The sequence below is a fragment of the Amycolatopsis sp. NPDC004625 genome (genome assembly GCF_040609695.1).
Lineage (GTDB): Bacteria > Actinomycetota > Actinomycetes > Mycobacteriales > Pseudonocardiaceae > Amycolatopsis.
Map to the genome: position 1 here is coordinate 1 of NZ_JBEXKX010000057.1, position 49,569 is coordinate 49,569.

The 49,569-nt window shown below is 72.0% G+C and carries 40 protein-coding genes and 1 pseudogene; 19 read left to right on the forward strand and 22 right to left on the reverse strand.

All coding sequences use genetic code 11. The features are described from left to right. Positions 1-76: 76 nt before the first annotated feature. Positions 77-1,909, reverse strand: a complete 1,833-nt coding sequence (locus tag ABZW17_RS39965; RefSeq protein ID WP_354826105.1) for an ABC transporter substrate-binding protein — start codon at positions 1,907-1,909, stop codon at positions 77-79. Positions 1,910-2,088: 179 nt separating this feature from the next. On the opposite strand from ABZW17_RS39965, the gene ABZW17_RS39970 reads away from it, so the two are divergent. Together ABZW17_RS39970 and ABZW17_RS39975 are read left to right on the forward strand one after the other, a co-directional pair. Then, entirely contained in the window at positions 2,089-2,916 is an 828-nt protein-coding gene (locus tag ABZW17_RS39970; protein WP_354826109.1) for a M55 family metallopeptidase, read from the forward strand. Then, positions 2,909-4,216, forward strand: coding sequence for a M20/M25/M40 family metallo-hydrolase (locus ABZW17_RS39975; RefSeq protein ID WP_354826111.1), 1,308 nt, complete (start codon positions 2,909-2,911; stop codon positions 4,214-4,216). The genes ABZW17_RS39970 and ABZW17_RS39975 overlap by 8 nt, the downstream gene beginning before the upstream one ends. Here ABZW17_RS39975 and ABZW17_RS39980 read toward each other — a convergent pair whose 3' ends face one another. Next, entirely contained in the window at positions 4,217-5,182 is a 966-nt protein-coding gene (locus ABZW17_RS39980) for a zinc-binding dehydrogenase (RefSeq protein ID WP_354826113.1), read from the reverse strand. Between the two features lie 55 nt (positions 5,183-5,237). Between ABZW17_RS39980 and ABZW17_RS39985 the strand changes: the two genes are divergently transcribed. Beyond that, the gene (locus ABZW17_RS39985; RefSeq protein WP_354826115.1) at positions 5,238-5,993 is read left to right on the forward strand and encodes a helix-turn-helix transcriptional regulator; all 756 of its coding nucleotides are present in this window, start codon (positions 5,238-5,240) and stop codon (positions 5,991-5,993) included. Here the strand turns inward: ABZW17_RS39985 and ABZW17_RS39990 are convergent. Together ABZW17_RS39990 and ABZW17_RS39995 are read right to left on the reverse strand one after the other, a co-directional pair. Continuing rightward, the gene (locus ABZW17_RS39990) at positions 5,983-6,627 is read right to left on the reverse strand and encodes a methyltransferase domain-containing protein (protein ID WP_354826118.1); all 645 of its coding nucleotides are present in this window, start codon (positions 6,625-6,627) and stop codon (positions 5,983-5,985) included. The two genes, ABZW17_RS39985 and ABZW17_RS39990, sit on opposite strands and share 11 nt — an antisense overlap. Positions 6,628-6,668: 41 nt before the next feature. Further along, positions 6,669-8,300 (reverse strand): tannase/feruloyl esterase family alpha/beta hydrolase, encoded by a 1,632-nt coding sequence (locus tag ABZW17_RS39995; RefSeq protein ID WP_354826120.1) that lies wholly within the window; start codon positions 8,298-8,300, stop codon positions 6,669-6,671. Positions 8,301-8,448: 148 nt separating this feature from the next. Between ABZW17_RS39995 and ABZW17_RS40000 the strand changes: the two genes are divergently transcribed. Further along, positions 8,449-12,759 (forward strand): GH92 family glycosyl hydrolase, encoded by a 4,311-nt coding sequence (locus ABZW17_RS40000; protein WP_354826123.1) that lies wholly within the window; start codon positions 8,449-8,451, stop codon positions 12,757-12,759. Positions 12,760-12,821: 62 nt separating this feature from the next. Here the strand turns inward: ABZW17_RS40000 and ABZW17_RS40005 are convergent, their stop codons facing one another. Next, positions 12,822-13,760, reverse strand: coding sequence for a WYL domain-containing protein (locus ABZW17_RS40005; protein ID WP_354826126.1), 939 nt, complete (start codon positions 13,758-13,760; stop codon positions 12,822-12,824). Positions 13,761-13,877: 117 nt separating this feature from the next. Between ABZW17_RS40005 and ABZW17_RS40010 the strand changes: the two are divergent. The 3 genes and pseudogenes from ABZW17_RS40010 to ABZW17_RS40020 all read left to right on the forward strand — a co-directional run. Then, positions 13,878-14,036: pseudogene (locus ABZW17_RS40010) on the forward strand (RidA family protein); the annotation flags it as partial. Positions 14,037-14,116: 80 nt separating this feature from the next. Further along, positions 14,117-17,239, forward strand: coding sequence for a GH92 family glycosyl hydrolase (locus tag ABZW17_RS40015; RefSeq protein ID WP_354826128.1), 3,123 nt, complete (start codon positions 14,117-14,119; stop codon positions 17,237-17,239). Then, positions 17,236-19,302, forward strand: a complete 2,067-nt coding sequence (locus ABZW17_RS40020) for an FUSC family protein (protein ID WP_354826131.1) — start codon at positions 17,236-17,238, stop codon at positions 19,300-19,302. Before ABZW17_RS40015 ends, ABZW17_RS40020 begins: the two co-directional genes overlap by 4 nt. 67 nt (positions 19,303-19,369) lie before the next feature. On the opposite strand, the gene ABZW17_RS40025 is transcribed toward ABZW17_RS40020, so the two are convergent. Beyond that, positions 19,370-19,999, reverse strand: coding sequence for a DUF4360 domain-containing protein (locus ABZW17_RS40025; protein ID WP_354826134.1), 630 nt, complete (start codon positions 19,997-19,999; stop codon positions 19,370-19,372). Positions 20,000-20,362: 363 nt separating this feature from the next. On the opposite strand from ABZW17_RS40025, the gene ABZW17_RS40030 reads away from it, so the two are divergent. The 3 genes from ABZW17_RS40030 to ABZW17_RS40040 all read left to right on the forward strand — a co-directional run bounded on the left by ABZW17_RS40030 (position 20,363) and on the right by ABZW17_RS40040 (position 22,803). After that, positions 20,363-21,349, forward strand: a complete 987-nt coding sequence (locus ABZW17_RS40030) for a malate dehydrogenase (RefSeq protein ID WP_354826136.1) — start codon at positions 20,363-20,365, stop codon at positions 21,347-21,349. Positions 21,350-21,474: 125 nt separating this feature from the next. Beyond that, on the forward strand, positions 21,475-22,065 hold the full coding sequence (locus ABZW17_RS40035) for an ATP-dependent Clp protease proteolytic subunit (RefSeq protein ID WP_354826139.1): 591 nt from the start codon (positions 21,475-21,477) through the stop codon (positions 22,063-22,065). A 69-nt stretch (positions 22,066-22,134) separates the two neighbouring features. Further along, complete coding sequence (locus ABZW17_RS40040; protein WP_354826141.1) at positions 22,135-22,803, forward strand: SGNH/GDSL hydrolase family protein; 669 nt, start codon at positions 22,135-22,137, stop codon at positions 22,801-22,803. A gap of 88 nt (positions 22,804-22,891) precedes the next feature. Here ABZW17_RS40040 and ABZW17_RS40045 read toward each other — a convergent pair whose 3' ends face one another. The 4 genes from ABZW17_RS40045 to ABZW17_RS40060 all read right to left on the reverse strand — a co-directional run bounded on the left by ABZW17_RS40045 (position 22,892) and on the right by ABZW17_RS40060 (position 27,665). After that, on the reverse strand, positions 22,892-24,946 hold the full coding sequence (locus ABZW17_RS40045; RefSeq protein WP_354826144.1) for a M3 family metallopeptidase: 2,055 nt from the start codon (positions 24,944-24,946) through the stop codon (positions 22,892-22,894). A 96-nt stretch (positions 24,947-25,042) separates the two neighbouring features. Next, on the reverse strand, positions 25,043-25,759 hold the full coding sequence (locus ABZW17_RS40050; protein ID WP_354826147.1) for a histidine phosphatase family protein: 717 nt from the start codon (positions 25,757-25,759) through the stop codon (positions 25,043-25,045). A 24-nt stretch (positions 25,760-25,783) separates the two neighbouring features. Further along, entirely contained in the window at positions 25,784-26,626 is an 843-nt protein-coding gene (locus tag ABZW17_RS40055) for an undecaprenyl-diphosphate phosphatase (protein WP_354826150.1), read from the reverse strand. 1 nt (position 26,627) lies between these two features. Further along, entirely contained in the window at positions 26,628-27,665 is a 1,038-nt protein-coding gene (locus ABZW17_RS40060; protein WP_354826153.1) for an LLM class F420-dependent oxidoreductase, read from the reverse strand. Positions 27,666-27,752: 87 nt separating this feature from the next. Here ABZW17_RS40060 and ABZW17_RS40065 point away from each other — a divergent pair, with 87 nt between their 5' ends. From ABZW17_RS40065 to ABZW17_RS40075, 3 genes are all read left to right on the forward strand, one after another. Beyond that, positions 27,753-28,721 (forward strand): aldo/keto reductase, encoded by a 969-nt coding sequence (locus ABZW17_RS40065; protein WP_354826156.1) that lies wholly within the window; start codon positions 27,753-27,755, stop codon positions 28,719-28,721. A gap of 98 nt (positions 28,722-28,819) precedes the next feature. Next, positions 28,820-29,833, forward strand: coding sequence for a hypothetical protein (locus ABZW17_RS40070; protein WP_354826209.1), 1,014 nt, complete (start codon positions 28,820-28,822; stop codon positions 29,831-29,833). Then, on the forward strand, positions 29,830-30,054 hold the full coding sequence (locus ABZW17_RS40075; protein WP_354826159.1) for a DUF5703 family protein: 225 nt from the start codon (positions 29,830-29,832) through the stop codon (positions 30,052-30,054). The genes ABZW17_RS40070 and ABZW17_RS40075 overlap by 4 nt, the downstream gene beginning before the upstream one ends. Here the strand turns inward: ABZW17_RS40075 and ABZW17_RS40080 are convergent. Genes ABZW17_RS40080 through ABZW17_RS40090 form a run of 3 tightly spaced genes read right to left on the reverse strand, consistent with a single transcriptional unit; the run spans position 30,051 to position 31,789 of the window. Then, positions 30,051-30,779 (reverse strand): SRPBCC domain-containing protein, encoded by a 729-nt coding sequence (locus tag ABZW17_RS40080; protein WP_354826162.1) that lies wholly within the window; start codon positions 30,777-30,779, stop codon positions 30,051-30,053. The genes ABZW17_RS40075 and ABZW17_RS40080 overlap by 4 nt on opposite strands. Position 30,780: 1 nt before the next feature. Beyond that, on the reverse strand, positions 30,781-31,368 hold the full coding sequence (locus ABZW17_RS40085; RefSeq protein ID WP_354826164.1) for a helix-turn-helix domain-containing protein: 588 nt from the start codon (positions 31,366-31,368) through the stop codon (positions 30,781-30,783). A 31-nt stretch (positions 31,369-31,399) separates the two neighbouring features. Further along, a complete protein-coding gene (locus tag ABZW17_RS40090) occupies positions 31,400-31,789 on the reverse strand; it encodes a MerR family transcriptional regulator (RefSeq protein WP_354826167.1) in 390 nt (129 codons plus the stop codon). Positions 31,790-31,817: 28 nt separating this feature from the next. Between ABZW17_RS40090 and ABZW17_RS40095 the strand changes: the two genes are divergently transcribed. Further along, complete coding sequence (locus ABZW17_RS40095) at positions 31,818-32,420, forward strand: methyltransferase domain-containing protein (RefSeq protein WP_354826170.1); 603 nt, start codon at positions 31,818-31,820, stop codon at positions 32,418-32,420. Between the two features lie 76 nt (positions 32,421-32,496). Here the strand turns inward: ABZW17_RS40095 and ABZW17_RS40100 are convergent, their stop codons facing one another. Next, the gene (locus tag ABZW17_RS40100; RefSeq protein WP_354826172.1) at positions 32,497-33,378 is read right to left on the reverse strand and encodes an alpha/beta hydrolase; all 882 of its coding nucleotides are present in this window, start codon (positions 33,376-33,378) and stop codon (positions 32,497-32,499) included. Next, positions 33,378-34,700, reverse strand: coding sequence for a M20/M25/M40 family metallo-hydrolase (locus ABZW17_RS40105; protein WP_354826175.1), 1,323 nt, complete (start codon positions 34,698-34,700; stop codon positions 33,378-33,380). Before ABZW17_RS40105 ends, ABZW17_RS40100 begins: the two co-directional genes overlap by 1 nt. A 264-nt stretch (positions 34,701-34,964) precedes the next feature. On the opposite strand from ABZW17_RS40105, the gene ABZW17_RS40110 reads away from it, so the two are divergent. Both ABZW17_RS40110 and ABZW17_RS40115 read left to right on the forward strand, forming a co-directional pair. Then, positions 34,965-35,234, forward strand: coding sequence for a hypothetical protein (locus tag ABZW17_RS40110; protein ID WP_354826178.1), 270 nt, complete (start codon positions 34,965-34,967; stop codon positions 35,232-35,234). An 83-nt stretch (positions 35,235-35,317) separates the two neighbouring features. Continuing rightward, entirely contained in the window at positions 35,318-36,394 is a 1,077-nt protein-coding gene (locus tag ABZW17_RS40115) for a hypothetical protein (protein ID WP_354826180.1), read from the forward strand. 55 nt (positions 36,395-36,449) lie between these two features. On the opposite strand, the gene ABZW17_RS40120 is transcribed toward ABZW17_RS40115, so the two are convergent. Further along, positions 36,450-37,388, reverse strand: coding sequence for a LacI family DNA-binding transcriptional regulator (locus ABZW17_RS40120; protein ID WP_354826183.1), 939 nt, complete (start codon positions 37,386-37,388; stop codon positions 36,450-36,452). A gap of 137 nt (positions 37,389-37,525) precedes the next feature. On the opposite strand from ABZW17_RS40120, the gene ABZW17_RS40125 reads away from it, so the two are divergent. Further along, positions 37,526-38,701 carry a CaiB/BaiF CoA-transferase family protein gene (locus tag ABZW17_RS40125; protein ID WP_354826186.1) on the forward strand — a complete coding sequence of 392 codons (1,176 nt, stop codon included), beginning with the start codon at positions 37,526-37,528 and terminating at the stop codon, positions 38,699-38,701. Between the two features lie 4 nt (positions 38,702-38,705). Here the strand turns inward: ABZW17_RS40125 and ABZW17_RS40130 are convergent, their stop codons facing one another. Continuing rightward, a complete protein-coding gene (locus tag ABZW17_RS40130) occupies positions 38,706-39,461 on the reverse strand; it encodes a CoA ester lyase (protein ID WP_354826188.1) in 756 nt (251 codons plus the stop codon). Positions 39,462-39,581: 120 nt separating this feature from the next. On the opposite strand from ABZW17_RS40130, the gene ABZW17_RS40135 reads away from it, so the two are divergent. After that, complete coding sequence (locus tag ABZW17_RS40135) at positions 39,582-39,743, forward strand: hypothetical protein (RefSeq protein ID WP_354826191.1); 162 nt, start codon at positions 39,582-39,584, stop codon at positions 39,741-39,743. A gap of 6 nt (positions 39,744-39,749) precedes the next feature. Here ABZW17_RS40135 and ABZW17_RS40140 read toward each other — a convergent pair whose 3' ends face one another. The 5 genes from ABZW17_RS40140 to ABZW17_RS40160 form a co-directional block, all read right to left on the reverse strand. Next, a complete protein-coding gene (locus ABZW17_RS40140; RefSeq protein WP_354826193.1) occupies positions 39,750-40,418 on the reverse strand; it encodes an HAD family hydrolase in 669 nt (222 codons plus the stop codon). 76 nt (positions 40,419-40,494) lie between these two features. Then, positions 40,495-42,801: a glycoside hydrolase N-terminal domain-containing protein gene (locus ABZW17_RS40145; RefSeq protein ID WP_354826196.1), complete on the reverse strand. Its 2,307-nt coding sequence runs from the start codon at positions 42,799-42,801 to the stop codon at positions 40,495-40,497. A gap of 73 nt (positions 42,802-42,874) precedes the next feature. Next, positions 42,875-43,663: an NAD(P)H-binding protein gene (locus ABZW17_RS40150; protein WP_354826199.1), complete on the reverse strand. Its 789-nt coding sequence runs from the start codon at positions 43,661-43,663 to the stop codon at positions 42,875-42,877. Positions 43,664-43,721: 58 nt separating this feature from the next. Then, entirely contained in the window at positions 43,722-47,318 is a 3,597-nt protein-coding gene (locus ABZW17_RS40155; RefSeq protein WP_354826201.1) for a discoidin domain-containing protein, read from the reverse strand. Between the two features lie 203 nt (positions 47,319-47,521). Further along, positions 47,522-47,959 (reverse strand): helix-turn-helix domain-containing protein, encoded by a 438-nt coding sequence (locus tag ABZW17_RS40160; protein ID WP_354826204.1) that lies wholly within the window; start codon positions 47,957-47,959, stop codon positions 47,522-47,524. A 131-nt stretch (positions 47,960-48,090) separates the two neighbouring features. Here ABZW17_RS40160 and ABZW17_RS40165 point away from each other — a divergent pair, with 131 nt between their 5' ends. Further along, complete coding sequence (locus ABZW17_RS40165) at positions 48,091-49,287, forward strand: thiolase family protein (RefSeq protein WP_354826207.1); 1,197 nt, start codon at positions 48,091-48,093, stop codon at positions 49,285-49,287. Positions 49,288-49,569 lie beyond the last annotated feature (282 nt).

Consider the following 49,569-nt stretch of genomic DNA (forward strand, 5'->3'; position numbering starts at 1 on the left):
ACCGGGGGGGGCCCGCCCCCCCGGCGGGGCCCGCGGCGAGCGGCGCCCCCCGCGGCTTGTTCGGGGGCGGTCATCGTTATTCGCGGTCCTCTGATGTCTTGCCGCGGCGGCCGAGCATGACGCCGCCGCCGACGAGGACGACCACGACGACCGCGCCGAGCACGATCCACAGCACGGTGTTGCCGCTGCCGGAGTCCGCGGTGTTCGTGGTGCCGGCCGGGGTGGCACCGTAGACGCCCCAGTAGCCGGTCTGCTCGAGGATCGCGCCCTTGGGCTGCGGCTGGGTGGTGAAGCCGGAGAACTTGTCCGAGCGGTAGGCCTCGAGGGCGTTCTGGTAGTCCAGCACGATGGTCGGGACCTGGCTGTAGAGCCGGGCCTGGGCCTGCTTGACGTAGCCGGCGCGCTTGGCGTCGTCGGTTTCGGTCAGCTGCTTCTTGTAGAGGTCGTCGTAGGCGGCGTCGCAGAAGAAGGTGTCGGTGCTGCCGCCCTTGGCGTCCGGGCTGGGGCGCGCGGCGCAGGTGTGCAGCGAGAGCGCGTAGTCCGGGTCGGGGCTGGTGCCGTAGCCGCCGATGGCGAGGTCGTACTTGCCGGTGGAGGTGCGGTCGGACAGCTCGTCGTCGGAGACCAGGTCCTGCTTGACGGTGATGCCGACGTCCTTGAGCCAGCCGGTGACGTACTGGGCGACGCCCTGGTCGTAGCTGCGGTTGGCGTGCCCGGTCAGGCGCAGTTCCAGCTTCGCGCCGCCGGGGGCGGTGCGGACGCCGTCGGCGCCCTTCTTGTAGCCGGCCTGCTCGAGGGTGGTGTTGGCGGCGGCGAGGTCGAACTTGATGCGTTCGGCGTCGCTGGGGTCCCAGTGGTAGGCGGCGTAGACGGCGGGCACGACGCCGCCGCCGGCCTGGCCGAGGCCCTTGAGGACCTTGTCGACGATGGTCTTGGTGTCGACGGCCTGGGCGATGGCCTTGCGGACGTTGAGGTCCTTGAGGACCGGGTTGCCGTCCCCGATCGGGTTGTTGGCGTTGTCGGTGACGCCGAAGTTGAGCGCGAGTTCGTCGTAGCGGCGGCCCGGGGCGGCGTTGGTGGTGATGCCCTGCTGGCCCTGCAGCGCGGCGAACTGGTTGGGGTTGAGCCGGTTGATGACGTCGACTTCGCCCTGCTTGAGCGCGTTGACCGCGGCTTCGGTGTCCTTGAACTGCAGCAGCTGCAGTTCGTCGACCTTGGGGGCGCCGCGCCAGTAGTCCTTGTTGGCCTTGAACTTGACGTACTCGTTCGGCTTGTACTCGGTGACCTGGAAGGGGCCGTCGGAGACGCCGGCCACGGCAAGGCTGTCGGTCGAGGGGTCCTTGAGGTCCTTGACCGGTTCCCAGATGTGCTGGGGCACGATCGGCACGTCGAGCAGGTTCATGTTGACCTGCACGGTCTTGGTCTTGATGACGAGCGTGGTGTCGTCGGGTGCGGTGACCGTCTCGAAGTTCGCGACGTAGTTGCCGTTGGCGGTGCGGGCGTTCTCGTCGTCGAGCATCCGCTTGAACGTGTAGGCCGCGTCCTTGGCGGTCACCGGCTGCCCGTCGCTCCACTTGACGCCGCTGCGGATCTTGAACGTCCAGGTCAGCTTGTCCGCCGACGGGGTCCACGACTCGGCGAGCGCGGGCGAGGCTTCGGCTTTGGCCGCGTCCGGGACGGTGAGGAACTCGAAGGTGAACCGGCCGATCTGCGTGGACGCGGCGAGCACGGCGGTGAAGGGGTTGAGGTGGTCGATGCCGGTGGTGAGCGCGACCCGCAGCACCTTGGGCTGCTGGGCCTGCGCGGGTACGGCGAGCGGGATCGCCGCCACTGTCGCGGCCGCGACGACCGCGCCCACGCGGGCGAACCGCCCGGATCTGCGTTGGAACTGCACCGAAAACCACCCCATCGTTCGCTTGTGAGCCTCCCCGAAGACGAGAAGTAACCACATGCGGGGACAACCGCGCAATATGTTGCCGCCTCGGCAGGTGCCCGATCGTTATCGATCCTTTTGCCGTCACACCGAGTGACATCCGGAAGGAGGCATTCCGCCTCCGGGGGCGACGCGGGCTGGCTAGAGTGCCCGGCATGCGCATCCTGATCTCGGCGGACATGGAGGGCGCCACCGGCGTCACCTGGACCGACGACGTCGTGCCCGGTTCCCCGCAGTGGGACCGCTTCCGGCGGCTGTTCACCGGGGACGTCAACGCGGTGCTGGCCGGCCTGTACGCGGGCGGAGCCACCGACGTGCTGGTCAACGAGGCGCATTCGTCGCAGCGGAACCTGCTGCTGGAGGAGCTGGACGCGCGGGCTCGGATGCTGACCGGGCGGCACAAGCCGCTGTCGATGATGCAGGGCATCGACAACGGGGTGGACGGGGTGGTGTTCCTGGGCTACCACGCCGGCGCGGGGTTCGACGGGGTGCTTTCCCACACCTACCTGGAGAACCAGATCACCGGGGTGTGGCTGGACGACGTCCCGGCGAGCGAGGGGCGGCTGAACGCGGGCATGGCCGCGGAGTACGGCGTGCCTGTCCTGCTCGTTTCGGGTGACGACAAAACGTGCGACGACGCCCGTGATTACGCTCCGGAGGCGGAGCTGGTCCAGGTGAAGGAGTGCGTGAGCCGGTACGCGGCGATCTGCCTGCCCCCGGCGCGCACGGCGGAGCTGCTGATGGCCGCGGCGCGCGAGGCGATGGCCCGGGCGGGCCGGGAGCAGCGGCAGGTCCGGGCGCACCGGATCGAGGTGGAGTTCGACGCGAGCCACCTGGCGCAGGCGACGGCGGTGATCCCGACGGTGGAGCAGATCGGGACGCGCCGGGTCGGGTTCGACGCGCCGGACATGACCGAGGCGATGAAGTGCTTCAAGGTCGTGACGGCGATCGCGGGCGGGGCGGTGCAGGGCATCTATGGCTGACCGGGCCGACGTCGTCGAGCTGTGCGCGAACCTGATCCGGTTCGACACGACCAACCGCGGCAACAACGACGCCGCCCCGGAGCGGCCGGCGGCGGAGTACGTGGCCGCGTTCCTGGACGGCCTCGGCATCCCCTCGCGGATCCTCGAGGCGGCGCCCGGGCGGGCCAGCGTGATCGCGCGCGTACCGGGCACCGATCCGGCGCTGCCGGCGCTGCTGGTGCAGGGGCACCTGGACGTCGTCCCGGCGGACGCCGCGGACTGGTCGGTGCCGCCGTTCGCCGGTGAGGTGCGCGACGGGTACCTGTGGGGCCGCGGCGCGACCGACATGAAGGACTTCGTGGCGATGGTGCTGGCCGCGCTGGCCGGCGGGGTGCGGCCGCGGCGGGAGGTGGTGCTGGCGTTCGTCGCCGACGAGGAGGACCGCGGCGAGTGGGGCGCGCACTGGCTGGTCTCCGCGCATCCGGAGCTGTTCGAGGGGTGTGTGGCGGCGATCGGCGAGTCGGGTGGCTACACCTACCACGTGCCCGCCGCCGACGGCCGTGACGTGCGCCTGTACCCGGTCGGGACGGCCGAGCGCGGGACCGCGCACCTGCGCCTGACCGCGCGGGGCCGGGCCGGGCACGGCTCGCGCCCGAACGACGAGAACGCCGTGGTCCGGCTGGTGGGTGCGCTGCACCGGATCGCGTCGCACCGCTGGCCGGTGTCGCTGACCCCGGCGGTGCGGGCGTTCCTGGAGCGGACCGGCGCGGCGCTGGGCGTCCCGGTGGATCTGTCCTCTTCGGACGGGGTGGACGCGGCGGTGGCGGCGCTGGGCCCGGCGGGCGCGCTGGTGGTGCCGACGGTCCGCACCAGCACGACCCCGACGATGCTCGACGCGGGGTACAAGGTGAACGTGATCCCGTCGACGGCGTCGGCGCAGGTCGACGTGCGGGTGCTGCCGGGGACCGAGGAGTCGTTGTTCGCGGTGCTGGACGAGCTGCTCGGTGCGGGCGTGACCCGGGAGTTCGTCGCGCACCAGCCGCCGGTGCAGGCGCCGGTGGATTCCCCGTGGTTCTCCTCGATGGCGCTGGCGTTGCGGGCCGAAGATCCCGAGGCCGTGGTGGTGCCGTACTGCCTGGGCGGCGGGACGGACGCGAAGGCGTTCGCGCAGCTGGGGATCGACTGCTACGGCTTCGCGCCGTTGTGGCTGCCGAAGGGGTTCCCGTACCGGGCGATGGCGCACGGGGTGGACGAGCGGGTGCCGGTCGAGGGCCTGCGCTTCGGCACCCGCGTCCTGGCCCGGTTCCTGGAAAGCTGCTGATCAGGGCAGCACGACGAGTTTTCCGGTGGCCTGGTCGTCTTCCATGTACCGGTGGGCGTCGGCGATGTCGTCGAGCGGGAACACCCGGTCGAGGTGCGGCCGGTACGTGCCCGCCTCGACTTCGGTGACGATCCGCTGCAGCACGTCGGTCGCGCCGGCGTGGTCGTTGCTGTGGAAGGCCGTGAGCTTGGTGCCGGAGGGGATCTTCGCGATCGGTTCGAAGTCCGGGACGAGCCAGCCGCTGAGGGAGCCGGCCACGCAGACCGTGCCGCCGCGGCGGACCCGGCGCAGGGAGTCCACCGCCGTGCGGGCGCCGACGAGGTCGAGGACCCAGTCCGGGCCGCCGGGCCACAGCTGCGGCAGGCCGGTGAGCGGGCCGCCGTCGTCGAGCAGGACGTGGCCGGTCAGCGCGCGGGCCTTGGCCGGCCGGCGGGTGGTGGCGGCGACTTCCAGGCCGTGGCCGTTCGCGATGGCGGCGGCGGCCAGGCCGACCGAGGACGTGCCGCCGCGGATGAGCAGCCGGCCGGTGCTGCCGGGGCCGATCCCGAGCGCGTCGAGCGCGCCCTGGGCGGTCAGGTACGTCTCGGGCAGCGCGGCGAAGACTTCCGGGGCCAGCGTGGTGGTCACCGGCATCAGCAGCGGGTTGGGCAGCAGGGCGTATTCGGCGTAGCCGCCGTCGAAGGCCCGGCCCATCTCCCCCATCACCGCCGCGACGGTCGTCCCTTCGGGCAGCCGGGGGTCGGTGGCGGCGGCCACGATCCCGGTGCACTCGATGCCGAGCACGCGCGGGAACCGCACGGCCGGGGAGTGGCCCTGGCGGGTCCGCAGTTCCGACCGGTTCAGGCCGGCACCGGTGATCCGCACCAGACTCCAGCCCTCGCGGACCGCCGGGATCGGCACCTCGTGGATTTCCAGCACGTCCGGGCCGCCGGCCCGGACGCACACCGCCGCACGCATCGTCTTCATGCGTCTCACTCTCGCCGGGGCGGGCGGTGGCCGACCACCGGTAAACTGCCACACTATGCCCGATGGCCGCCAACCCGTGTCGCGGATCTGGCCGTCCGGCGGGGCGCACCTGTGGCCGCCGGGCGGCGCCAGCGACGCCGACGCTCACGAACGCGGACACCTGGTCTACGCGGCGAGCGGTGTGCTGTCGGTGCACACCGAGCGGGGGACGTCGATCGTGCCGGCCAACCGGGTGGCCTGGACGCCGGCCGGGTTCGTCCACCGGCACCGGGCGCACGGCCACACCGACATGCGGATCGTGTTCCTGCCGGCGGCCCTGGCCCGGCTCGTGCCCGCCCACCCGGCGGTGTTCACCGCGTCCGGTCTCGCCCGTGAGGTGCTGCTGGCCCTGACCGGCCCGCGCGAGTACGACCGCGCCGCGAGCGCACGGCTGCGCCGGGTGCTGGTCGACGAACTGCGCGAGGCGCCCGAGCAGCCGCTGCAGCTGCCGGAACCCCGAGACGACCGGCTGCGCGCCCTGGCGCGGGTGCTCTACGAGAAGCCCGGGGACACCACGTCACTGGCGGAGCTCGGGCAGCGGGTCGGGGCCAGCGCCCGGACGCTGAGCCGGTTGTTCCGCGCCGAGCTGGGCATGACGTTCCACGAGTGGCGCACGCAGCTGCGCGTCCACCACGCCCTGGTCCTGCTCGCCGACGGGCACGACACGGCGCACGTGGCGCGCGCGTGCGGGTGGGCGAACCCGAGCCACTTCATCGCGGCGTTCGCGGCCGTGGTCGGGACGACGCCCGGCCGGCACCGGGCTAACGGGTGAAGGTGGCCCAGTAACGGGCGCCGTCGCGGACGGTGTCCAGGCTCACCAGGCGGACGCCGTCCTGGGCGACGGACTCGACCTCCTCGCGGCTGAACGGCCACGGGGGGCTCTGCCAGGTGGCCATGTCCATGTTCTCCTCGGCCACCTCGCACACGATGGCCGTGCCGCCCGGGGCGAGGAAGGAGGCCAGCGATTTCAGGGCCGCTGGCCGGAAGTCGCGGGGCATGGCCTGGATGTTCATGACCTCCACGACCAGGTCGAACGCGCGGGCCCAGGCCGGCGGCGGGTTCAGCAGGTCCGCGACCACGTAGTCCACTGTGGACTCCGGGAACCGGGCGCGGGCGGCGGCCACCGCGGTCGGGGCGACGTCGAAGCCGGTCACCGCCCAGCCGTGGGCGGCGAGCAGTTCCGGGTCGTCGCCCAGTGCGCTGCCCACCACCAGGGCGCGGCGGCCTTCGCCGGGGTGTCCGGCGGCCCAGGCGGTCAGGTCGATGCCCGGTTTGCCGCGGGTCCACGGGACTTCGGCGTCGCCGCGGGCGGCGGCGGTGTAGAGCTGGTCGAACCAGCCGGTCGGGTTGCCTTCGGCGAGGGAGGCGCGGGCGAGTACGCGGTCGGCGGGTTCCGGCGTCGTCATGATCGCGACTTTAGCGACGACGCCGGACCCGCGAGGCCGGTTTACGGTGCTACCGGTCCCGGGATGGCGTAGAGCTGGTCACCGGCCCAGTGGACGACGTCGTGCGGGGGTGTCAGCGGCGGTGCGGGCCGGAAGTTGGCGGCGTCGTCGACGCTGCCGGTGCCGTCGTAGACCGCGTGTTGCGGGTAGGCGAACACCGGCCGGGTGCGGGTGACCTGGCCGCCGGCGTCGCGGCCGGTGGCGGTCACGCGCGTGGGCGTGGTGCCGCGTTCGACCCAGGCGACCAGTTCGCGCAGCGGGTCGAACTCGGTGAGGGTGGTACCGCCGCCGCAGTGGTAGAGCGACGGGACCATGAACAGCCGCACGGAGTCCTGCGGGCGGCCGTGGGTGAGGCGCTGGTAGTAGTCGAGGGTGCCGGTGGGCGGGATGGCTTCGTCGGCCCAGCCGTGCCAGAGCACGAGCTTGCCGCCGCGCCGCTGGAACGCCGACAGGTCGGTGCTCAGCGCGTTGTAGCGGACGCCGACCGGGGTGAGGCGGTCGAAGTCGCGGCGGGTGAAGGTGAACGTGTCGACGGTGGAGGCCGGGGCGCCGATCGGGTAGCCGAGGTAGCGCAGGTAGTTGTCGGCGAGGCTGCGGGCGAAGGCGACACCGCCGGTTTCCGGGGTGGGGATGATCCAGCCGGCCCAGGACAGTTCGGAGCCGGGCTGCTGGCCGCCGGGGTAGAGCAGCGTGGCGTGGGCGTCGGTGGGCGGGGAGTACAGCTTGCGGGTCGCGGTGACCTGGGCCGGGGTGAGGCAGGCCGGGGTGTCGGGTCCGGGACAGGTGAGCGTGGCCGGGTCGAAGCGGCAGGCGCGGGGGTCGTCGAGCTGGCCGTCGGCGAGCCCGTCGAGGCGGTCGCAGGCGGCCAGGACGGCGTTGTGCAGGGCGGGCAGTTTCGCGGCGGTGAGGATCGGGGTGCCGTCGGCGGCGGTGTTCGCCCGGGCGAGCCACGTCTGGTACTCGCCGAGCAGCGGGCTCCAGTCGTTGGCCGGGGCGCCGGCGACGATGCCGTCGAAGTCGGCCGGGTAGCGCTGGGCGAGCTGGAGGGCTTCGCGGCCGCCGTCGGAGCAGCCGGTGAAGTAGGACTTGCGCGGCGGTGCGCCGTAGAACGCCTGGATGACGGCTTTGGACGCGCGGGAGACGACGTGGGGTGCGCGGTATTCGAAGTCGGTGCGCGCGGCCTGGTCGTTCGCGCCCCAGCTGCCGTCGTCGACGACGGCGGGGGTTTTGCCGACGTGCCCGTCGTCGGTGGCGGCGACCGCGACGTCGCCGCCGTGGGGCAGGCCGCAGTCGGCGAACTCGGGCGGGTTGACCAGGCCGCAGAAGCCGCCGCAGCCGTACTGCAGGTAGCGCCCGGCGTAGGTCCTGGTGGGCAGGCGCAGTGCGAAGTGGACGGCGGGTTCGACGTAGCCGGCCACGCCGCAGTATTCGGGGTCGGTGCCGGTGGCGGCGACGACGGCGGCCGAGGTGACGTGCGTGGTGGCGCCCGGGAGGGTGAATCCGCGGACGAGGGCGGCGCAGGTGGTCACCGGCCGGACGGCGGTCTCGGTCGCGGCGGTGGCCGTGGCCGGGGTGAACGTGGTGGTGGCCAGGGTGAGTGCGGCGGCGGTGGTGAGGATCTTCAGTGGTCTCATCGGTCCCCCGTTTTCGGCGTTGTCTGTTTTTGGCCAGGTTTGCCGGGCGGTCTTGACATCGATGTCACCCGCGCGTTTCCCTTCGTTGGCGCCGCCGGTCCCCGCCTGCGCGGCGCTGCTGAATCCGCCCTCCGAGCTTGGAGCAACGATGCCCCGAAGCGCCAGACCGCCGGTCGCTTTCCTGGTGACCGCCGCTGTGGTCGCCGCCGGCCTGGTCGCCCTCCCCGCGGCCTCGTCCGCCGCCGAAGACGCCCTGCCCGCCGATTTCTCGTCCTCGTTCGAGCCCGGTGACGTCCAGCCGACCTGGACCGACACCGTCGACACCGACGCCGCCGGCAAGCCGCGCGCCTACGGCGTCAACGGCGCGAACGGCACCGCCATCCCGGGCGACATCCGCGGCAAGGTCACCGAGACCAGCGCCAGCAGCGAGAACACCGACGGCGGCGAGGTGGTCTCGAACCTCGTCGACGGCACCACCGACACCAAGTGGCTGTCGTGGGACCCCACCGCGTGGGCGCAGATCACGCTCTCGGAGCCGACGTCGATCACGCACTACGCGATCTCCTCGGCCAACGACTTCGACGAGCGCGACCCGAAGGACTGGACGCTGCAGGGCTCGAACGACGCGAGCAGCTGGACGGACCTGGACAAGCAGACCGGCCAGGCGTTCACCGCGCGGTTCCAGCAGAAGGACTACAAGCTCGCCGCCCCGAGCGCGGCGTACAAGTACTACCGGCTCGACGTCACGCGCAACAACGGCGGCCCGATCCTGCAGCTGTCGGAGCTGCTGCTGGCCAACGACGACCCGGCCCCGCCGCCGCTGCCGAACATGCGCAGCTTCGTCGACTCCGGCCCGACCAGCGGCTACACGAACAAGAACCGCGTCGGCTTCACCGGCATGAAGGCCTTCCGCTACTCCGGCAGCCAGACCGCCACCGGGCACGGCTGGTCCTACAACAAGATCTTCGACGTCAACGTGCCGGTCGTCGCCTCGACCGAGCTGTCGTACAAGGTGCAGCCGCAGTTCATCACCGGCGACCTGAAGTACCCGAGCACCAACGTCGCGATCGACCTGGCCTTCACCGACGGCACCTACCTGCGCAACCTCGGCGCGACCGACCAGTACGGCTTCCCGCTGACCCCGGAGGGCCAGGGCGCTTCGAAGGTGCTCTACGCCAACCAGTGGAACCTGGTGCGCTCGGCGATCGGGCAGGTCGCCAAGGGCAAGACGATCGACCGGATCCTGGTCGGCTACGACAACCCGAACGGCCCCGGCTCGCTGCAGGGCTGGCTCGACGACGTGAAGGTGTCGGCGACGCCGACCCCGCCGGCGAGCACCCGCCCGAGTGACAACGTGGTCACGACCCGGGGCACGATGGCCAACAGCACCTTCTCCCGCGGCAACAACTTCCCGGCCACCGCGGTGCCGCACGGGTTCAACTTCTGGACCCCGGTCACCGACGCCGGCTCGGGAAGCTGGCTCTACAACTACAGCACCCAGAACAACGCCCAGAACCTGCCGCAGCTGCAGGCGTTCAGCGTCAGCCACGAGCCGAGCCCGTGGATGGGTGACCGGCAGGCGTTCCAGGTGATGCCGTCCGCGGCCGCCGGGGTGCCCGACGCCAACCGCGACAAGCGCGCGCTGCCGTTCAAGCACAGCGACGAGGTCGCGCGGGCGCACTACTACGGCGTCCAGTTCCAGAACGGGATCCGGACCGAGATCGCGCCGACCGACCACGCGGCGATGATGAAGTTCTCGTTCCCGGGCACGGACTCGAGCCTGATCTTCGACAGCGTCAACAACTCCGCCGGGCTCACGCTCGACACCGCGACCGGGACGCTTTCGGGCTACACCGACACCGGCGTGTACGCCGGGGCGGGCCGGATGTTCGTCTACGCGACGTTCGACAAGCCGGTCACCGCGGGCGGCAAGCTGACCGGGCAGGGCCGGGACAACGTCACCGGCTACCTGCGGTTCGACGCAGGCGCCGACAAGACCGTGAACATGCGGATCGCGACGTCGCTGATCAGCGTCGAGCAGGCGAAGAAGAACCTGGCGATGGAGATCGCCCCGGCGGCGACCTTCGACTCGGTGCGTGACGCGGCGCAGAAGGCGTGGGACGACCAGCTGAAGGTGATCGAGGTCGAGGGCGCGTCGAAGGACCAGCTCACGACGCTCTACTCGAACCTGTACCGGCTGTTCCTGTACCCGAACTCGCAGTTCGAGAACACCGGCACGGCGCAGAAGGCGGCGTACAAGTACGCGAGCCCCGTGTCGCCGAAGGCCGGCGCGGACACCGCGACCCAGACCGGGTCGAAGGTGGTCGACGGCCAGATGTACGTCAACAACGGCTTCTGGGACACCTACCGCACGACGTGGCCGGCGTACTCGCTGCTCACGCCGGACATGGCCGGGAAGATGGTCGACGGGTTCGTGCAGCAGTACCGCGACGGCGGCTGGATCGCGCGCTGGTCCTCCCCCGGCTACGCGGACCTGATGACCGGCACCAGCTCGGACGTCGCGTTCGCCGACGCCTACCTCAAGGGCGTCAAGAACTTCGACGTGAAGTCGGCCTACGACGCGGCGGTCAAGAACGCCACGGTCACCCCGCCGAACTCCGCGGTCGGCCGCAAGGGCCTGGACCAGGGCATCTTCCTCGGCTACACGCCCAACACCGCCAGCGAGGGCTTCTCGTGGGCGATCGAGGGCTACGTCAACGACTTCGGCATCGCGAACCTGTCGAAGAAGCTGGCCGAGGAAGCGGCGCCGAACGACCCGAAGAAGGCGGAGTACCAGGAGAACTACGAGTACTTCACCAGCCGCGCCCAGCAGTACGTGAACCTGTTCGACCCGAGCGTCGGGTTCTTCCAGGGCAAGGACGCCAACGGGAAGTTCACCAAGACCAAGGACCAGTACGACCCGCGCTCGTGGGGCGGGGACTACACCGAGACCGACGGCTGGGGCATGGCGTTCACCGTGCCGCAGGACGGTCAGGGCCTGGCGAACCTCTACGGCGGCAAGGCCGGCCTGGCGACCAAGCTGGACGCGTTCTTCGCCGACCAGGAGACCGCCAACTACCCCGGCTCGTACGGCGGCGTGATCCACGAGATGCGGGAGGCGCGGGACGTGCGGATGGGCCAGTACGGCCACTCCAACCAGCCGGCGCACCACCTGCTCTACATGTACGACTACGCCGGTCAGCCCTCGAAGACGCAGGCGAAGGTCCGTGAGGCCCTCTCGCGGCTCTACAACGGCGCCGAGATCGGCCAGGGCTACGCCGGCGACGAGGACAACGGCGAGATGTCCGCGTGGTACATCTTCAGCGCGCTCGGCTTCTACCCGCTGCAGATGGGCAGCCCGAACTACGCGATCGGGTCGCCGCTGTTCAAGAAGGCCACCATCCACCTGGCCGGCGGCAAGGACCTGGTGATCAACGCGCCGAAGAACAGCGCGAAGAACGTCTACGTCCAGGGCGTGAAGGTCAACGGCAAGGCGTACTCCTCCACGTCGCTGCCGCAGGACGTCATCGCCCGCGGCGGGACGATCGACTTCGACATGGGCCCGAACCCCTCGAACTGGGGCACCGGCCCGAACGACGCGCCGAAGTCGATCACCACGGGCGACGCGGTGGCGACGCCGCTGCACGACGAGACCGGACCGGGCAAGGGCACGCTGTCCACTTCGGACGGCTCCGACGCCGGCGCGCTGCTCGACAACACCTCGCGCACCCAGGCCGCCGTCACCGGCGCCCTCGAGTACCAGCTGAACTCGACCGACGAGGCCGTCACGCACTACACGCTGACGTCCCAGACCGGTGCGGGCGACCCGAAGAGCTGGGTGCTGAAGGGCTCCTACGACGGCAAGACGTGGGCGGTGGCCGACAAGCAGGAGAACCAGGCGTTCACCTGGCGGCAGCAGACCCGCGCGTTCAAGGTCGCCGACCCGGCGCACTACGCCTACTACAAGCTCGAAGTGACCGCGACCAGCACCGGCGCCCCGGCGCAGCTGGCCGAGTTCGAGCTGCTGGGCAAGCCGGACGCGTCCTGCACGAAGACGATCACGGGCGCGTCCGACGGCCCGCTGTCGGTGACGAGCGGGACCGTGTGCCTGCAGGACGCGACGGTGTCCGGCCCGGTCACCGTGTCCGGCGGCGCGTCGCTGGTCGTCCGCGGCGGTTCGATCAAGGGACCGCTGTCGGCCACCGGCGCGGGCCAGGTGGTGCTGAACCGCACGAAGGTCGGCGGCCCGGTGGCGATCACCGGCACGAGCGGGGTGGTGTCGGTCGAGCTGACCGACATCGGCGGCCCGGTCGCGCTGACCGGCAACCACGGGCCGGTGCTGACGTCGAGCACCATCGCGGGCCCGCTGGCGTGCGCGGTCAACACCCCGGCCCCGACCGACCACGACCTGCCCAACACGGTTCGTGGCCCGGTCGCCGGGCAGTGCGCGAAGATCTGATCCCGCAGTAGCTCCGTGAGGGCCGTTCCGAGGGAAATCCTCGGAACGGCCCTCACGGCGTTTCAGGCGCGGTAACGGGCGGCGATCGCCGCCGCCCGGTCGTGCAGCGCGGCCCGCAGGGACGGCGGGGCGAGGGCCTCGGCGTCCGCACCCAGCTGCCACAGCGCCCACTCGGCGTGCCAGGCGTCCTGGTAGGTCACCTCCAGGCGCAGCCGGCCGTCGGCCTCGGGTTCCTCCGCGCGCACGGCCACCGCCGTGGCCAGCAGCTCCTCACGGCGTCGCGGGTGGACCCGGACCAGCACGCCCAGGTGCCCGCCGGCCAGGAACCGCGCGCAGCGCTGCCGCCAGAGCCGGGCCAGGTCGACGCCGTCCGGCCGCTCGGCCGGTTCCGGCAGCTCCGCGGCGGCCAGGATCCGCGACAGCCGGTAGGCGCGGTCCGCGCCGGCTCTCGTGGCCAGCAGGTAGCCGCGGTCGCGGACGGTGACCAGGCCGATCGGGTCCACCGTCCGCCAGTGCGGCTCCTGGCCGGTGGCCGCGTAGTGGATCCGCAGCCGCCGGCCGGCCAGGACCGCGCGCCGGACCTCGCCCACGGCGGTCCGGTCGACGTCCTCGCGGACGCGGCGGCGGGAAAGCAGGTCGGTCTCGGGCTCGACGAGGAACCGCCCGGCCGCGGCCAGGTGGGTTCCCGGCAGCGCGTCGGTCACCTTGCGCAGCGCCGAGGCCAGGGCCGGGCCCAGGCCGAACGCCTGCCCGGTGGTGAGCAGGGCCAGGGCTTCGTCGTGGGTGAGGCCGGTGAGTTCGGTCCGGAACCCGGGCAACAGCGCGTACCCGCCGTGACGACCGCGTTCGGCGTAGACCGGCACCCCGGCCGCCGACAGCGCTTCGATGTCGCGCAGCACCGTGCGGGTGGACACCTCCAGCTCGGCGGCCAGCGTCTCGGCGGTCAGCCGGCCGCGCTGCCGCAGCAGCAGGACCAGGGAAACCAGCCGGTCGGCACGCACCCGCAGACGGTAGTGAATACCCGACAGGAGATGTCGTGATTCGCCGGAAAGCTCCGGAGCACAGTACTCGCGACGAACGGAGCTGAAGTGGCATTGGAACGAACAGCGGTCAACCCCGTCGCCACCACCGACGTGGACGCGCTGTTCCCGCACTACGGCGTGCTGGCGGCCCGGCTCGGCGCCGCGGGTGTGGCCCCGGCCACGACGATGCTCGGGGTGCACCGGCTGGCCCTGCCCGGCCTGGCCGTCGAACTGACCGCGACCGCCGTCGCCTGACACGGGCGCTGCTGCCCGCACCGGGGCGGGCAGCAGCGTTCACCGCGCTGATCGACCGGGGCGGCGGATACGGTAACCCCATGTCCGACGCCGTGTTCTTCTCCTCCTTCGAAACCGGTGACCCGCAGCCGGTGGACCCCGGCCTGCGCGTCGGCAGCGGCCCGGAGCACTCCCCCACGGCCCGGACCGGCGCCGGCTTCACCGGCGTGCGTGCCCTGCGCTACACCGCCCGGCCCCGCGCGGTCCTGTTCGAACCCGACATCCCGGTGACCGGCCGCACCGAGCTGTCCTATGTGGTCTTCCCGGTGGCCGACGGCGACATCCCGGCCTACCACGCCACCCGGGTCGGCCTCGACGTCGAGTTCACCGACGGCACCACCGCCGGGTTCGCCCCCGAGGACGACAAGACCCTGTGGGTGGACCAGTGGAACCTCGTCCGCCGCCCGCTCGGGGCGTTCGCCGGACGCCGGATCGCCCGGATCGTGCTGCGCACCGACGCACCGGAAGAGATCACCGGCTGGCTCGACGACGTCCGGATCGCCGAACGCGCCGATCCGCCGCGCGACCCGGTCGACTGGGTCCGCACGACCCGCGGCACGCACTCCAGCAGCGAGTTCTCCCGCGGCAACACCTTCCCGGCCACCGCGGTGCCGCACGGGTTCAACTTCTGGACCCCGGTCACCGACGCCCGGGTGACCAACTGGCTCTACGCCTACCACCGCCACAACGACGAACAGAACCGGCCCGCGCTGCAGGCGTTCGCGCTCTCGCACCAGCCGAGCCCGTGGATGGGCGACCGGCACACCTTCCACGTCATGCCCGGCACCGGCCCGGTCGAGCCGCACCCCCGCAAGCGGGCGCTGGCCTTCTCCCACGACGACGAAACCGACGCCCCGCACCACTACGGCGTCACGTTCGCCAACGGGATGACCGCCGACCTCGCGCCCACCTCGCACGCGGCGATCATGCGGTTCACCTTCCCCACCAAGCACGGCTGGCTGCTGTTCGACAACGCCGGCCGCCGCGGCGGGCTCCGCCTCAACGCCGACACCGGCGTCGTCACCGGCTACACCTGGGTGCGCAGCCGCCTCTCGGCCGGGGCGCGCCGGATGTTCGTCCACGCCGTGACCGACGCCCCGGCCACCCGCGGCGCCCGGGTCCGGCGCCCACCGTGGCGGCGGGTCTCGGGCTACTTCGAGTTCGACGGCCCCGAGGTCACGCTGCGGATCGCGACGTCCCTGATCAGCCTCGCCCAGGCCAAGCGCAACCTGGAGCTGGAGATCCCGGCCGGGACGACGTTCGAGCAGGTCCGCGCCCAAGCCCGGCAGCAGTGGCAGGAAGAGCTCGGCCGCGTCGAGGTCGAGGGCGCCACCGACGACCAGCGCACCACCCTGTACTCGAACCTCTACCGGCTGTTCCTGTACCCGAACGTCGCCCACGAGACCACCCCGAAGGGCGTCCGCCACGCCAGCCCGGTCGTGCGCCGGTGGTGGCCCAGCACCCGCCGGCGGACCGGCGCGAAGGTCGTCGACGGCGAGCTGTACGTGAACAACGGCTTCTGGGACACCTACCGCACCACCTGGCCCGCCTACGCACTGCTGACCCCGCAACGCTGCGGCCGGATGATCGACGGGTTCGTCCAGCAGTACCGCGAAGGCGGCTGGATCGCCCGCTGGTCCTCCCCCGGCTACGCGGACCTCATGACCGGCACCAGCTCCGACGTCGCCTTCGCCGACGCCTACCTCAAAGGCGTCCGCGACTTCGACGTCGAAGCCGCCTTCGACGCCGGGCTGAAGAACGCCACCGTCACCCCACCGCGCCGCGCGGTCGGCCGCAAGGGCCTCGAACAGTCGATCTTCCTCCACTTCACGCCGGTGACGGTCCACGAAGGACTGTCCTGGGCGCTGGAAGGCTGCATCAACGACTTCGGCCTCGCCAACCTCGCCGAAGCCCTGTCCCGCGAGAGCGACGGACCGCGAGCCCGCACGTACGCCGACTACGCCGCCTACTTCCGCGAGCGCGCGAAACACTACGTCCACCACTTCGACCCCGAAATCGGGTTCTTCCAGGGCCGCCACCGCGACGGCCGCCGCAAGTTCGCCCCCGAGGGCTACGACCCGGCCGCCTGGGGCGGCGACTTCGTCGAAACCAACGCCTGGAACACCGCCTTCACCGCACCCCACGACGGCCCCGGCCTCGCCGCCCTCCACGGCGGCAACGCGGGCCTGGAGGCCAAACTCGACACGTTCTTCGCCACACCGGAGACCGGACGGCGACCCGGCGCATACGGCGGCCTCATCCACGAGATGACCGAGGCCCGCGACGTCCGGATGGGCCAGTACGGCCACTCCAACCAGCCCTCGCACCACATCCCCTACGTCTACAACCTCGCCGGCGCCCCCGCCAAGACCCAGGCCGTCGTCCGGGAAGTCCTGCGGCGGCTCTACCTGGGCAGCGACATCGGCCAGGGCTACCCCGGCGACGAGGACAACGGCGAAATGTCCGCCTGGTACGTCTTCGGCGCCCTCGGCTTCCACCCCCTCGCCGTCGGCAGCCCGCACTACGCGATCGGCTCGCCACTGTTCGAGAAAGCCACCGTGCACCTCGGCAACGGCAGGAAACTCGTCGTCCACGCACCCGGCAACACCGCCGAAACCATCTACGTCCGCGGCCTCACCGTCGACGGCGAACCCCACGAAAGCACCTCGATCGCCCACGCCACCCTCGCCGCCGGCGCCGAGCTCGTCTTCGACCTCACGACCGAACCCACCGGCTGGGGCACCCCGCCACCCCCGGCCGAACACCCTGCCCCGGCCACCGACCTGACCGGCACCGCCACCAGCTCCGACGGCACCAAAACCGGCGCCCTCTTCGACGACACCACCCGCACTCAGGTCACCTTCCGGAGCGCCACCCCGACGATCGAGTTCACCGTCACCGGCGACCCCCGCGAAGTCACCCTGTACACCCTGACCTCCGGCGACCGCCGCGGCGACCCGAGCGCCTGGGTACTGGAAGGCTCCGACGACGGCACCGAATGGTCCACCCTCGACGAACGCCGCGACGAGCTGTTCCGCTGGCGCCACCAGACCCGCCCGTTCGCCCTCCCCACCCCGGCCGCGCACGCCCGCTACCGGCTGCGGATCACCGCCACCCGCGGCCGCCGCACCACCCTCGCCCAGTGGGAGCTCCTCGCCCGATGAACCACCTCCGCACCGCCGCCCTCGACCGGTTCGCGGCGGCCGACCCCGGCCTGGTCCGGCTGCGGCTGGCCGGCTCCGCCGTACTCGGCATCGTCCTGGCCGTCGCCGCCCTCCTGCCCGCCCACGTCCCGCTCACCGTGATGCTCGTCGGCGCCATCGCCGCGATGATGACCGCGTTCACCGTCAACGACCCCACCCCGGGCGCCCAGGCCGTCACCCTTGTCCTGGCCTTCCTCACCGGCGCCGCGTCCATCACCGTCGCCAGCCTCGGCTCGACGCTGCCACCGGCCGACAGCATCGTGTTCGTCCTGCTGATCTTCGTCGCCGTCTACGCCCAGCGCTTCGGCGCCCGCGGCACCGCACTCGGCTCGATCGCCTTCTTCCTGTTCTTCTTCCCGATGTTCCTGCAAGCCCACCTCAAGCAGGTCCCGCAGCTGCTGATGGCCCTCGGCGTCGGCGTCCTCGCCAACGCCGTCGTCCGGTTCGTCCTGCTCCGGCACAACGCCGAAGCCGAATTCCTCCGCGTACGCCGCGCCTTCCGCGCCCGCCTCGGCGCCGTCGTCCGCGCCACCGAGGCCTACCTCGCGGTCAACGGCAGCGAACGCACCCGCAAGCAACTGCGCTCGGCCCTGGCGCGGCTGCACGAATGCGTCCTGCTCATCGAAGACGCCGCCCCCGACGTCGTCGACGCCCGCGCCGCCGACCGGCTCCGCCGCCGCGCCATCGAAGTCGAACTCGCCGTCGGCTGGCTGGCCAGCACCGTCCAGCGCACCTGCTCCGACGAACTCACCACCGAAGTCCGCGACGACCTCATCGCCCGCCTCGCCCGCTTCCGCGCCCTGATGGAACGCGACCCACGGGAACTACCGCTGATCAGCCAGACCGGCAAATACAGCCGGATGCTCGTCGAAGGCAGCCGCATCGACTCCCACGCCGCCCCCGGCGACGGCGTCCGCAAAGCACTGGCCGAACTCGCCCTGGCCGACGACCGCGCCCAGCGCGCCGCCGCCCCCGAGACCGCCCCGGACCCCCTCACCGGCGAAGACGACGACGAGCCGACCCCGGCCTTCGCCTACGACAACCGGACCCGCAGCGCCATCCAAGCCGTCCTCGGCGGCGAACTCGTCTCCCACCAGCGCTGGTACTGGGCCGTGCTCACCGTCTTCGTCGTGTTCATCGGCGCCTCCAGCGCCGGCGCCACCTTCGTCAAAGGCGTCCGCCGCCTCGGCGGCACCCTGATCGGCATCGTCGGCGGCGTCCTGCTCGCACTCCTGGTCGGCGGCAACACCCCCGCCACCCTCGCCCTGATCCTGGTGTGCGTCTTCGGCATGGTCTACACCGCCCGCGTCTCCCAGGTGGTGATGGCGTTCTTCATCACCAGCATGCTCGGCCTGCTCTACAGCCTGCTCGGCACGTTCAGCCTCGAAGTGCTCTGGATCCGCGTCGCCGAAACCGCCGTCGGCGCCGCCGCCGGCATCCTCGCCGCCGTCGTCATCGTCCCGGTCCGCACCCGCTCGGTCATGCTCGACGACATCGGCGAAGTACTCGACGACCTCGAAGAATTCCTCGAACACACCCGCGGCCTCCTCGCCGGCGAGGAAAACGTCAACATCATCGACCTCTCCCGCGACCTCGACCGCAGCGTCGACCAGGTCCGCACCACCGTCGAACCGCTCACCCACCCGGTGAACCTCCGCAGCGCCCGCCGCGACTACGGCTGGCACGTGCTCACCACCCTCGAAACCATCGCCTTCCGCGCCCGCCACGTCGCCGCCCGCGCCCAGCCCGGCCAGCTCACCGGCACCGACGCCGACCGGCTCCGGCAGTTCACCGGACGGCTCCTGGCCAACATCGACGTCCTCCGCAAAGCACTGGCCGCCCCGGGTGGCCCCACACCCGGCACGCTCGTGCGCGACGACGGCACGCCCGTCTCCGACCGCGTCGAGCAGGCCGAAACCCGCGCGGTCCTCTCCTCCCTCAGCCACCTCGACGAAGCCCTCGTCTCCCTCGGCCGCGTCTTCGGCGTCGAAGCCACCGACCCCCGGGCCCCGGCGAAGCGGTGACCGGCCCGGGGCGGCGCAGCTTCACCGGCCGCGCCGCCCCTCTGGACCTCCGGTCACCCGGAGCCGATCACGGACAGACCAGCCACGCGAAGTGGTACACCGTGGTGATGCTGCCGTCGGTCGAGTCCATCGTGACGTAGCTCGTCGTCTTCTTCGGATCCGACGTCCCGGGCGCGGCCCGCAATTCCGTGTTGATGTTCAGGTTACGTTCCTCACCACACGGCTTGAAGACGATGGCCCCGACCTCCGTCGAATCGGTGAAATGCCAGTCGTCATCGAGAGGGCCGGTCAGCGGATGCTGAACGTAGGCCGTCGGTGAATTACCCTGGAAATAGTAGTTCGCTCTTTCCAGACCGGTCGCGCCGCGTTCCAGGTGCGCGAATCCGCGGTAGTCGGCCTGCGCGATTCCGTAGGTGAAGCCCTGCGGCACGTGCACCCGCAGGCCGATCTGACAGTTCTTCCGGGCGTCCAGCGGTCCGGCACCCACCCCGACCAACGCCGTGTAAGCGCTGTACGTCACGGTGAACGCCGTGTTGTCCTGCGAAACCGCGACCGCGGACGTGCCCGTCGGACAGCCGGTGCCGATGGCGTTGACGACGTCGATGACGATTTTGTCGGGCGGCGGCGGGGTGTTCCACGAATGCGGGGCGACCACAGAGGATAGCGCCATTACGGCAGCAACGACCGCAGACAGCATCGGAATCCTTCCCAATACATTCGAATTGGGGACGGGGGCGCCGACCATGGTAGCGAAAGGATCATGGAAGCAAACCCCGCTGAACGGAGCAACGCGCAGTAGCCGTCCCGCCACGTGGTATGCCGATAATTTCGGACCGGCATTCTCGTGAAAGACGGATAACTTCGACCGGAAAACGATTTCGCGCCCCCGGACCGCTGCCCGCCGTCCGCGATCACCCCCCGACGTCCGGGCTTGATCGTTTCACCCCGCCCCCGGACCACGACCCCGCCGCCCGGAGCGTGACCGGACGCACCCGACCAGCAACGCCGAGGAGAGATAGGCTCCCCACTAGCCAAAGTCGTCTCAAGCTGGAGAACCGCAATGACCCAAGCCCCTGTCAACGTGACCGTCACCGGCGCCGCCGGCCAGATCGGCTACGCGCTGCTCTTCCGCATCGCGTCCGGTCAGCTCCTCGGCCAGGACGTCCCGGTGAAGCTGCGGCTCCTCGAGATCCCGCAGGCGGTCAAGGCGGCCGAGGGCACCGCGATGGAACTCGAAGACGGCGCGTTCCCCCTCCTCGCCGGCACCGACATCTTCGACGACCCCAAGCAGGCCTTCGAAGGCACCAACATCGCCCTCCTCGTCGGCGCCCGCCCCCGCAGCAAGGGCATGGAACGCGGCGACCTCCTCGAAGCCAACGGCGGCATCTTCAAGCCCCAGGGCGAAGCCATCAACGCCGGCGCCGCCGACGACATCAAGGTCCTCGTCGTCGGCAACCCCGCCAACACCAACGCCCTCATCGCCCGCTCGCACGCCCCCGACGTGCCCGCCGACCGCTTCACCGCGATGACCCGCCTCGACCACAACCGCGCCCTCGCCCAGCTCGCCAAGAAGCTCGGCGTCCCCGTCACCGAGCTCAAGAAGCTCGCCATCTGGGGCAACCACTCCGCCACCCAGTACCCCTCGGTCCAGCACGCCGAATACGGCGGCAAGAGCATCGCCGACGCCGTCGACCAGACCTGGCTCGAAAACGACTTCATCCCCACCGTCGCCAAGCGAGGCGCGGCCATCATCGAAGCCCGCGGCCTCTCCTCCGCCGCCTCGGCCGCCTCCGCCGCCATCGACCACGTGTACACCTGGGTCAACGGCACCCCGGCCGGCGACTGGACCTCCGCCGCCGTCGCCTCCGACGGCTCCTACGGCGTCCCCGAAGGCCTCATCTCGTCCTTCCCGGTCACCGCCGAAAACGGCCAGTACAAAATCGTCCAGGGCCTCGAAATCGACGACTTCTCCCGCGCCCGCATCGACGCCTCCGTCGCCGAACTCGTCGAGGAACGCGACACCGTGCAGAAGCTCGGCCTCATCTGAGCCGACCCACCGCACCGGGGCCGCCGTCCGCAATGGACGGCGGCCCCGTTCGCACCCGGCGAACACCGCACGCCCACAGCGAAACCGCCACCGCGAACCCGATCACCCGCCCTACCGTCACCCCCATGACCCTTCTCGCCGTACCCGACATGCACACCCCGGCCCAGTCCCCCGACGACTCCGTCTACCAGCAGCTCCTGCGCGACCGCATCGTCTTCCTCGGCTCCGAAGTCAACGACGAAGTCGCCAACCGCATCGTCGCCCAGCTGCTCCTGCTCGCCGCCGACGACCCGGCCGAGGACATCACCTTCTACATCAACTCACCCGGCGGCTCCGTCACCGCCGGCATGGCCATCTACGACACCATGCAGCTCGTCAAACCCGACGTCGCCACCTACGGCCTCGGCTTCGTCGCCTCCATGGGCCAGTTCCTGCTCTCCTCCGGCACCCCCGGCAAGCGCTACCTGCTGCCCAACACCCGGATCGTCATGCACCAGCCCTCCGCCGGCATCGGCGGCGCCGCCACCGACATCGCCATCCAGGCCGAAGTGTTCGGCCGGATGAAACGCCGCATCGCCGAAATCACCGCCGCCCAGACCGGCCAGACCGTCGAACGCATCACCGCCGACGCCGACCGCGACCGCTGGTTCGACGCCGACGAAGCCCTGACCTACGGCTTCGTCGACCACATCGTCGCCGCCGCCCGAACCGCCTGACACACCCCTGGCGGGGGATGCCAGCCCGCTGTGCGTTCCCCGCCAGCCACCCCCGCCACCCTCGACCGCATGACGATCACCCTCAAACCCCACAGCACCGTGCTCTTCGCCGGCGACTCCATCACCACCCTCTGGCGCCCCGAAGGCGAAGACCGCTGCGGCTACCCCGCACTGGCCGCCGGCCACTGGTGCTTCCAGCACCCCGACCGCCCCGTCACCTGGCTCAACGCCGGACACCCCGGAGACACCGTCGCCGACCTCGAAGCCCGCTGGCACGCCGACGTGCTCGCCGCCCGGCCCGACGTCGTCTCGATCCTCGTCGGCGTCAACGACAACGGCCGCCACACCTTCGCCCCCGGCCTCCCCGCCCTCTCCGCCGACGAGTTCGCCGCCGGCTACGACCGCCTGCTCGCACCCCTCGCCGGCACCGGCACGGCCCTGATCCTCATCGAGCCGTTCCTGCTCCCGATCAAGGGCGTGGTCGAGGCCGGCGTCAACGGCGAACCCCACCGCATCGACGACGCCACCCGAGACGAATGGCGCACCGGCCTGAACCCCAAGATCCAGGCCGTCCGCGACCTCGCCACGGCGCACGGCGCGGAACTGCTCGCCGCGGACACCATGTTCGCCGAACTCGCCGCGACGACCCGGCCCGAACGCTGGTCCGAGGACGGCGTGCACCCGACACCGGCCGGCCACGCCGCACTCGCGGCCGCCTGGCTCGACCTGGTCTCCTAGTCGTTGCGGGTTTTAGCATCGCGAAACGCACTGCGGGGCAAGTTTCTGCCACCTGCCCCGCAGTATAGGGCGTTATACAGGAAAAAGCTCAGACTCCGCCGAGGCCGCGGCGGGCCAGCAGCGGCTCGATCTCGGGGTCGCGGCCTCGGAAGGCGCGGAAGGCGTCCATCGGGTCGATGCTGCCGCCGCGGCCGAGGAGGGTGCGGCGGAAGTGGTCGCCGTTCTCGCGGGTCAGTCCCCCGCTCTCCCGGAACCACTGGACGGTGTCGGCGTCGAGGACTTCGCTCCAGATGTAGGAGTAGTACCCGGCGCTGTAGCCGCCGCTGAAGATGTGGGCGAAGTAGGTCGTGCGGTAGCGCGGCGGGATGGCGTCGACGGCCACACCGGCCTTCACCAGCGCCTCCCGTTCGAACGGCTGCACCTCCCCCACGCGGTCGTCGACGCCCAGGCTGTGCCAGGCCTGGTCGAGCAGGGACGCCGCCAGGTACTCGGTGGTGGAGAACCCTTCGCCGTACTGCTGGGCGGCGAGCAGCTTCCCGACCTGCTCCTGCGGCAGCGCCTCCCCCGTCTCGTGGTGCTTCGCGTAGTTGGCCAGCACTTCCGGCCACAGCATCCACATCTCGTTGACCTGGGACGGGTATTCGACGAAGTCGCGCGGCACGTTGGTGCCGGAGAACGTCGGGTAGCGGACCGCGGAGACCAGCGCGTGCAGGGCGTGGCCGAACTCGTGGAACGCGGTGACGACCTCGTCGAACGTCAGCAGCGTCGGCTCCCCCGCCGGCGGCTTGTTCACGTTGAGCACGTTGACCACGACCGTCTTGCGGCCGAGCAGCTCGGACTGGTCGACGAAGGTGTTCATCCAGGCGCCGCCGCGCTTGGCGTCGCGGGTGTACAGGTCGAGCAGGTACAGGCCCAGCGGGGTGCCGTCGGCGTCGAAGACCTCGAAGGTCCGGACCTCCGGGTGATACTTCGGCAGGTCGTCGCGCTCGGTGAAGGTGAGGCCGTACAGCTTGGTCGCGGCGAAGAAGACGCCGTCGAGGTACACGCGGTCGGCCTCGAAGTACGGCCGCAGGGCTTCGGTGTCGACGTCGAACCGCTCGCGGCGGACCTGGGCGGCGTAGTACGGCCAGTCCGACGGCCGCAGCTGCGCGCCCGGCACGTCGGCCTCGAGCAGCTGCTGCAGCTCCGCGGCCTCGGCGCGGGCGTTCGCGACCGCCGCGGGCGCCAGCCGCTCCAGCAGCCCGACGGCGGCTTCGGCGGTCTTCGCCGTCTCGTCCGCGATGACGTACGCGGCGTGGTCCGGGTAGCCCAGGAGCGCGGCCCGTTCCGCGCGCAGCCGCACGATCTCGGCGACGACGGTGTTGTTGTCGTAGTCGTTGCCGCGGTTGCCCCGCGCCATCGACGCCGCGTGGATCCGCTCCCGCACGTCGCGGTTGCGCAGGGTCTCCAGCGGCGACGCCTGGCTGGTCGGCAGGCTCAGCGTGAGCACGTACCCGCCGTCCTCGCCCCGGGCGGTGGCCGCCTCGGCCGCGGTGGCGATCGCGCCTTCGCCGAAACCGTCGAGCTCGGCGCGGTCGGCGATGACGACGGCCAGCTCGTTGGTGTCCTTGAGCAGGTTCTGCTGGAACTTCGTCTGCAGGGTGGACAGCTGCTCGTTGAGCTCGCGCAGGCGGGCCTGCTCGGCCGCGCCGAGCCCGGCGCCGGCCCGGCTGAAGTCGGTGTGCCGGCGTTCCAGCAGCCGCAGCGACTCCTCGTCCAGGCCGAGCTCGCCGCGCCGCGCGTGCAGGGCGTCGATCCGGGCGAACAGCTGCGGGTTCAGGTGGATGGCGTCGTGGTGAGCCGCCAGCTTCGGCGCGAACTCGGCCTGGATGGCCTGGATCTCGTCGGTGCTGGTGGAGCCGGCCAGGTTGTAGAACACGCTCGCCACGCGGCCCAGCAGCTCGCCGGCGCGCTCGAGGGCCACGATGGTGTTCTCGAACGTCGGCTCGGCGTCCTGCGCCGCGATCTGCTCGATCTCCGCCGCGTGCTCGGCCAGCCCGGCTTCCAACGCGGGCCGGTAGTGCTCGTCGGAGATCCGGTCGAAGGGCGGCAGGGCGTAGGGCAGCTCGCTGGGTGCGGCGAACGGGTTCTCCGGCGAAATCATCGGGGCAGGCTCCTGGTCGGGGACAGACGCACTCGGTCCCGCCACCCTACGTGGTCCACCTGTGCCGACGTCAGCGCTTTCCGGAGGTGGCCGGGGTCACCGGCCCGTGCTACCGCCCACCACGGCGTCGCCGCTCGCCCCGTCTTTTCCGGCCTTCTTGCCCCGCTTCGGCTTCGGTTCCGGCGGCACGATGCCCCGCAGGTCGCCGCCGTGGTCGTTGACGCGCACGACGAACGGCCGTGTCTCGGTGTACCGGACCACCGAGACCGACGCCGGGTCGACGACGATCCGCTGGAACGCGTCCAGGTGCTGGCCGAGCGCGTCGGCCAGGATGGACTTGATCACGTCGCCGTGGCTGCACAGCAGCCAGACGGCGTGGTCGCCGTGCTCGGCGGCGATCCGCCGGTCGTGGGCGCGGACGGCCGCCACCGACCGCGCCTGCATCGCCGCGAGCCCCTCGCCGCCGGGGAACACCGCCGCCGACGCGTGCGCCTGCACCACGCGCCAGAGCGGCTCCTTCGCCAGGTGCTTGAGCTCCTTGCCCGTCCAGTCGCCGTAGTCCACTTCGGACAGCCCGGGCTCGACGACCTTCTCCAGCCCGCGCGCGGCGGCCAGCGGGCCGACCGTCTGCTTGCACCGCAGCATGGGCGAGACGACGAGCCCCGCGAGGGGCACGCCGTCGAACCGTTCGACGAGCTTCTCCGCCTGGGCGCGGCCGGTGTCGTCGAGGTTGACCTTCGGGGAGCGCCCGGCCAGGATGCCGGAGCCGTTGGCCGTCGACTTGCCGTGCCGGAGCAGAATGACCGTACTCACGGCTCCCACCCTACGTGGCGGCGATCAGTGCCCCACCGGGCCCGCGTTCGGGTCCAGCACGCCGCTGAAGATCAGCACGTACAGCAGCACCCCGAGCACCAGCCGGTACACCACGAACGGCACGAAGCTGCGCTTCTTGATGTAGGCCATCAGCCAGGCGATCACCGCGTACCCGACGCCGAAGGCGACCAGCGTGGCCAGGATCGTCGGGCCCCACTGGGCCGGCACGTTGCCGGAGCCGATGTCCTTGAGCTTGTAGACGCCCGAGCCGAACACCGCCGGCAGCGCCAGCAGGAACGAGTACTCCGCCGCCTCCGCCCGCGTGTAGCCCAGCAGCAGGCCGGCGCTCGTCGTGCCGCCCGACCGGGACACGCCGGGGATGAGGGCCAGCGCCTGCGCGAACCCGAAGCCGAGGCCGTGCGGCACGGTCAGGTCGTCCAGCGTGCGGTCCTGCTTCCCGATCCGGTCGGCGATCAGCAGGATCACACCGAACACGATCAGCACGGTCGCGGTGATCCGCAGGTCGCGGAACGCGCTGTCGATCTGGTCCTGCAGCAGCAGCCCGAGCACCACGATCGGCAGCGAGCCGACGATGATCAGCCAGCCCAGCCGGGCGTCCGGGTCGCGGCGCCACTCCGCCTTGTACAGCGAAAAGAACCAGGCCCGCAGGATCCGGCCGATCTTCGGCCCGAAGTAGATGATCACCGCCAGCTCGGTGCCGATCTGGGTGACCGCGGTGAACGCCGCACCCGGGTCGTCCCAGCCCGCCAGGGCCGCGACGATCCGCAGGTGCGCGCTCGACGAGATCGGCAGGAACTCGGTCAGGCCCTGGACCAGGCCCAGGACGAGTGCTTCGAACCACCCCACGTCAGGCCACCCCCGCCAGCTCGAGCGCCTCGGCGGCGGTCCGCAGGGCAGCGGCCGGCTCCGGGGTGTACGGCGACACCGACAGGGTCGTCACGCCGGCTTCGGCGTATTCCTTCATCTTCTCCGCGATCCGTTCCTTCGGACCCAGCAGCGACGTCGCGTCGAGGAACTCCGGCGGCACCGCCGCCATCGCCCCCGCCCGGTCACCGGCCAGGTACTTCTCCTGCACTTCGGCGGCCTCGGCCGCGAATCCCATCCGGCACGCCAGCCGGTTGTAGAAGTTCTTCTCCCTGCTCCCCATCCCGCCGAGGTAGAGCGCCGCATAGCCGCGCACCGCGTCCGCGCAGGCCCGCCAGTCGTCGCCAGGGACCAACGGCACAGAAGGGACGATTTCGAACCCGTCCAGGTTGCGTCCGGCCCGCTCGGCACCGGCCCGGACGTGGGCCAGCTGCTCCCCCGCGTGCGACGGCGAGAAGAACACCGGCAGCCAGCCGTCGGCGATCTCCCCGGCCAGCTCCAGGTTCTTCGGCCCGATCGCGGCCAGGTAGAGCGGGATGTGCCGGCGGGCCGGGCGGACGGTCAGCCGCAGTGCCTTCCCGGGACCGTCCGGCAGCGGCAGCGTGAAGTGCTCACCCTCGAACCGCACCCGTTCGCGCCGCAACGCCGAACGCACGATCGAGGCGTACTCGCGGGTGCGGCCCACCGGCGCGGCGAACCGCACGCCGTGCCAGCCCTCGGACACCTGGGGGCCGGACACGCCCAGGCCGAGCCGGAACCGGCCGCCCGAGAGCGTGTCGAGGGTCGCGGCGGTCATCGCCGTCATCGCCGGCGTGCGCGCCGGGATCTGCAGCACGGCGGACCCGACGTCGATCCGCGACGTCCGCGCCGCGATCCAGGTCAGCACGGTGACCGCGTCCGAGCCGTAGGCCTCCGCCGCCCACACGACCGCGTACCCCAGGTCCTCCGCGTGTTTCGCCAAGGCCGGCTGCGCGGGGTCGCTCCCCGTGCCCCAGTAGCCCAGATTCAGTCCGAGTCGCACGGGGCCAGACCCTAACGGGGGGCCATGATCGCGACACGACTCACCTTGGTCTCCTCCGGACGGGGCAGCCCACTAGGCTCGGCGGTCGTGGAAAAGCGACTGCTCGGCCGCTCGGGACTGCGCGTCTCCCGGATGGCGCTCGGCACCATGACCTGGGGTGGCGACACGGACGCGGAGGAGGCCGCCAGCCAGCTGGTCGCCTTCGTCGACGCCGGCGGCACCCTGGTGGACACGGCCGACATCTACGGCGAGGGCGAGAGCGAACGGGTGCTCGGCTCCCTGCTCGGCGACCTCGTGCCCCGCGAAGACGTCGTCCTCGCCACGAAGGCGGTCGCCCGGCGCACCGAAGGCCCGTTCGGCGGCGGCGCCTCCCGCGGCGCGCTCCTCACCGCGCTCGATGGCTCGCTCAAGCGGCTCGGCACCGACCACATCGACCTCTGGCAGCTGCACGCCTGGGACGACTGCGTTCCCCTCGCCGAGACGCTCTCCGCCCTCGAACACGCCGTGACCAGCGGAAAGGTCCGTTACGTCGGCGTCTCGAACTACGCCGGCTGGCAGCTGGCCACCGCCGCCACGGGCGCCCCGGCCGGCGCACCGCTCGTCTCCACCCAGGTCGAGTACTCGCTGCTCGAGCGCGGGGTCGACCGCGAGGTCGTGCCCGCGGCCGCCCACCACGGCATCGGGCTGCTGCCCTGGGCGCCGCTCGGCCGCGGCGTCCTCACCGGCAAGTACCGCACCGGCACGCCCGCCGACTCCCGCGGCGCGAACAGCGCCTACGCCGGCTACGTCGAACACCACCGCACCGACCGCGCCGCCCGGATCGTGCAGGCCGTCGCCACCGCGGCCGACGGGCTCGGCACGTCGCCGCTGGCGGTCGCCCTGGCCTGGGTCCGCGACCGGCCCGGCGTCGTCGCCCCGGTCGTCGGCGCCCGGGACACCGGCCAGCTCACCGGCTCACTGGCGGCCGAGGACATCACCCTGCCGCCCGCCATCCGGTCCGCGCTCGACGACGTCAGCGCGATCGAGGTCGGCTACCCCGAACGCTGGCCGCGGTGAGCGCCAGGTGTCTGTTCGGTGACACGCACGTGACGGCACGGGGATCAAGGAGCATGCTGGTGAAGACCGCCCGCCGAGGGACAACTGGAGGCCGCAACGTGCGTCGGCTCGCCGCCGTGTCGTGGATCGCGCTCCCGCTCGCCGGTGCCCTCGCGCTCTCGGGTTGCTCTTCGGCCAAGTCGACCTCCGACGACCTGCAGATCGTGGCGAACCCGACCGCCGCACGCCCGGCCGTCTCCCCCGCGGTGACCGTCAAGCCGGCCGGCCGGGTGCTCGGCGACGGCACGGTCTCGGCCGTCGCGGTGGAGCCGACGACGTCCACCCTCGTCGTTGCGGTTTCTTCGCCGCCGGCGCTGCGGCTGTACGACTTGAACGCGCCCGCGTCAGCCCCGGTGAATATGCCGTTATACGGCACTGCTTCCCGGCTGACGGTGTCGCCGGGGCGGGTCGAGATCGCCGAGCCCGGGCCGGGTGTGGTGCAGCAGCTGACGCTGCCGGACCGGAAGCTGACCGAGACGAAGACCGGCGGGCAGCCGGCGTCGAGCATCGCCTACGGGCCGGACCGGCTGGTCGCGATGGGGGCGGCGAAGGACATCCGGGTGCTGCCGGCGGCGGGGCCGGCGCGGACGATCGGCGGGCAGCTCTACAGCGCCGACGACGTGGTCGACACCGGCAGCGGGGTCGTGGTGCTGGACCGGCTGCGGACCGCGGTGTTCTCCGTCGACGTCACCGCCGGGAAGGTCAACGAGGGCCTGCGCGCGGGCGACGGCGCCGCGAACGTCGTCGCGGACTCCTACGGCCGGGTGCTGGTGACCGACGCGCGGGCGGGGGCGCTGCTGGCGTTCTCGGCCGGCCCGCTGATCCTGAAGCAGCGCTACCCGGTGCCCGGCGGCGCGTACGGGATCGCCTACGACGCGCAGCGGAGCCTGGCGTGGGTGACGCTCACCGAGCGCAACGAAGTCGCCGGGTTCGACGTCCGCGGCGGCGAGCCCGTCGAGAAGTACCGGTTCCCCACCGTGCGCCAGCCGGACTCGGTCGGGGTGGACGAGAAGAGCGGCCGGGTGATCGTCGGCTCGGCCGCCGGAGAAGGGACCCAGGTGATCCCGCCATGACGACGGTCAGCGAGGCGGTGGTCGAAGGGGATTGGGAGTACCGCCGCCTGCACCTCCCCCCGGGCGTGTCCCGGCGTGCGGCGGCGACCCAGCTCTCCATCCACGCGGAGTTCGCGGGCTGGGAACTGCGCACCGTGCGGCTCTACGCCGACGGCACGCGCCGGGTCTGGCTGCGCCGCAAGAAGACGGCCCAGAGCCTGCCCGGCGCCCTGCCGACCTAGCCGGCCACGCGGTCCAGCCAGTCGCCCCAGGTCTTCTCCTCGGTCCCGGGGTCGGTGCCCGGCGCGAACAGGTGGTGGGACGCCACCATCGGCCCCCGGAAGCCGCGCAGGAACCGGAACATCGCGTCCTCGGTCCGCACGCCCACGGCCTGGTCGTTCACGAGGTACACGACGCCCTCCCCGCCGAGCCGGACGCGGTCGCCTTCCGCGGGCCGCGCGGGCAGGCCGAGCGCCTCGCCGAGCCGCCCCCACGCCCGGTCCCAGTCCCCCACCGGCGGCCCGAACGCCGTCACCGGTACGGCGGTGCGGCCCGCGAAGTGCGTCACGTACTCGACCAGGGTGCGGAAGAACAGCGCGCCGCCCGCGGTCATCGCCTCGAACTCGTCCTCCCAGTCGTCGCCGGGCAGGAAACCGCTGGTGACGCACCGGATGACCGAACTGCCGCCGTCGCGGCCCTCGACGAGGAACTCGTAGGCGATCCGCCGTCCGTCCGGCGCGGTCCCGCTGCCGTAGGCCAGCTTCCCGGGCGGCTCCCACGCGCTGATGCCGTACTCCGGCCGGTAGCCGCCGAAGGCGCCGCGGACCGTGCCGCCGGGGCCGCCGTCGACCTCGTTGCGGCCCATGAACCACGAGTCGATGCCGGGGCCGGTCGCGATCGCTTCCCACACCTGTTCCGGCGTCGCCCCGGTTTCGGCGACGTCGGTCAGTTCGAACTCGTGGCCCACGTCAGGACTCCTCGGGGACGCTCGGGTGCACGGCGACGACCACCCGGTGCGGGCGGCCCTTCTCGGCCGTTTCGTCGTGGTACTTCCCCACCAGCGCCGTGACGGCGGCCGTGAGCTCCTCGGCGAACGCGGCCCGGTCGGCGGCCGAGGCGAACCGCACCTCGCCGTCGAGGGCGAAGGTGGCGACGCGCTGCTGGGCCTTCGCCGCGCCGGTGATCAGCAGTCCGACGTCGCGCACCAGCCGTCCGGCGACGGCGAGCAGCCACCGCGCCGAGAGCCGGTCCGGCGAGCGGGCCGGGTCCGGCTGGACCGCGGCCAGCGCCGCCGGCGAGATGACGTAGGAGGCGGCCGTCGCCCGCATCATCCGCTCGGTGACGTTGCCCTTGCGGCGCTCCTCGACCAGTTCCACCAGGCCGTGGCTTTCCAGCGCCCGCAGGTGGTAGTTGACCTTCTGGCGCGGCAGGCCGATGCGGGCGGCGAGCATGGTCGCCGACGCCGGCTCGGCCAGTTCGGCCAGCAGCCGGGCCCGGACCGGGTCCAGAGACACCTCGGCCGCCGCCGCGTCCTCGATCACCGCCACGGGAAACATGCGCCCAGCATCCAGCCGAACAGAGAAGTTGTCAAGAACTCGCTTCTTGTCGGCGCAGGCGCTCGGCCAGCAGGCCCCAGAAGTTCGGGCACGTCATGAGGTCGTCGTGCGGGCAGTCGCCGTCCAGCAGCTCGAGCGCGGCCTGCGCCCGCGCGATCCGGGCGCGCAACAGCTCCCGCTGCCGGGCCGCCATCGCCGCCCGGTCCGCCGCGGACCGGGCGGTCAGCATCGTCCGGATGTCGGCGAGCTCGAACCCGGCTTCCTTCGCGACCAGGATCGCGGCGACGCGGCGCAGGTCCGCCTCGGTGTAGCGGCGCCGGGTCCCCACGCGGGCCGGGGTCAGCAGCCCTTCGGCCTCCCAGAAGCGCAGCACATGGGCCGGCAGCCCGAGCCGGGCCGCCACCTCGCCGATTGACTTCATCCCGGCATTAAGTCGCAGGATGGGCCGCATGTCCACCTTGCTCACGCTCCTCGACGCCCTCGACGACCGCCCGCAAGCCGTCCACCTGCGAGAACGCACCTACGAAGGGCTCGGTGACGTCGTGGTCGACGTCGGCTGCGGCAGCGGGCGGGCCGTCGGGGAGCTGGCCGCCCGCGGGGTCCGGGCCATCGGCGTCGACGCCGATCCGGCCATGGTCTCGGTCGCGGCCGGGCGCTGGCCCGCCGGCGAATTCCACGTCGCCGACGCCACCGCGCTGCCCCTCGGCGACGGCTCGGTCACCGGCTACCGCGCCGACAAGGTCCTCCACGTCGTGCCCGAACCCGCGCTCGCGGTGGCCGAAGCCCGCCGCGTCCTGGCCCCGGGCGGCCGGGCGGTGCTCACCGGCCAGGACTGGGACACCATCGTGATCGACTCCGGCGACCCGGCCCGCACCCGCTCGATCGTCCACGCCCGCGCGGACGGCATGCCCCACCCGCGCATCGCGCGGAGGTACCGGAACCTGTTGCTGGACAACGGGTTCACGGACGTCACCGTGGAGGTCCGCACGCTGGTGTGGACGGACGCGGCCGCCTTGCCGGTGCTCGCCAACCTCGGCGGCGACGGCGCCTGACTGGACGAACAGGCCACCCGGGCCCGCGAGGACCGGCTGTTCGTGGCGGTGCCGATGTTCCTGGCCGCGGGCCGCCTCAGCGCCGGTGGCTCGCGTTGACCAGCGCGACCACCCGCGGCAGCACCTGGGCCGCAGCCTCCAGCGGCACGACGTGCCCGACGCCGGGCAGCACCACCGCCGTCCCGGCGTCGAGGCCGCGGACCCACTGCTCGACGTCCGAGGCGCGCACGATCCGGTCCCGCTCCCCCACGATCGCCGTCACCGGCAGGCCGCTCACCTGCGCCAAGGCCGCTTCGCGCGCGTAGGCGTCCAACGCCGGCCGAAACAGCGAGACGGTGTGCGGCCAGTTGCCGCGGATCATCTTCACCGTCAGCTCGACCAGCTCCGGGTCCGGGTCGTCGCCGAACAGCCACCAGCGCAGGCCCGCGCTGACCGCGCGGCTGGTGCGCTCGCGCACGACGCCGAAGACCTTCGAGCCGAGCACCGTCTCGAGGTCGCGGGCCAGCTTCCCCAGCGCGCTCGGCCAGGCCGCCGACACCTCGGTGGCGAGCGTGCCCGACGACGTCGCCAGCAGGACCAGCCCGGACACCCGGGCGGCGAACAGCTCCGGGTGGCGCTGGGACAGCGACATGATCGTCAGGCCGCCCATGTCGTGCCCGACCAGCACCACCCGGCCCTCGGGCACCTCGCGCGCCAGCAGCTCGGCGAGGTCGTCGCCGAGCTGCGCCATCGTGGCGGTGCCGCGCCGCGCCCGTCCCGATCCGCCGTGGCCGCGCTGGTCGTAGGTCAGCACGGCCACCGGCCCGCCCGCCGCGTCCGGTACCAGCGGGGCGATCCGGCCCCAGCTGCGCTGGTCGAGCGCGTAGCCGTGGACGAACACCACGGTCACCGGCGCCGCCGGGTCGCCCCGGCGGATGACCTGCAGGAGCGTGCCGTCGGCGAGCGCGAACCCGGTCATCAGGACGTGCGCAGGAACCGGTCGAGCACCCGGGTGCCGAACTTCAGCGCCTCCACCGGGACCCGCTCGTCGACACCGTGGAACAGCGCCGAGAAGTCCAGGTCGGCCGGCAGCTTGAGCGGCGCGAAGCCGAAGTTGCGGATGCCGAGCTGCTGGAAGGACTTCGCGTCGGTGCCGCCGGAAAGCATGTACGGCAGCGTCTTCGCGCCCGGGTCCTCGGCCAGCACCGCGGCGGTCATCGCGTCCACGAGCGCGCCGTCGAAGGTCGTCTCGACCGGCGGCAGCTCCATCCACTCCTTCTCGATGTCGGGGCCGAGCAGCTCGTCGAGCTCGCGGTCGAACGCCTCCAGCCGCCCCGGCAGGATGCGGCAGTCCACGGCGGCCTCGGCGACCGACGGGATGACGTTCGACTTGTACCCGGCGGTGAGCATGGTCGGGTTGGCGGTGTCGCGCAGGGTCGCGCCGATCATCCGGGAGATGTTGCCCAGCTTGGCGACCGAGCCTTCGAGGTCGTCCTCCGGGAAGTCCCAGCCGGTGATCTCGGTGACACCGGCGAGGAACTCCTTGACCGAGTCGGTGAGCACGAGCGGGAACCGGTGGTTGCCGAGCTTCGCGACGGCCTCGGAGAGCTTGGTGACGGCGTTGTCGCGGTGGATCATCGAGCCGTGCCCGGCGGTGCCGCGCACGCGCAGCTTCATCCAGCGGATGCCCTTCTCCGCCGTCTCGATGAGGTAGGCGCGGACGTCGTCCTTGAGCGTGATGGAGAACCCGCCGACCTCGCTGATCGCCTCGGTGACGCCTTCGAACAGCTCCGGCCGGTTCTCGACCAGCCACTGGGCACCGTACTGGCCGCCGGCCTCCTCGTCGGCCAGGAACGCGAAGACCAGGTCACGCGGCGGCACGACGTTGTTCAGCTTGTAGTGGCGGGCCAGCGCGAGCGCCATCCCGCACATGTCCTTCATGTCGACCGCGCCCCGGCCCCAGACGTAGTCGTCCTGGATCGCGCCGGAGAAGGGGTGGACCGACCACTCCGAGGCGTCGGCGGGCACGGCGTCGAGGTGCCCGTGGATCAGCAGCGCCCCCCGGCCCGGATCGGCGCCCTCGAGGCGCACGAAGACGTTGTGCCGGTTCTTCCCGCCCGACTCGACGTAGGTGATCTCGTACCCGGCGTCGGTCAGCTTCTCCGCGACGTACTCGGCCGCCGTCCGCTCCCCGACCAGGGTGTCGGGGTCACCGGTGTTGGTGGTGTCGATGCGGATGAGCTCGCTGGTCAGCGTGACGGCCTCGGCCGCGGCGGCTTCGATCAGGTTCGTGTCGGTCACCGGCCATTCCTATCACCCGGATGGCCGGGTGCGCTGGCTGCGCGCCTGCTGGGACGGTCGCGGGCCCGGCGCCTGGGCCGGGTCCGGCAATTGCCGCCGGGAAGCGGCAAAATTGCCGATTTCACGATGGAATGGCCCGTAAACAGATCATTCACCCCCTTGCTCCATCCGAGTGGCACCGTTTTTTGTGGTGGCCGGTGAATTCCGGCGGGGCCATACTCGGTCGCGTACGCAGCATTCCGCTGCCGTCCATGAGGGGGTCTCATGAAAAAGTTGCTGATCATCGCGTCCACCGTGGCCGCACTGGGGTCGCCGGCCGCGGCCGTTCCGGCCGCCGCCGATCCGTTGCCCGCCAAGACGTCCCAGCAGGCCAAGGCGGGGCATTGGGCGCTGTACCAGACCTTCGGCGGGGGAATCCGCGGCGAGGTCCAGTGCGTCGCCGTCGGCGAAACCGGGTACCGGCAGGGTCGGTGGCCGTCGTACTACTGCGACAACGGCATCTTCTCGACCGACCTGATCATCTGGATTCCGTGAATGCGGCCGTAGCCCGGTGATCCCGTAACCAAGTCGCGTATTTCCCGCTGTCCTCGTGTTTCCACCAGAACAGGAGTGCAGACGTGGTAACGAGATTCGCCAAGGCGCTCGGCCTGATCCCGGCGGCGCTCGCCTTCGTGGCGGCGCCGCCGGTACCGGCGGCCGCGCCCGTGCACTACACCGTCACCTTCATCGGCTCGACGAACCTGCCGTTCGGCAACCAGCCGTTCGGCGTCAACGCGGCCGGACACACCGCCGGCCTGGGGACCTTCCGCGGGCTCAGCGGCCAGACGGCCTACCTCGGCACCAGCCCCGCGCAGCTCACCGCCCTGCCCGGCCTCGACACCACCGATCCGGACCTGGCCGCGGCGACCGAGGCGTTCGGCCTGAACGACAGCGACACCGTGGTCGGCGCCGCGCACCTGAACTTCCCGATCCGGACCGAGGCGGTGCTGTGGCGGGACGGCAAGCCGACCGCCCTGGACGTCCCGCTCCCCGGCGACCAGGAAGTGCGGGCCGTGGCGATCGACAACGCCGGCCGGATCGCCGGCAGCGGCCTGGACACCGGCCAGGCGTGGCTGTACCGGAACGGCGTCACGACGATCCTGCCCCACCTGCCCGGCGGCGCGGCCGCCGAGGCGTTCGGCATCGGCCAGGACGGCCAGGTGCTGGGGGTGGCGTCCCCGACGGCCGACACGCACCAGGCCGAGGCCGTGGTGTGGCGGGACGGGACCGTGGTGCCGCTGGGGAACCTCGCCGGCAGCACGTGGTCGGAGGCGCACGCCATGAACGCCTCGGGGGTCGCGGTGGGCGCGGCGGGGTTCGACGGCGACGAGTTCGCCCCGCGCCACCCGGTCTTGTTCGCGAACGGCAGGGTGACCGACCTCTGGCCCGACCTCGGCGCCACGACCTCCGGCACGGCGTTCGCGATCAACCGCGCCGGCACCGTGGTCGGCGACGGCCGCCGCGGCTGGGTGTACCGCGACGGCGTCCGCACCGACCTCGACGCCTTGATCCCGGCGGACGCGGGCGTCACGATCGAGGCGGCCTGGGCCATCAACGACAACGGTCAGATCGCGGCGACCGCGGAACTCAAGCACGGCACGACGACGCAGCGGAACCCGAAGTACGCGGTCCTGCTGACCCCGGTCACCGGCTGAGCCGGGCTCAGGCGACCGGCGCGACGGGCTTTCCGGTCACCGGCTGAGCCGAGGCTCACGCGACCGGCGCGATCGTCTCCCCCGGCACCGGCGGGCAGGTGAGCAGCCGGTGCTCACCTGCCCCCGTGTCCACCACCGATGCCAGCAGCCGCACCGCTTCGCGCCCGACCGCGCGCCGCGGCACCTCGAAGCCGCTGACCTCCGGGCCCGCCGTCCCGGCCGGGGGGCGGCCCAGGACCGCCAGGGAGACGTCGCCGGGGACCGTGACCGCCGCCGCGGTCAGCGCGCGCCGGGCCGCGGCGAACACCGCCTCCTCGACCACCAGGGCCGTCACGCCCTCGTCGAGCCAACCGCGGATCACGCTCGCGTCGAGGCCGGTGCCGTCGGTGCGGACCACCGGGTCCGGGCCGGCGGCCGCGGTGCGGATCCCGCGTTCGCGTTCGCGGGCCGCCGCGGTGTCGGCCGGCTCGCGCAGGTAGCGGATGCGCCGGTGCCCCGCCCGGGCCAGCCGGACGAGCACCTCCGCCGAAGCCGACGCGTAGTCCACGTCGACGCAGGGCACGCGGCCGCCGGGGTCGGTGCGGCGTCCGATGTGGACGACCGGGAACCCGGTGGCGAGCAGCTCGCCGGGGACGGGTTCGCCGAGGAACAGGCAGCCGTCGGCGAGCCGGGTGCGGCGGACCGGCGCCGGGCCCGGGCCGGTGAACATGATCAGGTCCTTGCCGAGCGCGGCCGCCTCCGCCTCGACGCCGGCCAGGACCGGCTGGTGCGCCTCGAACGCCGGGCTGGCCGCGCGGATGCCGAACAGGTCGTGGCACGCCGGCCGTTTCACGAGCGGATCGGCGTACCCGAGGCGCCGGGCGGTCTCCAGCACCCGCAGCCGCGTCGACTCGGCCAGCCGGACCCCGGTGCGGTTGCCGCCCAGCACCACCGACACCGTCGCCTGGGAAACCCCGGCCACGCGGGCGATGTCGGCCTGCCGCACCCTGCCCATCGGGTACCTCGCTCGCCGGTCGCGGGGGTCAGCTGATCCGATTCAGAGTGCAAGCCCGTCCGAAGGAGCGTCAACGGTTTTGCCCGAAACTCCAGCGGATCCGGCCCGCTCTTACCGGGGGTGGCAGGATGCGGCCCATGCCTTCCCTGCCCCTCGACGGCGTCACCGTCGTGTCGTGCGAACAGGCCGTCGCGGCGCCGCTGGCCACCCGGCACCTGGCCGACCTCGGCGCCCGGGTGCTCAAGATCGAGCGGCCGGGCGGCGGTGACTTCGCCCGTGCCTACGACGAAACCGTGTACGGCCTCTCCAGCCACTTCGTCTGGCTCAACCGGTCCAAGGAGAGCGTCACGCTCGACCTGAAGAGCGACGCCGCACCCGGGGTGATGGCCGCGCTGCTGGACCGGGCCGACGTCTTCGTGCAGAACTTCGCGCCCGGCGTCGCGGACCGGCTCGGGCTCGGTGCCGCGGCCCTGCGCGCGACGCGGCCGCGGCTGATCACCTGTTCGGTGTCGGGGTACGGCTCGACCGGCCCGTACCGCGACGCGAAGGCCTACGACCTGCTCATCCAGTCGGAGGCCGGGCTGGTTTCGGTGACGGGGTCGGAAGCCGAGCCGGCCAAGAGCGGCATCCCCGCCGCCGACATCGGCGCGGGCATGTACGCCTTCTCCGGCATCCTGTCCGCGCTCTACGACCGCGAGCGCACCGGGCACGGCACCGAGCTGGAGGTCAGCCTGTTCGACTCGCTGGTCGAGTGGATGGGCTTTCCCTTGTACTACGCGGGTTACGGCGGGACACCGCCCCCGCGGACCGGCACCAGCCACGCGGCGATCGCGCCGTACGGCACCTTCGCCGCGGGCGACGGCACCGAGCTGGTGCTGGCGGTGCAGAACGACGGCGAGTGGGCGGCGTTCTGCGAGCACGCCGTCGCCCGCCCGGACTGGGTCACCGACGAGCGGTTCGCCACCGGCAGCGCGCGGGTGGCGAACCGGGCCGCGCTGGAGACCGGAATCGACGCGGTCTTCGCCACGCTGACCGGCGCCGAGCTGGAGGAGCGCCTGCGGGCGGGCCGGATCGCGCACGCCCGCCGCCGCGAGCTCCCGGACGTCCTGGCCCACCCGCAGCTCACCGCGCGCGACCGGTTCGCCGAGGTGCCGACGCCGGGCGGGCCGGTTCAGGCGACGCTGCCGCCGATCACCGTCGCCGGCCGGGCGCCGCGGATGGCCGCGGTACCGGCGCTGGGCGAGCACACGGACGCGGTCCTGGCGGAGTTCGGCTTCGACGGGGCGGCGTTGCGGCGTCAGGGAGCCGTGTAGCGCCTCACTCGCCGAGGATGCGGCGGGCGCGGGCCCGCACCGGTTCGTCCACCATCCGGCCGTCCACAACGGACACCCCGGGACCCGCCGTCACGACCCGCCGGGCCCACTCGCGTTCGGCCTCCGCCGGGGCGAACGCCGCCCGGGCCACGGGCACCTGACGCGGGTGGATGCACAACTTGCCGCCGAACCCCAGGCGGCGCGCGTACCGGACGTCGGCTTCGAGCCCGGCGTCGTCGCCCACGTTCGTCGTGACGCCGTCCACCGGCGGCGCGAGGCCGGCCGCCGCCGAGGCGATCACCAGGCGCGAGCGCGCGTAGGCGAACGGCTCGCGGTCTTCCGGGTCGACGCCGAGCTCGGCGGCGAGGTCGATGCTGCCGAACGCCAGCCGGGTCACCGACGGCACCGCGGCCAGCTCGCCGGCGCGTTCCACCCCGGCCGCCGTCTCGACGAGGGCCACCACCTCGCGGAACCCGGCGAGCACCCCGGGGTTCTCGGCCTTCGGCACCATCACGGGGACGCCCCGCGCCGCCACCAGGGCGGCGTCCGCGCCGAACCACGGTGTGCCCGGTGCGTTGATCCGGACCAGCGCGCGATGGCTCGCCAGCCACTCGTCCACGGAGGCACGCGCCGAGTCCTTGGCCGCGGGCGCGACGGCGTCCTCCAGATCGAGGATCACGACGTCGGCGCCACCGGCGAGGGCCTTGTCGAAGCGTTCGGGCCGGTCACCGGGCACGAACAGGAACGTCGTCGCCACCACCCGGCCACGATAACGAACGGCCGCGGGGTAAGGGGTCCGCCGCCCGGCAAGTGCGTGATCACCCGATGCGGGCGCCCGCACCTCAGGACGACCGTGAAGCCCACGAGGAAAGGAGCCGCCATGCGAGGCGACTGGATCTACGACTGGGTGCAGGTCGAGATGGACTACCGGACCGGGCAGCCCCCGGCGCCGCTGGTGCGGGCCGCGAAGGAGCGGCGGCCGGCGCGGTCGTGGTGGGCCGCGTTGTCCGGCGGCCGCCGAGCCCGGGTGCGGCCGGTGTGAGGGCGGTCAGCGGGCCGCGGCGTGGACCCGCTCGACGACCGGGAGCAGGCCGGCCAGCCCGGGCAGGACCGCGTCGGCCACGGCCGGGTCGTGCGGGTCGTCGTGGCGGTTGACCCACACCCGCGGGATGCCCAGGGCCTGGGCCGGCACCATGTCGTGGAAGTGGCTCTGGGCGACGTGCACCCAGTTCGCCGGGGTGGCCTCGAAGGCGGCGGCGAACCGCCGGAAGGGGCCGTGGCCGGGCTTGTACTCGCCGGCGTCTTCCGCAGTCACGATCGCGTCGACGGGCACCGCGAGCCGCCGCTGGGTCTCGCCGATGAGGTCGCGGTCGCAGTTGGTCAGCAGCGCGAGCCGCCAGCCCGCCGCCCGCAACCCGGCGAGCGCCGCCCGGGTGTCCGGGAAGACCGGCCAGTACGGCAGCCCGGTCCCGAGCACGGACGCGTCGTCGGGCCCCAGCTCCAGGCCGGCTTCGGCGGCGGTCCGGCGCAGGGACTCGGCCAGCACCTCCCGGTAGCGCCGCACCGGCGTTTCCGCCTGCACCTGCGGCTCGAACCGGTTGTAGACCTCCAGGAGCCCGGCGCCGCGGCCGGGGAAGAGCAGCTCGATGCCGGTGGCGATGCCGTGCCGCCAGTCCACCAGCGTGCCGAAGCAGTCGAACGTCGCCCAGCGGATCATCGTGTGCGCTCCTCCCGGTCGGTCAGGTCTGCGCCGATCTTCGCGAAGACCGCGCCGGGCCGCGACCGGCGGCGCCTCAACCAGGCCGGACCGTCACCGACGTGCCGGGCCGCAGGGCCACGGTCCGCCGCCACTCACCCGCCCGGACCTCGGTGCGCGTCCCGCCGACGCTGCGGAGCACGGCCCGGGTGACCTTTCCGGCGCGCCACTCGAGGTCCAGCTCGAACCCGCCGCGGACCCCGATGCCGGTCACCCGGCCCGAGGCGGCCCACGCGGCGGGCAGCGCCGGCAGCAGTTCCACGACGCCGGGCCGGGAGTGGACCAGCATCTCGATCATCGCGGCGGGGGCGCCGAGGTTCGCGTCGATCTGGAAGATCGTGTAGCTGCCCTGGCTGTACATGTCGAAGAAGTTCGGGGCGGTCCCGTTGCCGTTGGCCACCGACGGCCGCAGCACCGTGAGCAGCAGCTGGTACGCGCGGCCGGCGTCCTTCAGCCGCGCCCAGCACGCCGAGCGCCACGCCGTCGCCCAGCCGTAGCTGTCCATCCCGCGCGCGACCAGCAGCGCCCGCACGCCGTCGAGCAGTTCCGGCGGCGCCGTGCCGGCGGCGATGCGGTCGCCCGGGAACAACCCGATCAGCGGCGACAGGTGCCGGTGGGTGGTTTCGCCGAGGTTGTCCGGCGACATCCACTCCTCGAGCCAGCCGGTCACCGGGCTCACCTTCGGCAGGTACAGCCGCCGCTGCAGGCCACCGATCCGGTCGCCGTACGCGCGGTCGCGGCCGAGGACCGCGACCGCCTCGCGGTAGTGCTCGAACAGGTCCCACACGATCTCCTGCGCGTAGGTGATCCCGCGGGTGTCCTGCGGCCCGTGTTCCGGCGACCAGTCGTGGTCGTCGACCAGCACCTCGCGGCCGTCGACGGTCATCGGGACCAGCCGAGCCGCCCAGAACTCGCACGCCCCCTTGAGCAGCGGGTAGATCCGCGCGAGGTAGGCCTTGTCCTGGGTGAAGGCGTAGTGGTCCCACAGCGAGTTGCACAGCCAGGCGTTACCGCCGGGGTGCCACCACCAGCCGGAGCCGCCGTAGATGTTGGTGGAGAACGCGACCGCCCAGCCGCCGACCTTCCCGCTCGTGTTGCGGAAGCGGTTCCTCGGGTCGTTGAACAGCCGGTTCGTGGTGTCCGTCCACACGGGAAGCTGCGCGAGGCAGTAGTCGGCCAGGGCAGTGAAGCTCCCGGGCAGCGCCGCGCGGTCGGCCAGCCAGTAGTTCATCTGGACGTTGATGTCGGTGTGGTAGTCGCTCATCCAGTCCGGGGTGTTGGTGTTCTGCCAGAGGCCCTGCAGGCCCATCGGCAGGCCGTCGCGCGAGCCGGTGATGGTGAGGTAGCGGCCGAACTGCAGGTAGCTCGCCTCCAGCTCCGGATCGGCCGTCGCCGGGTCGTCGTGGCGGGCGACCAGCCGCGACCACGTGTCGAGCGCCCGTTTCGCCGGCGGCGACTGGCCGAGGTCCACGCTCATCCGGTCGTACAGCCGCCGGTAGTCGGCGACGTGCGTGGCGCGCAGGGCACCACCACCGGCGGCCAGTGCGGCGGCCGCCTTCCGCTTCGCCAGGGCCAGCGGGTCCAGCGAAGCGTCGAGGAACTTCCGCGCCGCGTCGGGCACGTAGTTCGTGCCGCCGCTGACCACGATGACGACGTCGCTGCCCCTGAACGCGGTCCCGCCGGCGACCGTGCACGCGTACTTCAGGCCGTTGGCGAACGCGCCGGTGAAGGCGCCCGCGCCGGCCGGCGGCTCGCCGCGGGTGGGTTCCAGGACCACCGACCCGGTGACGGGCCCGCCGCTGAGCCGGATCACCACGACGTCGTCGGGGTGGCTCGCGAAGTACTCGCGGCGGTACTGCACACCCTGGTGCCGGTAGGTGATCACGACCAGGCCGTTGCTCAGGTCGAGCGTGCGCCGGTAGTCCGTCACGCCGGTGTGGGCCGGGACGGCGATCCGCAGCTTCGCGAGCAGGCCGAGCGTGCCGAACTTCTCCGTCTCGTAGGGGAACTGGCCGTCGTCCTGGAGGACGTCGTTCGGCCCGCCGGTCCACAGGGACGCGTCGGCCAGGTAGAGGAAGTCGGCGGCGGGATCGCCACCGACGAGGGCACCGATCCGACCATTGCCGATCGGCAGCCCCTCCTGGATGATCTTGTCCTCGCTCGCGGGCGACGGGTACCACAGCGTGGTCGCCGGTCCGGCGGGGACCAGCGCCTCCGACGTCGGACGCACGACCTCCGCGTTGGCAGTAAAGGGATGCAGGCCACCCAGCGCCACGCCGGCGCCGACCGCGCCACCGAGCTTGAGGAAGGTCCGCCGCGACGGCGGGAGAGGCAGTTCCGGCATGGGTCATCCGTTCGGCGTGGGCGGAAAACGGGCCGCGAAGCCCACCAAACATATGACCTATGCGGGCAGGTGGTCAAGAATCGTCGCGATGGACCGGTGCTCCGTGAGCGGCTCGCTCGGCCAGGTACTGCCGGAAGGTGATCTCGCCGTCGCGGTGGCCGGGCGCCAGGTGGCCGCCACCGGCGTAGGCCCGGAACGCCTCGCCCGGCACGGTCACCGGCACGATCCGCCGACGTCGGCCGCTCGCCTCGCCGACCGCCTCCGCCAGCTCCGCCGCCGCGAGGATCTCCGGGCCGCCGAAGTCCGGCGCGCGGCCTGCCGGGTCGGCCAGCGCGAGGTCCGCGAGCCGCCTCGCCACGTCGCGGACGTCCACCGGCTGGAAGGAGATCCGCGGCACCGGCACCACCGGCAGCCGGGACGCGCCCGCCAGCAGGCCGCGGACGAGGCCGTGGAACTGGGTGGCGCGCTGGATCGTGACCGGCAGTCCCGAAGCGGCGACGAGCTCTTCGGTCTCGTGCTTGGCCCGGTAGTAGCCGAGCGGCACGCGGTCGACGCCGACGATCGAGACGTACACCAGGTGCGGCACGCCGGCCCAGCGCGCGGCCTCGACCAGGGTGCGCGCGAGCGCTGCTTCGCGCCCGACGTAGTCGGTGGCGCAGTGGACGACGACGTCGGTCCCGGCCACCGCGCTGTCGATGCCGCGGCCGGTCCGCAGGTCGCCGCGGACGACGTCCGGTCCGGGACGCCGGCTGAGCACGCGGACCTCCTCCCCCGCCGCGCGCAGCCGCGTCACCACCGCCGAGCCGAGCCGACCGGTGCCGCCCGTGACCAGGATCCGCACGCCGACCACCTCCAGCGCCATCCTGGCACGGGGCGGGCCCGCCGGGAACGGCTTCCCGGCGGGCCCGCGTGCGGGTGCTTCAGCTGCGGTTGATGGTGAAGGTGGACGTCGTGTTGCGGATGTCCTGGTCGTTGTCGCTCAGCGTGAGGCCGGTGAAGGTCGCCGAGCCGACGGCCGGGCCCTGCCCCGGTTCCGGCAGCTCGTTGGCCCAGATGCCGATCCCGGACTTCGCGTCGAAGGCGTCCCCGCTGCGATGGGCGCCGGTGATCGACACGTTCGCCAGCACGGTGTCCTCGACCGGGTGCTCCGGCGTGGTGCCGTCGTACTTGGTCTGGAACATGATGCCGCTGTAGGTCGGGCTCTGGATGTCCACATCGGACACCCGGATGCCCCGGAACTCCTTGGACGCGGAGAACAGCCAGATCGCCGGGAAGGTCTGCTGGCCCCAGAAGTGGCCGCCGTCCCGGACGAGCGAGGCGTTCTGGACCGTCGTCGGCTGCGGCCCGAACCCGAGGAACGGGTAGCCGAAGTCGAGCGAGCTGATCGTGATCGCCGCGTAGGTCAGCGTGTCCGCGATGTAGAGGTTGCGGAAGGTGTTGTTGTACCCGCCGTACACCGCCAGCCCGGCCGCGCGCCACGGGGTGAGCGCGGTCAGGTTCTCGAACACGTTGTCGTACTGGTTGCCCGCGTTGATGTCCGTGGCGGCGAACAGCGCGAAGCTGTCGTCGCCGGTGGACCGGGCCTCGTCGTTGACGACGTGGTTGCCGGTGCTGCCGTTGGTGAGGTTGACGCCGTCGGCGAAGGTGTCGCGGATCCGGGAGTTCTTGATCGTGGTGTTGTCCACGTTGGTACCCCAGACCATGACCACCTGGTGCTCCACCCAGATGTTGTCGATCGTCAGGTTGGCCACGTTGGTCAGGTTGAACACCTTGCCGGGGCCGTCGATGCGGGAGGTGTAGTTCCCGAACACCGCGAACCCGCTGAACGTCGACCCGTTCGCGCTCGACTGCACGTCGATGCCGATGTCGCTGTTCTCCTGGCCCGAAGGCGCGGAGAACTTGGTGAACCACGGCCCGGCCCCGGTGACCGTGACGGCCTTGCCGTAGACGTTCAGCTTGCTCGACAGCGCGTAGGCCCCGGCGGGCAGGTAAACACCGGTGAGCGTCGGGTCCTGCCGGACCTTGTCGAGGGCGTTCTGCACGTCCTGCTGGGTGAACCCGGCGGGCACGGCGAAGTGGGCCGGGTCGGGGTTGGCCTGCGCGGTCGCCTGCTCGAAGTTGACGAAGTCGATCGCGTAGTTCGTGGTGTTCGCCGCGTCCTTCTGCAGCTTGATCTTGTGGCCGGCGGCCACGGAGGTGCCGAGCATGGCGCTGGCCTCGTCGTAAATGTGGCGCGGGCCGGCGCCCGGGGAGTTGCCCGGGCCGGTTTCGGCGCCGTAGAGCCACGCGTAGTGCGAGGTCAGGTCGATGGCCTTGAGGAACGTGCCGTCGACGTAGACGTTCAGCGTGGCGTCGATCCCGCCGCCGCCCGCGCTGTCCGGGATGGAGAACCGGGTGACGAGGGTGTTGGTCGCCGCGCGGGTGGTGAACTCGACCGACGAGCCGGTCGAGTTCAGGGTGACCGCCTTGCGGCCCGACGCTTCGCCGGCGAGGTCGCCGATGGTCCGGTTCGGGCCGACCACGGCCGCGCCGCCCGCGAGGACGCCGTCTTCGGCCTCGTACATGTCGTAGGGCATGTTCGCGCCCCGGCCGACGAACAACGCCTGCGTGGCGGTGTTGTTGCCCTGCTTGACCGGCAGCTCGTTGGCGTCGTTCGCGACGACCGTCTTCACGGTGTAGCGGCCGTTGGCCGCGGTCCAGCTGCCGACGGTCACCGGGGCCGCGGTGGCGCCCGCGGCGATGGTCCCGGTGTAGGTGCCGCTGAGCGTCTTGACGACGGTCCCGTTCTGGTCGGTGATCGTCACCGTGACACCGTGGGCACCGCTCGCGGACGCGATCGTGCCCTGGTTGCGCAGGGTCGTGGTGAACGTGACCGAGGTGCCCGCGGACGGGGTGCCCGGTGACCACGCCGTCGCCGCGACCAGGTCGGAGCTCGGCACCGGGCTCACGACGAGTGCCGTTGAGCCGGTGTAGGAGTTGTTGGCCTCGTTCTGCTCGATGACGGTGTTGGCCTCGTCGACCTTCGCGGTCAGCTGGTAGCTGCCCGCGTCCCGGGTGCCGATGTTCGCCGACACCGTCGTCGACGCGCCGGCCGCGAGGGCGCCGACGTTCGCCGTGCCGACCTTGGTGGTGCCGAGGTAGAAGGCGACGTTGGTGGCACCCGAAGCCGCCGTCCCGGCGTTGCGGACGGTGGCCGACGTGGTGATCGCGTCGGTCTCCACCGGGTTCGGCGGCGACCACGACACGCCCGAGACCGTCAGGTCCGGGTTGGGCGCGGGCACGCCGAAGACCTGGAATTCCGCGGCCTGCCCGCCGCCCGCGCCGGAGTTGGCGGTGACGCGCAGGCGGACGTCGGCGGCGCGGCCGGCGAGCGGGATCGTCACGGTGTTGCCGGTCGCCGGGCTGAAGCTGTAGGTCTGCGCGGCGGCGAGGGTGGTGAACGCGGCCGAGCTCTGCTCCCGGCCTTCGACGGCGATCGTCTGGGTCCGCGGGCCCCACGCGGGGTCGGGGTTGAGCTTGACCACGACCTGGCTGAGGTCGGCGTTCGAGCCCAGTGCGACGGTCAGCAGGTTCGGGTAGGTCCCGCCGCCGCCCTCCCAGTAGGTGCTCAGGGAGTCGTCGTTCGCGTTGGCCGCGGCGTACGTCCACTCCGTCGAGGACGCCGTGATCGGCTTGCCCGGCGCCAGGTTCGTGCCGGCCTGGGTGCCGGTGCGGGTGACGGCGGCGCTGTTCGCCGACTGGTTGCCGGCGGCGTCCTTGGCCCGCACGAAGTACGAGACCGTCGTGCCGTCGGGCTGGCTGTCGGTGTAGGTCAGGACGTTCCCGGCGACGCTGCCGCGGAGCTGGTTGTTCGCGTAGACGTCGTAGCCCGCGACCCCGGTGTTGTCGGTCGACGCCGACCAGGTGAGCCGGATCTGCCCGCTCGCGGGCTGGGTGTAGGCGAGGTTGCCGGGCGCCGACGGTGGCTGCGTGTCCCCGCCGGCGGGGCCGTGTACCTCGAACTCGGACAGCTGCGCGGCGGGCCAGCCGGTGTTCGCGGTGACGGTGAGCCGGACGTACCGGGGCTTGCCGGTGACGTCCACGGTCACCGTGTTGGCCTTGGCCGGGTCGAACACGTACCCGGCCGAGGGCCTGAGGTCGGTGAAGGTGTTCCCGTCGGTGCTGCCCTGGACGCTGAACGTCTCGGTGCGGGCGCCCCAGTTGGCGGCCGGCAGCTTGAGCACGAGCTGCGCGACGTCCGTCGGGGCGCCGAGGTCGGCCTGGACCCACTGCGGGAACTGGTTGTTCGTGCTTTCCCAGTAGGTGGCCTGGTTGCCGTCGCCGACGTTCGAAACGGGATAGCCGGCGACCTGGCTGCTGGCGGTGAAGGTCGCCGAGGCGGCTTGCGCCGCGGGCCGGACGGCGGCCGGAGCCGCGCTCGCCGGGGCGGCGGTGGTGGCGGTGGCGGCGGGGGTGGCGAGGAGCAGGGACAGGGCGGCGAAGGCAGCCGCGGGTGACAACACACGCTTCGTTCTCATGCGGTTCCTCTGGTCCGGGGAGGAGGGAGACGACTCGGAGCGAAACCGGAATCTTCCCGACAGCTGCCTCGATCTACCGGCCATCTGTCAGGTTCTTGCACTGATTCGTTCAAGACTTACAGTGACGCGCGTCTCAAGTCAACGGCCGGACACGGAAAAGGCCTCCTCGCGGGGGATGCGAGGAGGCCGTTGCGGAGCCGGGGTCAGTGCACGGCACCCAGCCGGATCGCCCGGGTGCCCGGGGCGTTCACCGGGTCACCGCAGTGCGCGCAGACGGTGGCCGGCTCCAGCACCTCGCCGCAGGCGTGCCGCCACAGCGTGGGCGGTTCGCCCTGGTGGACGTACTTGTCGCCCCAGGCCATCAGCCCCAGCAGAATGGGCTGCAGGGCGCGGCCGGCCTCGGTCGGGTGGTACTCGTGCCGCGGCGGGTGGCTCTCGTACTGGACCTTCTCGAGCACCCCGGCGTCGACGAGCTTGCGCAGCCGCGCGGCCAGGATGTCCCGGCTGGCACCGGTGTTCTCGGCGATCTGGTTGAACCGCCGCTCCCCCAGCATGACCTCCCGCAGCGCCAGCAGGCTCCACCGCTCGCCGACGACCTCCAGCGCCTCGGCGACCGAGCACTCGCGACCACGCCGGACCATGCCACCTCCACGGGATTGAAAATCCAACCTAGCACGTCAGCCGCATGTGACGTGCGGAACAGCTGAGTTGTGGAATCCAACTCACCCGGCGTATACCGAAGGCAATCCCGATCTGCGAGGAGGCAGACGCCATGACGGACGCGGTGATCGTCGACGCGGTACGAACCCCGATCGGCAAGGGCAAGCCGAACGGAGCACTGGCCGGGGTACACCCGGTGGACCTCCACGCCCACGCACTGCGCTCACTGGTCGACCGCACGGGCCTCGACCCGTCCCGCATCGACGACGTGATCAGCGGCGCGGTCGGCCAGGTCGGCGAGCAGAGCATGAACACGGCCCGCTGGGCCGCCCTCGCGGCCGGCCTGCCGGAGTCGGTCCCCGCGGTGACGGTCGACCGCCAGTGCGGCAGCAGCCAGCAGGCGATCCACTTCGCGGCCCAGGGGGTGATCGCCGGCGCGTACGACGTGGTGATCGCCTCGGGAGTGGAGTCGATGAGCCGGGTCCCGATGGGCAGCCAGGTGGCGGGCCGCGACCCGTTCGGCCCCCAGGTGGCGGCCCGCTACCCGGACGGCCTGGTGCCCCAGGGCATCAGCGCGGAGCTCATCGCCGCAAAATGGGGCTTCACCCGAGCCCGGCTGGACGAGTTTTCGGCGGAAAGCCACCACCGAGCCGCCCGGGCATGGGCCGACGGCAGGTTCGCCGCCGAAGTGGCACCGTTGAAGGCCCCCGCCCCCGACGGCACCCTGCGCGAGGTGACCACGGACGAGACGGTCCGCCCGGGCACCACCCAGGAAATCCTCGCAGGCTTGAAGCCGGCGTTCCGCGCGGACATCTGGGAACAGCGCTTCCCGAACCTGGGCTGGCACGTGACGGCGGGCAATTCCTCCCCGATCAACGACGGCGCAGCAGCCCTCCTGATCACCAGCACCGAAACGGCGGCAGCCCTGGGCCTGAAGCCCCGAGCCCGAATCCACAGTTTCGCGGTAGCCGGCGACGACCCCCTCCTGATGCTGACGGGAATCATCCCGGCCACCCACAAGGTCCTGGCCAAGGCGGGCCTGAGCCTGAAGGATATCGACGCATTCGAGGTCAACGAGGCATTCGCCAGCGTGGTACTGGCCTGGCAGCACGAAACCGGAGCAAACCCGGCCAAGGTGAACATCAACGGAGGAGCAACAGCCCTGGGCCACCCCCTGGGCGCGAGCGGAGCAAGGCTGGCAACAACGCTCCTATCGGTACTGGAGCAAACAGGAGGACGCTACGGCCTCCAAACAATGTGCGAGGCAGGCGGCCTGGCCAACGCAACAATAATCGAGCGCCTAACCTGACCACCAGCTCGTGAGTGGTAAGGCGAGTTAGAACTCGCCTTACCACTCACGACCACCCACGGGACCCACCCAAGGCGCCCGCGAAGACCAACCCGGCCACAAGCCAACCCGGCCACAAGCCAACCCAGACCCCCCGCAACCCCGATCCGAAGCCCAAACACGGCCGGTGGCAGGTTGTCAAGGCATCTTTCCCGCCTCGCGCAACACGCCCCGGCCGGGGTGCAAAAAAAGCGGGGGGGGTGGGGGCCCGCCCATCAAAACGAACCGGGCACCCACCCCACC

Coding starts and splice junctions, on each gene's coding strand:
- ABZW17_RS39965 (WP_354826105.1), bottom strand. CDS start 1,909: ATGGGGTGGTTTTCGGTGCAGTTCCAACGCAGATCCGGGCGGTTCGCC.
- ABZW17_RS39970 (WP_354826109.1), top strand. CDS start 2,089: ATGCGCATCCTGATCTCGGCGGACATGGAGGGCGCCACCGGCGTCACC.
- ABZW17_RS39975 (WP_354826111.1), top strand. CDS start 2,909: ATGGCTGACCGGGCCGACGTCGTCGAGCTGTGCGCGAACCTGATCCGG.
- ABZW17_RS39980 (WP_354826113.1), bottom strand. CDS start 5,182: ATGAAGACGATGCGTGCGGCGGTGTGCGTCCGGGCCGGCGGCCCGGAC.
- ABZW17_RS39985 (WP_354826115.1), top strand. CDS start 5,238: ATGCCCGATGGCCGCCAACCCGTGTCGCGGATCTGGCCGTCCGGCGGG.
- ABZW17_RS39990 (WP_354826118.1), bottom strand. CDS start 6,627: ATGACGACGCCGGAACCCGCCGACCGCGTACTCGCCCGCGCCTCCCTC.
- ABZW17_RS39995 (WP_354826120.1), bottom strand. CDS start 8,300: ATGAGACCACTGAAGATCCTCACCACCGCCGCCGCACTCACCCTGGCC.
- ABZW17_RS40000 (WP_354826123.1), top strand. CDS start 8,449: ATGCCCCGAAGCGCCAGACCGCCGGTCGCTTTCCTGGTGACCGCCGCT.
- ABZW17_RS40015 (WP_354826128.1), top strand. CDS start 14,117: ATGTCCGACGCCGTGTTCTTCTCCTCCTTCGAAACCGGTGACCCGCAG.
- ABZW17_RS40020 (WP_354826131.1), top strand. CDS start 17,236: ATGAACCACCTCCGCACCGCCGCCCTCGACCGGTTCGCGGCGGCCGAC.
- ABZW17_RS40025 (WP_354826134.1), bottom strand. CDS start 19,999: ATGCTGTCTGCGGTCGTTGCTGCCGTAATGGCGCTATCCTCTGTGGTC.
- ABZW17_RS40030 (WP_354826136.1), top strand. CDS start 20,363: ATGACCCAAGCCCCTGTCAACGTGACCGTCACCGGCGCCGCCGGCCAG.
- ABZW17_RS40035 (WP_354826139.1), top strand. CDS start 21,475: ATGACCCTTCTCGCCGTACCCGACATGCACACCCCGGCCCAGTCCCCC.
- ABZW17_RS40040 (WP_354826141.1), top strand. CDS start 22,135: ATGACGATCACCCTCAAACCCCACAGCACCGTGCTCTTCGCCGGCGAC.
- ABZW17_RS40045 (WP_354826144.1), bottom strand. CDS start 24,946: ATGATTTCGCCGGAGAACCCGTTCGCCGCACCCAGCGAGCTGCCCTAC.
- ABZW17_RS40075 (WP_354826159.1), top strand. CDS start 29,830: ATGACGACGGTCAGCGAGGCGGTGGTCGAAGGGGATTGGGAGTACCGC.
- ABZW17_RS40085 (WP_354826164.1), bottom strand. CDS start 31,368: ATGTTTCCCGTGGCGGTGATCGAGGACGCGGCGGCGGCCGAGGTGTCT.
- ABZW17_RS40090 (WP_354826167.1), bottom strand. CDS start 31,789: ATGAAGTCAATCGGCGAGGTGGCGGCCCGGCTCGGGCTGCCGGCCCAT.
- ABZW17_RS40095 (WP_354826170.1), top strand. CDS start 31,818: ATGTCCACCTTGCTCACGCTCCTCGACGCCCTCGACGACCGCCCGCAA.
- ABZW17_RS40100 (WP_354826172.1), bottom strand. CDS start 33,378: ATGACCGGGTTCGCGCTCGCCGACGGCACGCTCCTGCAGGTCATCCGC.
- ABZW17_RS40110 (WP_354826178.1), top strand. CDS start 34,965: ATGAAAAAGTTGCTGATCATCGCGTCCACCGTGGCCGCACTGGGGTCG.
- ABZW17_RS40120 (WP_354826183.1), bottom strand. CDS start 37,388: ATGGGCAGGGTGCGGCAGGCCGACATCGCCCGCGTGGCCGGGGTTTCC.
- ABZW17_RS40125 (WP_354826186.1), top strand. CDS start 37,526: ATGCCTTCCCTGCCCCTCGACGGCGTCACCGTCGTGTCGTGCGAACAG.
- ABZW17_RS40135 (WP_354826191.1), top strand. CDS start 39,582: ATGCGAGGCGACTGGATCTACGACTGGGTGCAGGTCGAGATGGACTAC.
- ABZW17_RS40140 (WP_354826193.1), bottom strand. CDS start 40,418: ATGATCCGCTGGGCGACGTTCGACTGCTTCGGCACGCTGGTGGACTGG.
- ABZW17_RS40145 (WP_354826196.1), bottom strand. CDS start 42,801: ATGCCGGAACTGCCTCTCCCGCCGTCGCGGCGGACCTTCCTCAAGCTC.
- ABZW17_RS40150 (WP_354826199.1), bottom strand. CDS start 43,663: ATGGCGCTGGAGGTGGTCGGCGTGCGGATCCTGGTCACGGGCGGCACC.
- ABZW17_RS40155 (WP_354826201.1), bottom strand. CDS start 47,318: ATGAGAACGAAGCGTGTGTTGTCACCCGCGGCTGCCTTCGCCGCCCTG.
- ABZW17_RS40160 (WP_354826204.1), bottom strand. CDS start 47,959: ATGGTCCGGCGTGGTCGCGAGTGCTCGGTCGCCGAGGCGCTGGAGGTC.
- ABZW17_RS40165 (WP_354826207.1), top strand. CDS start 48,091: ATGACGGACGCGGTGATCGTCGACGCGGTACGAACCCCGATCGGCAAG.